Raw genomic sequence first — 53,964 nt, forward strand, 5'->3', positions numbered from 1 at the left:
CGTGGTAGTTGGTGCGTAGGGCGTCGGCTGCTGCGCGCCAGCAGGTGTCGGGGGTGGGGATGTCGTGGGGTGGCGGGGTGGGTGTTGGTTCGGTGGTGGTGGGGGTGGTGGTGCCTCGGATGATGGGCATGGCGAGCACGACCCTTCTTGTGAGGTTTTAACGGTTTTGTGTGGTTCTGCGTATTTCCTCGGACACCATAATGGTCATTATGATGTAAAGCGGTTCCTGTGAATTCGCTGGGCAAAGTTGACCTTTGTTCTGGCTTGGCGCAACCTGATGCGGCTCAGTGACGTTGACGCCATGGATCGGTGGATCGGATACCGTCTCAGTGAACGTGATGCCGTAGCGTCGAGCCGATGACCGCCGTACCGAACCCGTATCCGGACCCGCCACAGCATCCGACGACATTCGTCGACGCGCAAAAGGTCAACCCGCTGGACTTGGCACGCCGCGTCGGTGACGTGCTCCGCTGGCTCGGGGACACGACCTCCCTGCCCACCGACGTCCCGCCCGGCGACCTGCGGCGCGTGCAGCGGCTGGGCCTAGAGTTGGAACACCTCGCGACCGTTCGCGCCCTGCACCACACCCTCGGCCGCAGCACAGCGAACCGGATCCACGCCGCCGTGATCAGCGGTGCCACGGCCGAGCAGGTCACGCTCGCCACTGGGCTCAGCCTCACCGAGGTCACGGCGATTTGGACCACGTGGTCGGACGGCCAACGCCAACTCGAACGCGATCTGCCGCACTTGTCGCAGCACACCGCGGCCTACGACTATGTAGCCGCCGTCCTCGCCGCCGGTTTTACGACCGAGGCCGCGTCTGACGACCCTGAGGACGGCGGGGCGCAACGTGAGCACGACGATCTAAATCGAACCGTTGACACGCCCTCTCAGCAGAAATCGACGGCCAGCCACCGCCGCCCTTCCAGGTCGTAGTAGAGCCACCGCCGCCCTTCCAGGTCGTAGTAGCCGTCGCCATCGGAATGAGTGGTGGCCTCGCACTCGACCCACGAGGGGGTCCGTGAACTCTTGGCGGCGATGGCCACCATTTCGTCACGGGTGACCGGGTCTCCGGACTCGGACACGATCTCGCCCTGGTCGAGCTGATCAAGCCACGCTTCGTAGTCGGTGACATTCCGATCGCGGTGTGCGCGGAAAGTGAACGTTCCGGCGGCGTGCTGGCCGAGATGGATGCCCTCACCGTCGTCGGGGGTGTTGGCGATGCGAACGTAGTAGTTGGTCGACATCGCGGTCTCCTAGCTTGGGCCGGTGGTCAGTGTCGCGAGATGCTGACGGTCGTCCTCGGTGAACGTCGTCTCGATGGCGGCCAGTAGGCCGCCGTAGGTGTGTCGGGCGACACCGGCTTCTTCCACCAGGTCAACGGCGTTGCGGATTCGGCGGCCGAGGTCCCGCCGATCGAGCCACCACTTAGGGTCTGTCACCCGTAGTGCCGCCGCGACGTAGATTGCGGCGATGTCCTCGGCGCGCGGGTGCCCGGCGTGCCGGTAGTCTTCCTCGCCTAGGGTTCCAGCGAATCCCAGCTCTCTGGGCGGGTCGCAGACCCTCGCGACGATCTCAGCGACCATCGAAGGGCGTGTACGTACTGCTCGGCGTTGGAGCGGCGAGCAGTGGCGGCCCCCATGTGGGTCGGGTCTTGGTCCAGGTCGATGATCTTCACTGCGCCCTCCTCTTGTCGATTGCTCGATCAAAGCATAGGACGACAGTAGTTGACAAGCAACCATTGACAGCTTCTAAGTGTCCCTGTTTCGGTTGGGCCGCCGCATGAGGGAGGGCGGCACCCCCTTGGCTTCGTGGGCTCCAGGGTGCCGCCCGCCTGCATCAACACCTGTAGCGCAGGTTTCAGCGAACACAACGAACGTGAGACGGACAAGGTTTCGGGCTAGAGGGAGCGGGTTCGCGACATCACGTTCCGTGTTCAGCTCGGGTGTCTGCGGGGTGTGAGTAGTAACCGTGCGTGAATTTCCGACAAGGATGGCGCTTTGGGCTTCCCGTCGGAGATTTCCGCGCTACCGTAGGGGTCTGCGCGACCCCGTTTGACGAAAGAGCCCCGGGGCTCTGGCCATGAAGCCTAGTTGGACGGGGGTTCGTGCTTTCTAGTAGTAGTGCTCGGTCCCAGACGCCCACAGGTCGTACACGTGGCGGATCTTGGGCTGGATGATCTCGTAGTACTGGCCGTCGTCGCGCTCCCTCAAGCGTGTGACCGCCCATGTGCAGTAGTCAGCAGCCTGTAGGGCGAAGTCCGAGCTGCACGGCCAGAACGCCAGCGAGCGCTTGACCCGGTAGGGCAGGCACTGAGTCAGCACCGCCTCGATGCCTCCCCGGAAGGCTTTCCGTGTTCGTTTGGTGCCCAGCTCGGCCGCGACGATGAGGGCTTCGTCGTCGGCCGCGAACGTCCGCGGTGCGACGTACTTGAGGTGGTAGTACCAGGCGTAGCGGAAGAACGTGGCGTGGTCCTGGCGGATGTGAGGCTGTGCCTTCGACTTTTCGAGCAGGGTGATGTCGAACTGGAAGTCCAGGGTCGACAACAGCTTGAAGACGTTCAGGCGTACCTCAGGCGTGTCGTTCGTGGCATGGAAGCAGGAGTCGAGGCCGTGGTTACGGAAGGCCAGCTCATCACGCAGATGTCCGAGAGCCGCCCGCAACCCCGATAGCTCGGACTCGTCAATGGCGAGGGTTCCGACAGCGAAGAAACGTGAAAGGTTTGGTCCCTTTTTGAAGTTAAGATCACCGCTCTCGTCTGAGAACAAGAATCGTCGGGCCACAGCTACTCCAGCTACTCCGAGGCGAGGAAGGAGAAAAGGGGGCTTCATCTTAGTAGTGCCTGGCCGGTTACGGTTCGCTGAACACGCGGTGTCGCGTGTGCTCCGGGCGTCATGCCGTTACCTGCCACGCTGAGCCTACCCCTTGCTGCAACACCCCCTGCTGTAGCTCTGTGTATGGTCCGGTTCGCGGGCTCCCTTTAGGCGGGTCGGGGAACATGTCGGTAGATGATCTTTTGGGGTCCTGTGGGTCCTCGGACGCGTCCACCTCAGCGGAGGGCGGCTGGCCACGCCCTTGCGGTGGTTGCTGCGTGCAGGGCTGGCAGTGGGTTGTGGGTGGTCGTGGGGTGAGCGGCCAGGCACGAAACCCGGGACAGAATAAGTAGCAAAATAATGCTTGAAGATTTTTAGTGTACTGGTTATGATGGTGGCGACAGGGTGGGAACCTGACCCCCGCCCTCCTACCGGAAAAGGGGACACGAGGATGACCAGCCCCGTACACGCCTTCGCCCCCGGCTGCACGCTCGACGTGCGCTCAGGGGTAGCCGGCAAACGTGCACTGCGGCTACTAGTACGGGAGCGACGCGACAACCCGAACGACACCGTGACCGCGTGGGGGAATGTAGTCCGCAAAGACGGCCAGCCTGGCCGAACCACCGCAGTCACGCTGGGCACCGGCGACCACTTCGCCGTAGTCCTCAATCCGTTCGACGTGGTTGCCAACGGCACCACCTCCGCCGGAGCCGGCTACACCGTGGCCCGCAAGGGCAACACAGTGACGGTGTGGGTCGACCGGCGCGGTAGCCGCGTCTTCCCCTGCGCCGACGATGCGGAAGCCACCATCAAACTCCACGAGATCGTCACGCGGCTGGACAAGCGCTAAGCCCTGCACTCGTCTAGGCGAGCACACGACCGCTCAGTTCCGGTCGTCACGCTGCCCAGACAACCTCGTCGGGTGCCCCATACCCCTCGGACACCGTCACCCGACCCGGGGCGATCCACATGTAAGTTTTCATCGGCAGGTCAAACATGCTCACCGACAGCCCGGCACGCGTCGCGGCTTCGGCCAGCACCGAATCTATCCCGTAGTCGCAGTGAATCGTCAGCCACGCGAAGTCCTGCTGAGGTGCCTCCCCCCTGAGATGTTCATCGACCAGCGTGGCCAAAGCGTCGGCGAAGCGGTCGGCCTGGGCGGGGGCGAAGCGTTGCCGCAACATCGCGGACGCCACGTTGACGGTCGCGGTCGCAGCCCGTTCCGCGGCGTCCCGGCCGCCCAGATCGTGGCGTGTGTCGTTGGTGAGCTTGTCAGCCCACCATGCGGCGGCGGCGCGGGCCTCAGGTTTCGGGTCGATGGGGGTCTCCACGAGCGTCAGTCTGGCACTACGAGCCAACCGTGGTGGGCAGCGGTACCGGGTCGGTGATGCGGTAGCGCCACATGGCCTCAGTCGTCACGGCGGCGTACCGGCCGGCGTCGAGAGCGTGGTCAGCGGCTTTGATGGGGGCGTCGAAACCGGCTTCGGCGGCGGTGGGGTCCCAGCTGTAGCCGGGGATCTCGTTGATCCAACCCGTGCAGGAGGCATGAACGCGCAGACGGCCGGTGGCCAGCAGCGACGAGACGGTGCGGATGCCGCGCATGACCTCGTTGTTGGCAAGCACGGCGTTGATGCCGTCCTTGTAGAGCTGGATACGAAACGACGCGGCGCTTGGGTCCACGATCGTCCATTGCGGTGATACTCCGCGTTGCCGGGTGTGGGGCTGCTCGATGCCGGCCAGGAAGTCGCGTAGCTGCTCGCTGTACTCGTGGTCGGACAGCTCCCGGCGGCGGGCCTTGGAGTCGTAGTAGTACTCGTTGGTCAGGTACAGGATGCCGTCGCGTCCGAGGCCGAGCACTTCGGCGGCGAAGGGGTTGACCGTGCCGTAGTCGATACCGAGTCCGAGGTAGGCGTCGATCGGTGGTAGCTCGGTGACGACGTGGTACGACGGGGTCCACGAGGAGTAGACCGCGCCCTCGGCCAGGCACCACCGGCCGAGGATGAACCGGTCGTAGAACAGGCCCGTGTACTCCGTCTTCACGGCCGCCTTGTAGTCCTCGGTGAGAGACGGGTTGTCGTCCAGGACGAAGTGCCATTGGTGCATGTCCAGGCTGTCTGCGCGGAGCATGAAGTTCTTGCGGACCCAGTGGGAGGGGCCGTCGGGGTTGGTGGTGGCCAGCAGTTTGGCGCCGGGGACCCGTAGCCGGCTGAGGCACATCGTGAAGAACGCCTCAGGGATCAGGGTCAGCTCGTCGACGTAGATCAGGGCCGCGGTCGCGCCGCGGATGCGGCCTTCTGCCCGTACGTCGGATGCGCCGATGAGGTGCACGGTGCGGCCGAAAATCGTGGCGGTGGTCGCGCCTCGGGTGTGGGAGATGTAGCGGGCGAACGGGCCGAACGGTCCGGCGGGCTGCATCAACACCTCGATGATGTTGCGTTCCACGGTTTGTAGGGAGCGGCCGACGATGAAGATGAGGCCGTTGTCGGGGGCCCGGACGACAGCGAAGAGCAGCGCGAGTAGCGAGGCGATCGTTTTGCCGGAGGAGACGGCTCCGCTCCACAGGTTGATGCGTGCGGTGCACTCCATGATCGAGCGGATCTGTTTGCGGGACATGATCTGGCAGATGCCGGTGAGGTCGATTCCGTGGCGGGACGGCATCAGGGCTCCATGGTGTCGGGACCGCTGTCGGGGCTGGTCGGTGCTTCGTCCTCTGCGACGATGCGGTGGTAGGCCAGCCCGAGCGCGCCGAACAGGTCGTTGACCATGCTCTTGCCCACCACTGCGCCCTCGTCGCTGTCGTGCTTTTCGAGGGTGAGGGCCTTGTCGACCGTGATGGCCAGGGAGGTGTAGGCGGCCTGCTGGTCACGTAGCGGGGGCAGCTTGGTCGTGACCAGTTCGGGACCGGTCGGTCCGGAGACGACCTGCGTGTAGGGGTCCCAGGCGCGGGCGCGGAGGCGCTGCGCGTCGTCGTAGAGCTGGGCGATCAGTGTGGCGCGTGCGGCCTTGGCGTCGAACGCGCGCGCACGCGCGCCTTTTTCGGCGTGCGACCGGTCGAAGGCGGTGTCGCCGACGGCTTCGCGGGCGATCTTGGTCACGGTGGAGGTGGCCACGCCGTGTTTCGCGGCGATCTTGTTGCGGGACAGGGTGTTGGTGTGGATGTCGGCGAGGATCGCGGCGCGTACCTCGTCGGGTAGTGGTGCTGGCACGGGCTACGGCTCGATCAGGTGGGGGATCGTGGAGCGGTTGTTCTTGCCGCCGGTGGGGTTGGTGTTGCGGGGGCGGTCTGCGGGGGTGAGGCCGAACTTTTGGGACCAGACTCTGATTTGGGCGTCGGCGCGGTCGCGGATTTTGAGGACGGGGTTTTCTACGAGGTTGCCGTGGGCGTCGGAGACGACGATGCCGGAGTCGGCGATGAGTTCGTCGGCGTCGTTGTAGGTGGTGATGGCGGTGCACAGCAGCCGGAAGGCGTGGGTGTCGACGGGGGCTAGTGCGACGGTGATGGTGGGGGCGAGGGCTTCCCAGACGGCGCGTACGGGGTCGGGGAGGTTTTCTGGGCAGGCCAAGGCGGCCCCAGCATCCGATCCCCCCGTGTGGTCGGTGCTGGGGCCGCCGTTGGCGGTACTGGTGGTGGTGTCGGCCATGGGGTGGTTAGTTCACCGGGCTTCCGGACAGGCCGCTCTGTGCGGTGCTCGCGGCCCGGCGGTTACGGCCGAACAGTCCTCGGGCGCGTTCGCCGACGCGCCCCATCGCGTTTCGGATGCGTTCGCGCATGGGTTATCCCTCCTTTGTCATGTCGATGCCGATACGGGCGGCCACCTCGTACCCGTCGAGGTATTTGTCTCCGATCTCGATGAGTGGGTGGCCGGTTTCCGCGCCCGCGAGGCGTAGGAATTCTTCTTTGTCTTCGCGGGTGCGGAAGCAGAGGGCCACCCAGTGCTCGGAGTCGGTGGCCGTGCGGACGCGGTGGTTTTCGGCGCGCATCCGGGCGCGGAAGCCCTCATCCAGGGCCGCGGTTTCGCGGGTGATGTCGGCTTCCACGTCGTCGCTGGGTTCGACGCCGGCGAGGGGGTCGGGTTCGGGTTCGGCCTTGAACCGTTGGGCTAGGTCGTGGACTTTGCGGAGTTTGCCGTTGGCGTTGGCGGCGCTGCCCTTGAGGCGGGCGGCGATCTCCTCGCGGGTGGGTTTGGCCATCAGCGGGTCACCTTCGGGTACGGGGGTTTGGGTTGCGATAGGTCCATCAGGGCCAGGTCCACGAGGGGGAACCATGCCTGGATGCGGGCGAAGTCGTCGGGGAAGCGGTCGCGGATCGGTCGGGTGAAGCGGGCGTCGAGGCCGTCGAAGGAGCGGCCGAACATGTCGTAGTCGACGCTGAGGTGGATGCCTTCCTGCTCGATGGCGGTCATGACGTGGTACTTGCGCCAGTCCCAGATGGGATGGAGTTTGCGGTGGTTGTGGTTGCGGGGGCCGTGGGAGGCCATCGCGATGCGTCGCATGGGGGAGTCGGCGGCGCGGACGCCGTCGCAGACCCAGGCGTCGGCGGGTAGGCCGCAGTGCTCGCGGGCGATCTGCACGACGTGGTGGTAGTCGGGGACGGGGAGGTTCGCGGCGTCGATGACGGCGCATCGTTCGGGGGGTTGGTAGGTGTAGTGGTGCAGCCAGCGGTAGAAGCTGGGGTTAAGGAGCCGCAGGATGCGGGTGCCGAATTCGCGTTGGAACCATTCCTCGCAGTAGTCGAGGTATTCGTCTACGAAGGCCAGGCCGCGGAGGCGGCCGTAGACGCGGTGTGACAGTGGGTGCGCGCCGGGGGCTGGTTGGGCGGCGGCGAGCGTGTAGGGCTGGTTCGGGTCGGGTACGAGGTGCATGTAGTAGGGGTAGACGCGGGCTCCGGCGTCGCGGAGGGCTATGGCGGTGGCCCATGCGTCTTTCCCGCCGGAGTGGGCGTGGACGACGTTCTTGTCTTTGAGGGAGGCGCGGATTTCTGCGCTGGTTTCTACTCCGTCGATGGCGGATACGGGTTTGCGGGGGTCGAACACGGTCATGCGTCACCCTCTCCGAGTCCTGTAAAAGGTGGGCGATGTTCCTTGTCGGTTTCTGATGCTGGGATTAGATTGTAGGGGATGGATTTTGAGGGGAGTTGGAACCCCTTAGCCAGTCCGAGAGGAAAGCCGCTAGGTATCTCGGCCCGGCGCGGGCCCCCCTTTCATGGGCTCGATGGTGGGCCGGACGCACGGCGAACGGAGAGGAGGTAGGTGTGGACACTGAGTGGAGGGGTGTAACCGCTCGGGGGGTGGAATGGTCGGTGCGGGTTGAGGGCGGCCGAACGGTTGTTCTGGTCTGTGGCGACAAGACGGTCCGGGGGACGGTTGATCCTGGCGGGGATGCGCGGGGTGCCGCTATGGCCCTGATTGGTGTGCTTGAGGGTCGGCACTAGTAGGGCCCGGTCACGGCCGGTGAGTCACCCCCCGATCCACGGTGGATCGGGGGGTGACTGCTGTCTACGGAGCTTCGGGGGCGAGTAGACGGACCCGCGAAACGAGGCCACTTAGAAACCTTGAAGAGACCCTTGACGACTTTTGCTGTCCGGGTTAAGGTAGTGGTATCCAGGGCGGGGAGCTGGACCCCGCCCCCACCTGAGGGGGAGCAGTGAACATCAAGCCCGGTGACATGATCAAGATTCAGGCGGAGAAGGGTTCCACTCCCATGATCATGGAGGTGCAGGCCGTCACCCTGACCGAGAACTGGCTGATGCTTCAGGGGGTGGTGGACAGTGAGGAAATCACGGTAATTGCGGATTCGGATACGGCACTCATGATTGCTCGCGCTTCCTGATCTGCACGGTTGCGCCCCCGCTCTGCGCACGCAGGGCGGGGGCGCAACCGTGTGCGCGGCGTTCCCCCGGGCCGCCCGGCCGCCACCTAAAGAACCCAAGTAAAAAGGATCGAAACCTTACTTGCGAACTTTTGATGTCCCGGTTAGAGTGTTTGGTGTGAGGCCGGGGGAGCTGGAACCCCCGACCCATCCCCGAAACGAGGTCGAACATGGAAATGTCGCTGCCAGTCCTCAATGATCTTGACCGCCTCCCGGCAGACCACCGGGTCACTCTCAGCCAGATCGGCAGATGGCAGCTAGCCAACCTCGGTGCTCGTGACTACCTGCACGATGACCCGAAAGGGGAGCTGCGATTCACCATTGGAATGGGTCCACGGACCGCGTTGGTGATCGTTGTCCTTCGGGGCGACGACACGTACGGCGTCGAGATCGGGCAGATGCGTCGGCGGCGAGGGGAAGCGCTTCGCTCGTGGAAGACCCTGAAGGTCTATGAGAGCGGCATCTACTGTGACGTACTCGGGGAGACCCTGAGGGAAATGTGGAACGAGGTGTTCTACGGCTCTTGAGCCTCACTGTATGAGGGGCGCTCTGCCGCCCCTCATACAGAGCCAGGATTAAGACAAAGGAACGATAGGACCATCGGGTCTCTTCTTGACTTGCCGCGTCGACGGCAACCGCCACCGACCGCCGCCTCTACTGCTTTCCGTAACCCTATGTAGAATACTTTCCCATGCGTGATGTCAGGGTCACTTTGGCGGTGGCAACCGTGCTACGCGTCTTCCTCGAAGAGGTAGGTGCGCTGCGGTACGGATACGAGTTAATGAAGCTCACCGGCTATCCCAGCGGCAAGCTTTACCCCATCCTGGCTCGACTCGCAGATGCAGGCTGGCTAAGCACGGAGATGGAGCACATCGATACCTCTACCGAGGGGCGACCTTCGCGACGGTGGTATCGCCTGACCGAGGACGGTACGGCGGCTAGCCGTCAGGCACTCGCCGCCCTATGGAAACCGAGCAGCACTGTGCCGCCCCGCTGGACGACTTCGGTCGGCCGGATTCGGGATGCACCGAGGTTCGCTGGCGCGGGCACCCGGAGTGGGACATCGGCTAAGGCCCCCCCGGTCGCGGCCGGTGAGTCACCCCCACTCCTCGCGAGGAGTGGGGGTGACTGCTGTCTGCGGGGGCCTCTGGGGCCAGGTGGGACACCCCTCTAAACGCGACCACTTAAAAGGATTCAAAGAACCCTTGACTACTTTTACTGTCCCGGTTAGTGTAGTGGGTGTCAAGGCGAGGTAGCTGGAACCTCGCCCCGCAGAGAAGGGCCTGGCCCAATGGCGACCCCGATCATCATCATTGACCTAGCCGATGCCGACGCGTACGAGCGTGACCACTACGGGTTCACGTACCGAGGAGTCTTTGTCCACGCGGTGAACGGCCCGGTGCATAACCCGGGGCATCCCCACCGGGTGCGGGTGGGCAGGACGCCGGAGGTCCTGCTTTGTGCGGAGTCATTTGTGGCGGCCCGGCGTGGAGCGGAGTGGACGGGCACCGGCACCTGGGAGAGCGGCCAACCTTTCGGCCCGGAGCTGAGGATCGGGGCGGAGGTCCGGCTGAGGTTTCCAAACGGGACCTTGAGCGATCTGTACCGGGTGGCCCCCCGTGACGCGGCTGACCCGGTGCTGATGCCGATCTGACCGGCTCGTGGGCAGCCTGTGTCCTAGGCACCCCGCGTGTGAACAAACAGTACAACACATGATCGCCCTGCCCGGCTTGTCCGGCAGGGCGATCACGTCCGCTGTCGCGGGTGGGGGAGGGTTTCGCGAGCGGTCAATCCCGCAGTCCAGTCGAGGCCGCCCGGACCGTGGCCAGCCACCCGGCGGGGTCGCGGGGCGGGACAGACATGCCCGAGACGATCCGATGGAGCGCCTCCGCGTGGCTGGAGTACCCGACCGCAGCAAGCTGCGCGCTGTCGCGTAGGACCAACGCGACAGCGAGGGTTTCGCTCGTCGACCAAGCCAGGTACCTTCCGCCGTGTGACTGCACGTGCTGGACCCGCCGCACGGTCTCCTTGCCGAACGTGTCGGTGACGAGGGGGTGTGCCTCATCCATCACCTTGACGCGACGCTCTAAGTCGTCCTGCTCGCGCTGGTGCGCTTCGTCCTCGGTTGCCAAGCGCCGGCAGCCCTTGGCGTGGCCGTCCTCGTTGTCCGACGGCCAGCCGTTGTACGGGCCGTTGTCGGTAATGCGCTCGCCGCAACCGTGGGGGCCGCCGCAGGCGAAGAACACGTACCGGTTATTGCTGTAGCGCGAGGCAGGCCCGGCGACCAGCTCGAATGCCCTCTCCCGCTGCACGTAGTCTGCGGACCACGAGATATCTAGCAGGAAGGCGATTTCGTCCCACGAGGAACCCTCGCCGCGTAGTTCCTTGGCGTACCTGTACGCCTGGGTCTGGGCCAGGCGAGCCACGGACAGCGCGGCGTGCACGCCGGCGAGGGGGCGCGGCTCGGGGAAGCTGTAGGTCGACTCCGGCCGGAGTTTGCGGGTGGTCATCTGGGCAGGCGGAACCGCCGCGCGCACCGCCTGGTCGACGAGCTGCCGGACGACGGTCATGTCCACCGTCGTGTCTTCGGTGGCGTTGCTGTTGGTGCTCACACGTTCCTCCCTGGTGTTGATGACGATGGTGTTGAGGGTACGGATGCCACTACGTGCCAGTGACCGGCAAACGATCTTCCCGGGGGGGTGTACCTAACGCCAACGCCGGAGATGTATGGCGTGGCTTCCCACGTACCGGGCTCGTTCTCGCCATTGCCGGAGGGGTGTACCCGCTGGGCCCAGCGGATCGCGGCCGCTTGCTCCTCTCGGTAGGAACGTATGGCCCGTTCCCGTGTCCCGTTCTCAGCGACTATGTATCCCAGTCTGCGCAGACGCACGCCAGAGTAGAGGGTGCCACTACTCAGGGTTTCGGCGAAAATTATGCTGCCGCCGGCTGAATTATGGCTTACCCCCACTAACCGGACCTTCGTCCGGAGTATTCCGTTGTTATGGCCATCCTCGATGAGGCGCACCGGCGACCCCTCAAGTGCCTCTACGACGTGGCGCACCATCCCGCCTCCCCACGTTCCTCGCCGCGCAGGTGAAGCGGCCAGAAGTGGGGGTGGGAAATCTTGGGGCTTGATCGTTTCCATGCGCCTGTCCTCTCGGTGGGGGTGAGCGGGATTCCAGCTCTCCCGCCTGACACCCATCACACTAACCAGACACTAAAAAGTAGTCAAGGATCCTTGCATACCTTTTAATGGTCTGCTTTAGTGGTGGGTGTGGGCGGAGTTGGAACCGCTCGCACGCCGAGAGGAGAGCCCCATGACCACGGCACACACCTGTCCACCACTGGTGCCTGCACGGCTCGCGCAGTACCTACGCGAGCGGGAGGACGCACGCGCGGCAACGCGCGCGGCGGTGAACGAAGCGATCCGACACCAGGGAGACACGCTGCGGGCAGAGGGGGAGGTTCCCTACCCGCGCCTAACGCCCGAACTGCATGGGCTACAGACCGAGTACGACCGGGCCTATCAGAGTGCCGCTAAGCAGGCCGCCCAGAAGGGCGGCCTGCTCGGTGCGAACCCGACGAAGGTAGCGGCTCTCTGGTCTGCTCACCGGCCGAACGGGACGTGTCCCGTGTGTGGCGCCACCCACGCGGGAAGTTGCTGAACCCCCAACGCCACACCGAAAGGAGGAGCCCCCGTGCGTGGCGAAATCATTGTCGACACCGCGAACGTCGAGGTGTTAGAGGTGCGAGGCCCGAACGACACCGCGTTCTGGGACGAGGTGATGGAGACGGATGCCGCCGGGCGGTACGCGGTGGTGTTCGGTTCGCTCGACGACGTGCTGATCCTGGTCGGACCGTTTGAACAACTCGGTAAGGTCTGTGCGAACCTGGGCGGCATCCTGGCCTCCACCCCAGCTCCTTAGTCAGGACGCATCGGGGTAGCGGCCCCGGTTGCGGGGGCGCTCACCGCCACGACGATCAGAAGGAAAGCCAACGGAAGCCCCCAAGGCCCCAGGCCCTGGGGGCTTCCGTCTACGTCCGCCTGTCGCTGTCACGTTGGCCGGCGGGCGGTTCGTGTGGCGTCAGTCTGCTTCGTGCGGGTGGCCTGTGGCGTTGAGGGCCGCGCGGACCTGCGCCACGGTGGGAACCTGCCAGGCGTGGGGGGCAGCGTGTCGGCGCCACGCCTCGAAGGCGGCGACGAGGGCCGGGAACTCTCTGCGGATCTTCGCCTGGACGTCGTAGCCGCCGGCCTCGCACGCGGCGAGTAGGTGCGCTGAGGCAGAGCCGGGCGTCTCTCCGAGTACCCGGGCCAGGGTGCGGGTGTCGGCCACCTGGTCAGTGGGGTGCAGGGGCGGCAGGTCGTCGGTCCAGCGGTCGCACAGGCCAGGCATGGTGGTCCCCTCGTGGGTCGGATCCTCTCGGTACATCCATCGTGGCTCTTTCCATGATCACAGTAGAAACTGTGTCACCTTGGCGACAGAGTGTGGCGATCGGGTGGCGGGAATCGTTGGCACCGAGAGGAATTCCCCCGACCCCGCTACAAGGAGCATGTCATGACAGCTCGCCCCAATATGTGGTTTAAGTCCTCTAAGAGTGGGCCCAACTGCGACAACTGCGTCGAGGTGAACTTCGGCGGCGTCGTCGTGGGGATGGCGGCCGTGCGCGACACGAAGGACCGGCAGGGTCCCGTGCTCATGGTCGATGTGGCGTCGGTGGCTACGGTCGGCCGCGCTGCCGCGGCCGGGAGGCTTGTAACCGTCTGACCTGGGGATGCCGTGCGGCCCGCGCCCCCGTACATGGGCGCGGGCCGCATCTTGCTCGGTGCGGAACACAAAAGGTCACACAGTAGACCTGGTGTGCTTTTACTGGGCTATCCAGTAGAGGAACCGCCCCCGGCGGTCACTCCAACATGACACGTTTGCGCCCTACCGGGCTCGCCCCGGTGTCGGCCTCCACCACGGCTACGCCGCCGGGGCCGCTCCACCGGCAGACCGACTCCCACCGCCCCGAGGACTGGTGTAGAAGGCGTGCCGGTGTGTCCGGGCTCGGCGGAACCGGCCAGCCCTTCGCGGCAGCCAACTCCCCCTTGGTGACCACCGCGAGCAGCCCACGCCGCCGCCAGTCGCGCAACCGCGCTGGCGTGACCTCCGGGAACCGCGCGCGGATGTCGGATGCCGTGACGTATTCCACGCCGTTGATCACCATCGCCTACACCAGCCCAATCATGCCGCCGGTGTCAGGCCGGCGGCCGTCCGGTAGACCGTCCGCCATGAATGGACGCAGCCAACCGGGGACCTGAGCGAACGTGTCGGCCTGGTGCGCCTGGTAGACCTGGCGGGCATGCTCACGGCACACGTCGAGGTAGTCGCCGGGTTTCCACCAACGGTCCGCGAGGTGGGCCAGACGGTGGAACACGAACGCGCTCGAAGCGGTGCGGGGACACCTCGGAGCCACGCAGTAGTGCCCCTCCGTGGCGCGTACCCGCAGTGCGTCGGCGATCGTTTCCGTGCTCACGAGCCCCCTCCCGTCTCCTGCCGTGTGCGGTGCTGGTTAGCTGCCGGCGGCAGCTCGGCGTTAATGGCGGCGAGGATCATGTAGGCGGCCTCCACGCGCTCGGCTAGGGGCACGTACCGTCGCGGCTCGATCATGATCGGCCTCCGTGCCCCTGGCGGGTGGTGGTCAGGGGAGCCGATCGGGTGCGCGTCACGCCACCGTGGCGGCCGTGCGCGAGCGCGGTCATGTCAACACCGAGGCGGGTGGCCAACCCGTCGGGGCCGCTCCACTCGGTCACGCCCCACCGATGGCGGCGGCCGGGCCAGCGCACGGCACGTCCACATCCGCAGTCAGGGCCGACGCAGCGACAGTCGCCGTTGAGGCAGTGCACCGACCACTGCATCTCATCCAGCGACGACACCTCGGCGTGCAGCTCCCGCAGTCCGCAGGCCGGGCATCTGGCCGGTAGGCGGCGTAGGTCCTCGGTGTCCACGCCGACCGTCGCGCGCGCTATGCGGTTGGCGCGTTCGAGGACGTGCCTGGCGTGGTCGGCCAGCTCGGCGTCGGTGACCCGGGGCAGTAGGTCAGCCAGGAGTCCGACGGCCGTGGTCATGATGGCGTCAGGCAGGTCGTAGGCGACGACCGCGACGGCCTCGCCGGCGTGGCAGTGCCGGCACGGTACCGGGTCCGGCACCCACGGCTGTTCGTCGGGGGAGCCGGCCGGGCGGGCTGGCCATGGCTGCCCGGCTGGCCACCAGCGCGGCGGCAGTGTGTGTCCGGTGCCCCGGCACGGTTGGCAGGTACCAACGAGCACATGCGTGCCCTGCCGGATCACCGGCCGGACCGTGGGCAGCTCGCAGGCGGTGAGGACAGCGGCGGTGAGCGCGGCGACGTCGGCGGCGATGCGGGCGCGGGCGTGCACCGCGGCGAGGTTCGTAGCGGCAGCGTGGGGGGCTGAGGGCACCCGTCCGCAGCGGATTGCCTTGGCGGCGGCCACGCGGTCTTTGTGCCACTGCTCGGCGCGGGCGTGTTCAGCGGCGGCGGCGATGGAGCGTTCGTGGCGGTAGGAGGGGGTGCCGGGGGTGCGGAACGCCGACAGCCACGGCCACGCGTCGCGCAGCTCGACTAGCCGGGCGACGGCCTCGGCGATGTGGTAGCCGGCATCATTGTTGGTGGTGGGAATCGGCGCGTAGATGGGTGCGCCGTGGCGGTGACGTGGTGCCCGGCGGCGGTGAACGCTCATTGGCGCTCACCGTCCGCGCGGTGCAGGTCGCGGCGGGCACCGTGCTGAGTTCCCGCTCCCACGGCGCGCATCGCCGCGACCTGCTCCCACGTACGCCGTTGGCCCCGTTTTGGTCCCATGGCGTCTCTCCGTAATGTCAATGCCAAAGAGGTACGCAGGGCAACGTTCGATGCGCGACGTGCTCGTGGGTTCCCGTCCACGGTTCGTCGCTGCCACAAGGACCCCGTTTGCCCCGCATCCACTGTGGTTCACACACACAGTATCGCGTGGATCGCAACGTGCAAAGGATCTCGGGTATGTGACGATCCACTTTATGGCCGATCGGATGAGTACCGAAGAGCGTGATAGGGCGTTCTGGGAGACGCTTCTGGACAGCAAGCGGTCCGGAGTCAAGCTCTCCATCGTGGAGATCGCCAGAGCGTCCGGGGCGAGCAAGTCGTTTGTGGCGGGCCGGCTGGGGGAGCTGCTATGCGCGGGGCTGGTTAACTATGCGCGGCATCCGGGAGGGGACCGTCAGCCCCCGGCGAACGTGTGGTGGCTGACCAGTTCGGGCCGCCGCTACGGCGAGCAGTCCCACCGGTAGAACAACAGCAGGAAGGGCCGGCGGGATCCGGCCCTTCCGCTTTTGAACCCGCCCCGTTCCTTGCGGTGCAAGGCGACGGATTGTCCTGTCAACAGAAGTCCCCGTTCATGGGCACGCGCTAGCACCCCCCAGCGCGGCGCGTAGCCAGAATGGTCTCTTAGTTGTGTTGGACGCCTGTCAGCCTAGCGCGTCACGTCGCCCGCCGCCCGCCGCCCGCCGTCAGGCGGTGTCGCGACGCCGGATCTCAGCATGAACTTTTGAGATTATTTGGTCGTATTCGACCACACGCCGACGCATCATGTTTGCCTGGTTCCGTGCATCGTCCGCCCCGGCGTCGGCGCGGGACGAGAGCGTTTCGGCGATGGATTCAAGGGCGGCGGCGTGCTCTTGGATCGACTGGCGCTTATCAGAAAGCGCCAGCTTGATTTCCTCAAGATCGCTGGTAGCGAACATCGGATCCTCATTCCTGGTGGCTTGGGTCATGTCTCGGTACGGGTTGGTCTTGGCGAGGGTTCCAGCCCTTTACCACTTGACCATAACAATCCAGTAGAAGATGTAAAGTAATGTTTGATTGTTTTTAAGTGGTCTGGTTTGTGTCTGTCTGGGCGCGCGCCCAACCCCCACCGACAGACAGTGAAACCGGGGCCGCCCCGGGCGGGCCCCGGTTCTACCGCCAGATACCCAAGGACATTTCGTAGTCTTCCTGGGCTCTCGCCGCCCAGTAGCCCTGGTCCTCTAGGTACCGCTCGCACGCGGCCTCAGCCTTGGCGACACCCTCGGTCCATTGGTCGTCTTCACTGAGGTAGCGAAGTTCGGCGTCGCACTCGCGCACTTGCGCGACGCTCTCGTGGCGGCCCTCGCAGTGACCGCACCGAATCGATGGCATCGCCATGATGGCTCCCTCTCGGTTGGTGTGTGAGGTTCCAGCCCCTCACCACTTGAGAATACCAACCCAACAGGAACTATCAAATAATGTTTGATACTTTTTTTGGGTCGGGTTTACCCAACCCAAACCGCCGAGCCACACGGGCCATGGCCCAGTAGTGCGGCAGATGCCAGTCCGCCCATCGTGTTGATGGGCTAGCCGCGATCGTCTCGGCTCCTCGTCTCAGATGATGGTGGGCGTCCCCGGCGTGGGCGAGTTTTCCACCAGGGATCGAACACCGATGGCAACCACACCTGGTGAGGGCTGTCAGGATTCAGCGATGGCGGTGGAGCGGGCTGGGTCGCATCCCGGGCGTGCGCCTTTTCGGCTGCCCGCAGCGCGCGGGTGATAGCTGAGGCGTGCACCCCATGGCGGCGGGCCAACTCCGCGCGGGTTTCGGGGGCCTCATCCACAAGCGGATTCTCTCTCTGTCCGGCCCCGGCGGGTGTGCGTACACCCGCCGGGGCTCGTGATCACGCGAACGACAGTTCGTAGTCAGCGCTGCGGTCGCAGTTGGCACACACCATGCCGGCGATACGGGAGGAGTCCTGCCGGAGGAAACGGGCCCCGCCTCGGTTGCACTGGGCGCACGTGCCCCCGGTGCGGGTGTCGCGTTCGCGTTCGGGCGGGGAGAACTTCCACTGCCGGTAGGCGAATCGCGCTTCCTGTTTGTTGGTGTGTTCGGTGCTCTGTCCCTCGTCCGGGTCGCCGTCCTCCCCGGTCCACCCCCCGCCTGTGCTGTAGACGCGCACCTCCCAGCGTGTGGTGGTGGTGCCGTCAGACAGCCAGATGGTGATCTCGTCCAGGGCCGCGCGGCGATTCCCGCCGAGGCTCTTGTCGTAGAGGGTCACCGACTTACGGGAGGTCTCGGTCAGGGTGGCCACGCGGGCTATCTCCGCCTTCTCGGCCTTTAGGGCGGCGGCCTCTCGGGCGGCCTTCCGCTTTGCCCGCTGCTGCCGGCGCCGCTCGTCGGCGTCACGCGCGGCGCGCAACTGTTCGGCGGCGGCCCGGCTCTGCGCGTCACAGCGGGCGGTGTAGTCCTCGTGGCTCTCCGGCGGGTTGGTGGTGCAGTCCACGGATGAGGCATGCCGGGTTTCCCACCGGCCGCCGCCGCTCTCGCGGATCATCATCGTGGCGGCTGGCGCGTCGAGCCGGCCGGCGCTGACGGTGACCCCGCACAACGCACACGGGGTGCCGGCGGCGACGATGCGGGTAGGGCACTGCCCGAAGTGCTCGACCTCGATGTTCTCGCCATGGCCGACGAGGTGGCCGGTTTCGGCGTAGACGGTGGTCTGGCACCACCGACACTGCGCCTCGCGGCGGTTGGGGCGCTGCGCCTCGGTGACGACGCTGACCCCTCCGTCTGGTCCGTCTGGCACGGGATACTGTTCGAGTAGGGCCGCGATCTTCTTCTGCGTCGTCGCCCCGAACGCCGACTTGGCCGACTTGAAGTGCCGGCCCCACAGCTTCCGCAGCCCCTCTGCCGCCACGATGAACACCGTCACGGTGGCATCCTGCGCGGCGTAGGGTTCACCGCCGCGATAGGTGCAGGCGTACCCGGTCGTGACCTTGTCGACCGCCACCACGAGCGTGCCGACCGGCACGTCCACCACGTCGCCGGGCTGAAGCCAGGCACCCTCGACGGCACCACCGCCTTTCCCGGCGCCCAGCGCGGTGATGGTTTTCCGCCACGCGGAGGTCTTCGGTTCCGCTGGCGGGACGGTGATCTGCATGGTTCCTGCCCTCCTGGATGGTGACCCGTTTACGGGACTGCCCTCGACCAATCCAGTCTGGACCCCCAAACCATAATTCGCAAGTCAACTTGCGAAATATGGTGTGAAGAGTGGCCGACCCGGAGAGCTTGTCGAGGGCATCCACCAGAGCCGGCCACCATCAGCGTAGGCCACCACCAACACGCGCGATGATGTTGGTTCAGTAGTCTCCCAGGGCATCGAGCCGGGTCCTATCTTGGCTGACTAGGCCACCGCGGCGTGAAAAGGCCGGGGCCCGCTGGAGGTGGGCCCCGGCCTTTTCAGCGCACTTCGGCTCGGGCTAGCGACCCGTGCCGGCTTGCGGCACGTACACCGGCGTACCGGTGTGGATGCCGATCGACAGCACCCACCGGCCCAGCCACCGCGCCGACCGCGCTACCCCACTCGTGCCGGTGCGCTGTTCCAACCATCGGCCGCCGGCGTAGATAGCCGCACCCGCAGCAAGCGCCATGACCTCGATAAGCCAGGTCTCGTCGATCCGGATTCCCGAGCGGGCCGCCAGGTAGGCGGCGACCAGCGCGGCGACGTGTCCGAGCGCCATCGGCCACACCGTACGGATGTAGGCTGCGGCGCGGTCCGATACCCGCTTAAGCGCGTCGGACGGCGACGATGGGTTAGCCGTCTGCTCGTTCATCGCTGTTCCCCCGTTTCTCGTGGTTGTCAGTTCATGCGACCAACAGTCAGGACCGAGGTCCGTGCTTGTCGGTCGCGCCGATCACCGCGTCTGGGTCGTGTCCGAGGCGCATCACCGCCAGCCGTAGCCGCTGGTGCTGCTCCCACAGGGCCCAAAACTGTGCCGTGCGCTGGTCCAGTTCCGCGGTGACCTCCGTCAGCCGAGCCCACGTCTGCTCGAGCTGCCTGTCTGTGCGGGCGTCCACGTGGGCGTCCCGGTCGTGGTCCAGGCGTGCCCGTGCCGTGTCGTTGGACGCCTCGGCGGCCCGCCAACTGCTGCGGGTGCCGTAGATCCCCGTGGCCACCCCGATAAGGGCGGCGATGATCGGTCCGACAATCTGCCACCATGCCGGCCACCCGGCCGCCTCCTGTACCTCGACGGCCCCCACCGGCTACCTCCGGTCCGGTGGCGTGGCGCGGGCAACCAGCAGCGCCACCGCCGTGACGAACGCGCCGACTCCTACCGCCCGCCAGGACGGCACTTGCCAGGTCAGGACGTAGGTGGCGGTCAGGACGGCGAACCATCCGAGGTGCCAGCCGGCCAGCAGCGCCAGGCCGAGTCGTAGCCGCCGGCCCCGGCCAGCGCGGTACTGCCCGTAGCCGTAGACGATGTAGAGCAGCAACGCGGCCAGGGCTACGCCGTAGGTTCGCATCCCGCCCGGGATCTGCCGGGCCAGATCGTAGGCCGGTGAGGAGTACACACGGTCACCGATCAGGGCCAGGCCGATCACGTCCCAACCTGTCGCGGTGATCAACATCAGCCCGATAGCACGCCAGGACAGCACGGCCACCCGCGCCCGGGCGGGGGACAGTCGCTGCCAGGCACCCGCCGGTGCCGTGGATGGTGCGTGTAGTCCGGTGCCGACGCGCGTGGACGTGGACGTGGAAAGAGTGCCTATCACCTAAACCCCCGTGCAGGTGACAAAACCGATCATATGAACATGCGCCGATGTGTTGCTGTGGTCCATAGTGTCAGCTCCATCGGGGGAACCGGGGACCGACCCGCCGTACACATGTACGACAGATGCGTGGCGGGGCCTGAGGGAGCGCCCCGATATCGGCAGTGACACTGGACAGGTTCGCCTACCAGTTCCCATGATCCGGAGAGGCCCATGATCGAAACCCTGACAGCTGACACCGTCTGGCAACTGATGGACCTGGACATCGCTCGTGATCCGGTGATCGCCGTGTCGGGCTTCGCTGGCGCGTGCGCGGTCACGGCCGAGTTCGCCACCGAGGCCGGCATGGCTGTCATCGCGTCCCGGGTCGACATCGTGGCCCGGTGGGGTGACGGGCCGATCACCGAGTGGTGGTGTCAGACCGTGGCGGACGAACTGGCTGCGCGGATCACCGGCGTATGAGCCTCACCCTCACCCCTGACTGCATGGAACACCATTGAGCGGTCACATAAAAACCTTCCAATGATGTTTGACGGATTCTATGCGACCGCTTAGTGTGGGTGTTGGCAGGCAGCGAGCTTCCGAAGCAGCGCCCGCCACCGAGAGGACATTCACCCCCGACGAACGGAGAAGCTGTGCACGTGACCCTCCTGGACACCCTTGCCGACCTGGCTTCCACGCCCACCCTCGGGGTTGCCCGGTGAGCGCCCCGGAGTGCGACGCCTGTCTAGGCAACGCCCTGTGGCGAATCAGTCCCGCCTGCTCATGTGTCCTGCGCCCGCTCGGCGGGGAGGAAAGGCAGTGGTACTTCGCCTGCACAAAGCACGTCGGGGCGGTGGCCCGGATGTTCACCGAAAATCACGAGCGACACGTGGGCCAGCGGGCCTCCGAGGTGAGGATGTCGGAGATACCCAAATGAGCGGAAGCCCCCAGGATGTGAACTGCACGTGACGTAGCCGTCGCCGTTGCTGACCACCTCACCTGATAACGGGAACCGCCTGAAAGCCTGCGCTCAAGGAGAAGTCCAGTCGGCATATGTCGCTCCCTCCCATCGGGTTAGGCGACTGCTAGCGTGACTGAAGTCCCCGCCAACGCGGGGGTCCCCACACCTGTGGGGGTATATCGGTCGTTGGCCGTACCAGCCTCTTGGTGAGGGGCACTTCCCCACGCATGTGGGGGTGGAATCACAGCAGTCAGGACCCCCGGATACCGGGGGTCCTAGCTTCTGTTGTGGTCAGTCGTCCGCGCGCACGCTCTAGGGCCCGGTCACTGCCCGGTATCAGCGATGTCCGTCCTCACTGTTCGCTCGCCTTCCGGGCCACCCACTCAGCCTTCAGCTACCACCGCACGCACGGCGGTAGCGACCCCACGGGGGATCGGATTCGCGCGGAACGGCGGGAAGCCGCCACCGTCGAGGCGGAGGTGACCACTACCGCCGACGGAAGAATCGCGGTAGTGGAGTCCACCTCTCGACTCGCACTCGCGGTCGCCTACAAGGCAGCGCGACGACCTCGGCGGTCACGCCGGTCGTTCCGGAGAGCCGGGCGGACGCCGGTAGGTGTCGGTGACCGCGGCTTGGGCCGCCCAGGAGGCGTCGATCTGGTCGCTCATGGCGCGCAGGGTGCCGAGCCTCGCGCGGATCAGGTGGTGCATCTCGTCCAGTGCCGCCTCGGACACACGTCCCGCGTCGGCGTCGGCAGCCCGTACGGCCGCGTGCGCTGCGGCGATCTTCTGCGCGCTGCCGTCCCGGCGCGCTCGAGTCAGCCGGCCCCGCGCGGCGCTCAACCGGCGCCGGGCCGCTTTGCGCTTCGCGTCGAGCTCGGCGATCCGGGCTCCGCCGACGACGCCCTCGGCCTCGGCCACCACGATCAAGTCGTTGAGCTTGGTCTGCTCGGCCGCCTCGATCGCGCGGAGCTGCTCGCGTTGACGAGACAGCGGGTTCCGCGGCATCGGCAGATCGCCGCTCACTCGTCGCCGTCCGGGGTGGTCTTCCACTGCTCCGGATCGACGGGGACCGCCGAAGGTGGCGTGTCGATCAGGATGAAGTCGTAGCCGGTGGTCGCCCGGTCAACAGCGCAACGCATCGCGTCGGAGTCGAGCTGTCCGAGGTCGAGCTTTCCCAAGCCGTCGAGGGTGGCAGCCGAGTCGAGGTCAATTACCAAAGGGATGTCCGTCTTCACTGTTCGGCTGCTTTCCGGGCCACCTGCTCGGCCTCAGCTACCACCGCATGCGTGGCGGTAGCGACCCCACGGCACGAATCGCACTCGCCGCACCGATCAGCCAATCCCGCCAACACCTCGAACCGTTGCTGCAACTCCGCCTCGGATGAGGCGGACACCAACACGACCTTGAGGCCGGCGAACGACGTGGGATGGTCACCCACATTGACCATCTCAGACACCGAAAACGCCGCCTCGTCGGCCAACTCCCGCATCTCTCCCACGGTGACGCCGAGCATCACGACCACCTGACCCGTCAGCGGGTCCGAACCCAATCTCCTGAACATCTATCGTCCAGCTCCTTCCCTGTCAAGCACAGCCGCCAAATACTCGGTCACCGCGTACGCGCCGACCTTCTGCATCGGATGATCAATCCACCGCTCCGCCGCCCTCAGATAGTCCATGACGACCGTCGAGTGCCGCGACCACCGTCCGGCATCCGTGATGCTCTCGATCGTCGCCCCTCGACGTCGCAGCTCGGAGGCTCCACCGACACGCAGCGAGTGAAACGTGTAGGTGCTGGCGTGGGGGATACCAGCGGCCAGCACCACCGACTGGAACGCCATGTTAAGGCCCCGTGTCGACATCCGGCCGCTACTGTGCACCCGACCCCGCCCGCGTAGATGCCCCACGTCCACCCCGGACACCCGGTTGTGCTGGTCGACAGCCCGCAGCAGGGGAGAGGTCCGGGGGGGCACCGCGCCCGATCAGATACGCCGCCCACGCCAACGTCGCCTCCACCGGGGCACAGCGCCGGGTGGTGGTCACCCGACTCGGACTGCCAGTGCGGGATCAACGGATGCTCCGCGCTCCGAGCGTGGCGGCCACCCGGGGCAGCGGTACCGCCTGCCACTCCCAGGCACGCGCTGAGCGTCCCGGGCGAGCCCATACGCCCAGTCCCGACGTGGCCGTCGTGGGTTGGCACACTCGCTCTAAGGTGTCCTAGGACGCGCTACCCGATGTGCCCCACGACTTCCAACGCGTGCAGCGGCACGCGTACCGCTGGCCCGGCGCGCCATGCTGAAGCGTCGATGGACGAGGTGATCGCGGTTGCCGAGTCCGATTTGCCGGACCTGCTCTCGAAGGGCCTGGGTCGTACCTGACGCGGCCGGCGCTGGCCCGGTCAACGGCGGCGGGTTGGTCTCCTCGTACACGAGATGAGTACGTTCGGGCGTGGAAGGCGTTTCGGCAATGGTGCCGGCCGGCGACGGGGGGGTGCTCCCCGGTTCGCTGGTTCCAGCCCATTCCGTGCGCTCCTGACGTCCTCGCCCAGTGCCTGCAACACCTGGCGGAACGCAGACGGGCACCGTCCACGATCAACAAGCACAAAGCCACGATCACGGCGTGGCATCGTTGCACGGACAACCGGTTCCCGACGGCGTGCCCGCGCTAGGTGTGCAGCGCAAGCATGATCATACCTTGGCGCGGCAGGGTTGGGTCAAGAAGCGTTCTCGCGCGTTACGGATCGAAGACGCGGTGCGGTGTCTCAGTGTGTGACCGTGCTATGCCTCGGGGAATGCGTGACGTCGCGATGCTTTTGTTGGGTTTCGCTGGTTTGCTACGGGTGTCTGAGGCGCGGTCAATTGATGTCGGGTGGGCCGGCGAGGAGGCCGAAGGGCTGGCGTTGCTGCTACCGGGCACGAAGACCAGTCGATCCCCGGCCGGAGTGTCGCATCTGTCGCGATCAATCAGGACGGCGGCTTTCCCGGCGTTCCCTCGCCGAATGAGGGGGTCTGTGCGTCGCCTAGCTGACAGCCCATCGCGGAGGATTGCCTACGCACCGCGTGTGCCGGCAAGATAGCCCGCTGCGGCCGGGGCGAAACCGGGGGCCAGGACCGGCCGCCCACAGTGGTCTGACGATCTGGCCCCTCGTGGAGAGTCATGCGCACGAAACTGTTCGCGGCCAGCCTCGCCGGCCTGGCCGCGCTTGCCCTTGCGTGCTCCAGCGGCGGCACCGACGACACCGACAGTCAGGGGTCGCCGGAGCAGACCGAAGCTCCCGCCACGGCGGAGACTACCGACAGCACGGCGGAGAAGACGATCGTGTTGGAGGTCACCGGCCCTGAAAACGCGCGCGTGAGCTGGGCCATCGGGGGCGACCAGTCGCAGGAGAAGAACGCGCCCCTGCCGTGGAAGCAAGAACTCACGCAGGAGGAACCCATCTCGGCCTCGGTCATGGCGCAGATCAAGAGTGGTTCCGGTGAGATCACCTGCAAGATAACCATCGATGATGAGGTGGTGGAGGAGAGGACGTCTCAGGGCGAATACGCGGTGGTGGTCTGTACCGGCAACAGCTTCTGACCTGTCACACAGGCAGCACCGGGGCGTAGATCGGTAGCTGCCGTGTGACGTACGGTGCCGCTCATGGCTCACGACGATAACGACGCACCACGAAATCCGTCGGGATACAGCCCGGATGAGCTGATCGACCTGCTCACCGTCGGTGCGAAATTCGGTGACCGCCCGACGATGCAGGCCGCGGTACACCTCCTGACGTTCACCGCGTTCCCACACCAGCATGACGCGGTGAGCATGCTGGTGTTCGACAACGAGGCGGAACCGGATGCGCCGGTCACGGCCGCGTTCGTCCGCGACTGGCCCACGGTGGAGTCGATCGCGGTCGCGCGGCGGTGGGGCACCGGCGCGCAACAGCTGGTCGCCCTGGCCGTGAGCCTGGCCAGCGGTAAGCCCGTCGACCTACGCGAAGCCGTCGTGGCCGGCGGCCACGCCCACGCCCGCCGCGTCATCGAGGCAATGGCGATCGCCACCGGCCACGACGAGATGTACGCGATCACGCCGACAGCGACGCTCGACCAGCTCATCGGGTGACGGTGAGCACCTAGCGTACGGCTCGTTGACGTTGCCGTGACTAGGCGCACCTGGTCACGGCGTCACCACCACGCGGGAGTCGGTCAGCTTCGCGGCCAGCCAGGGCGGTAGCGCCGCGATGGGCCGGTTCCGGCTGATCGTGTACGGGCGGCCGTCGACAACGGAGCCGGGGCCCACGAGGTAGCCGCCGAGACGGCGGCCGGGAGCGCGGACATCGATGCCGGGCCACCGGCCGATCGAGCTGGGTACCACGCCGGTTGGGGCGCGGAAGTAGAGGTGCAGCCCGTCGTGTGCGGTGGCCACGGTGAGGGTGTCCGGCCACGGCCAGCGTGCCGCGGCGCACAGCGCCCGTAGGGTGTCGACGCCCTCGACGCCGTGCTTGCGGTCCAGGTCCAGGCCGACCACGTTCGAGGCGCGGCAGGCAACACCGATGTTGACGCCATCGGGCCAGCCGGCGACTGTCGCGGGGTCGGTCGTGATCTGGCGTGACCAGCCCGGGGCGGCGCGCTTGGCGCCGGCCGGCAGCGGAAACACTGCCAGGCCGGCAGCCAGCGTGGGTCTGGGGTCAGTCCTCATCGTCAACGTCGTCGTGGCAGGTGCAGTCGTAGTGGTTGCGCATGTCGCCGCCGCACTCCGGGCACTCGTGGAGTTCGCGGCGTTCGTCGTCGCTCATGAACTCCTCGTGCCGCCAGCCGGTGCATCGGCTGTTGTAGCAGCCGCAGCCGGGGCACTCGGGGCACACCATGCCGTTGGTCCACCCACACGTCTGGCACATGACCTGGTTAGCGGGGTCGTCGTAGGCGGCCTGGGCGACGGGGAAGGTCCAGTCGTTGCGTTGCGCGATGTCCTGTATGGCCTCCACCGCGGTGGAGGCCGTGGTCTTGTCCTCGCCGGCGTGGGCCATGCGCAGTGCGACGGCCGCGCGGAAGGCGTGGGCCTGACGCTCGGGCTCTGGCAGGTTCAGGGTGGCGATCACGCCCTGCCGGGCCTGGGTGTAGGTTTCGCCGGTGCTGTTACGGCGCTGAATCGCGGCGCGGGTGAGCTTACGGCTACTTTTCGGCATCATCGCTCGTTTCGCGGCCGGGGTACGCCCACGCCCGACCCCAACCGACGCGAGGTCATGCCCGAAAGCAGTGCGAGTGGGTGGGCGCTGAGTCTGCGACGTCTTCTCCGTTCGCGGCCCGCCCCCGGCGTGGCAGGGATGGGCTCCCGGATCGGCTGGCGCGGCAGCCGTGCGGGCAGTTTAGCGCAGCCGAGTCGATCAGGGCTCGGTCCGTTGCGGGCGGCGCGGGTTGAGGCGGACCGGTGGGCGTGCCGCTGAAGGCCCTTGCCGGACGGTGTGGGAGGGGAGGACCCCGCCCCTGCGTGGGCACGTCACACTACGTCGGGCCGCCCGTAGTGTGACGTGCCGGGGTCGCGTGCTACTTCCACCACGCGCCGCTCAGATGCGGTGGCATCGGCTCGTCGGGGTGCTTGCGCACCCACTCCATGCACGCGTCGATCCACCCCTTGAGCAGGGACTCGGCCCAGTCTCGGGCGTCGCGCGGATCGAGGGCTTCTTCCTTCATAGCCGGTTTCGGGTAGGCCCTCCACCCGGTGATATCACCGCAGTGGAATGCAGCGTATGTGACCCACCGGTCGCAGCCGTCCTCATCCTCTTCGAGGCATTGCGCGTGGATAAGGTCGCCGCCGCTCATGTCCCGGTATCGCAGGAAGGAGGGCAGCCGGCGGGACATCCTCAACCACTTCTCAACATCCTCCCACTCCCAGCACCGCCCCCCATTGCGAGCGACCAGCGGGCGCGGAAACGTCGCCTGCTTAGCCCACTGCTCAACCAGGTCTGCACTCGCGTGGGATCGCTCGGCGATGTCGGAAACCCCGACCGAATCGAACATCATCATTTGTTCCCTCCACTGCTGTAGCACGGTAACGACCCCCGGACCGGAACGGTCCGGGGGTTCAGTGAAGGGCGGGTAACACCCGCTACAGATAATCGACCGGCGACAGCCTCAATGAGATGCCTGGCAACTTGCCTCAATGAAGGGCGGGATCGAGTCCCGCAACAGCCAGAAGAGTACCACGTTGGGCCCTGGTGTGTGCTCTGTCTACCTGAACGCGTCAGGTCCGACCCGGCGCGCGCCAGCAGAAACGGGGCAGACCAGAAAGGCTGCGGTGGCGGCGTGGGAGGACCCCACCCCTGTGCGGGCACGTCACGGACGTCTGCCGGGTGCGCCGGTGGTCGGGCCCGACGGGAGGTGCGCAACTATGGGGCGTCCGGGCAAGAACCAGATGCCCAGTAGCCGCGGAAGGGATACGTAATGGTCGATCCGATTGAGGGAGTTCTGGGCACGCTCATGCTTTCCGGGTGGGTAGCGCCGGCTCCCACGGGCCACGATGAGGCGTTTTTCCTGCTCACCACGCCCGACGAGCGTGCCCCCGTGACGATGCCTCTTGTGTCCAAGACCCTCGGTCTGGGTGCGCCGGGGACCATCACGACCGAGCCCGCCGCCGCTGACACGTGGGTGGAATTGGGTGCTGATGGGCGGGCGACCCTGCACACCCCCGGGGAGCAGTTCGCGCGGCCTGTCGGCGACGAGTGGGGGCCGGTCGCCCGCGCTCGTGGTCGGGTGGGTGCTCTGTGTTGGTGCGGCGCCGATGCCGCCGCATGTGAGCCCTGACCAGTACGTAGAGCAGCACAGTGAACAGATCGCGATCGGCCTGGTCCCCGTGCGGGCAGCATGACTGCCCGTGGGGGGAGAACGGGGTGACGTACCCGCACAGGGGTGGGGTGGGTCGAGCGGTGTTGAGGCCGTCCCCACGCGCGTCGGTGTCGAGTCGCCCTCGGGCAAGGGGGCGACTCGAGCGACCCGACACCGGGGGGCTACTCGCCGTGGCGCGCTAGGAGTTGTTGCGCGGCTAGAAGGTCCGGGGTCCATCCGGTGTGTGTGCAGGTCAGGACGAAGCGGTCGCCCTCACGGCGTAGGGCGGGCTGGTAGTGCCAGCCCGCCGCGATGATGAGCATCGTCGGGTCGGGCGCGAACTCTGCGGGCAGGGGCATGGTCTCGCCCGTGCGGGCGAGCAGGTCGAGTACCGCGCGCCATGCCCGGTACTCGCCTCCTAGCTCGTTGAGGTCCACGGGGTCGGTGCCGTCGAAGGCAGTCGGTGGGTGTGTGCCGGGCGAGGAGGGCACTGCGCTACTCACTGGGTCCCTCCTCCTGGTCGTGGCCGGTTGTATCGGTTCACGTATGCCTGGTCCAGAACGGCTGACGGTAGTAGCCATTTCAACGCGAGGTCTACGATCTCCTGCTTGTTGAGTGGCTTGCCCGTGTCCGGGTCTTTCACCAGGCGTAGTCGGAAAGCGGCATCGAGTGCATCGGTTACGTAGAGAGGCAAGTGGAAGCCGGCGAGCTTGCGGTCAGTTTCTGGGTCCACCATGTGGGGGCCCACCATCGCGGCGAGCGACAGGGCCTGCGTCACATCCCCCGTTTGGGGGAGGTTAGTTAACTGGTTAACTACGCCGCCGGATTGTGCGGTGGTGGCTGGGGTCTGTGCCGGGGGTACTTCCTGAGGCTGCGTGTACACGGGTTCCTGAGGGGCCGGCGGAGGCGAGGGTTGGGGTGGGGCTTGCCGCTGTACCGGCGAGGGCGGCGGGAGCGGCGGCGGCGGGGGCGGGACCATAGGTGAGGTTGCACCGGGAACCGGCTTCTTTGTGGTCGCCATGGGGATCTCCTCTCGTGGCTAGACAGTAACTTTCAGTAGCCGATGGCCTTGACGAGTTGTGCCGCGTGCGCGGCGAACACCTCCTCAAGCCGACGTGCGGACGGGTGGTTGTACGCCTCCAACGGCCGGGCGTCGGACAGTGCGGCGTGCAGGGTGTCGTACAGCGGCACGGACGGCGTCCAGATGAGTTCTGGGCCCCCGGCGGCGGCGAAAGCCTGCGGAAGGTTTTCCTCCTGCACCTTGGCCGTGGCGGACAGCTCCCGGCGGGCTCTGGTCACGACGACCCCGACGACTCTCACGTCTTCCAGGCCCATAAGCACCTTGTTCGCGTTGAGGTAGGACACCACGTTTACCCCACCTTCGACCGCGTCGTAGTCCAGCTCGACGGTGATCAAAAGTCCGTCTGCCGCAGCGAGAGCGACGGCCATGAGGTGGTCCATGCCGGGGTCGGTGTCGATGAGGACCACGTGCCGGTCCTCGGTCTGGCCGTTCAGAGCAGCGAACAGACGCCGCTCCGCGCCGGGCCTGCCCGCTTCCAGGTTGCGGTTTTGCATGTTGATGGCGTTCAGGGAGGGCGCTACACGGATGTTGCCTGCCCAGGGGACATCCCACCCCGCTGGAACCAGCGTCTGGTGGTAGGTGATGTTCTTGGTGGGGTCGATCAGGTCGGCGGTGCCCGGGTGACCGGCAGCCGCCAGCGCAGCACGGTCGATGCCGAACCGTCTCGTGGTGTTGCCCTGGGGGGCCATATCGACCACGTCGACCTGCCAGCTGGCACGCGCCAGCGCGCACGCCAGCTCCCGGCATTGCGCGCTTTTACCCACGCCGCCCTTGTTGGAGTTGATCAGGATGGTTGTTGCCATGGGGGGTCCTAACTACGGGGTTGGTTCGGATGTATGCGGCGGCGCGTCAGCGCCGCCAAGGTGAAGGGCACCCCTTCGTGGCTGGCTGCGTCCCGTCGCAGCCTGCCCGAGGCTCCCCACCGTAGAGGCGTTGTCGATGGGGAGCGGAAGCACCCCATCATGCGCTCTGAGCAGGTGGTGAGGGCCGGAGGACACGCGGCCAGCGGTGACGTACCCGCACAGGGGTGGGGTGATGTCCCCGCACAGGGGTGGGGTGATGTCACTACCGGCCACGTGTCCTCCTTTCCTGGTCAACAGGGTTACGCCCTCAGTTCAGTTGGTAGAGGCGCCTAGCTGTTGCTGCGGGTGATGTCGTGAAAGAGCACGTCAACGTGTCCCAGGTACTCCACTGGGCTGCCGGTGTGGCCGCGACGGGTTGCGGCTATCCCCGCAGCGTGTACCAGCTCAGCCAGTTTGGCGGCTACACCTCCATAGTCTTCGCGGGAGGGCCCGTCAACCTCTCCGCTGGCCATCGCATAGACCCCGGTTGCTAGCTGCTGAGCTAGCGCCAGCAGCTTCTTCAGGTCCGTACGCTCGAGGGATCCAAGGTTGGCCCTTTCGCAGCCGAACTCGGTCAGCAGAAACGTGTAGTTGTGCCCGTTGGGCTCCACCACGAACCAGTTTCCCCACACGCCACGACGCAGAGCCAATTGCAGACGGGTGGGGTTGCCCTCCACCTCGTCATCCGGGCGCAGCAGTGCCGGAGGGACTTCCTTGGCGATGGTGTGGTAGTCGGCTTGCCCACCGAGCCGCCATATCAGGCGAGCGATGAAGTTAAGTTCCCGGTCATCTACCGTTCCCTCGTCTTGGGGGGAAGGTTGCGGGACTTCTTTCTGCGAAGGAAGACATTGCCTGGGGACACGATCGGATCTGAGCCTGAGAACTGACGCTAGGCGGTCATCAGTGCGAACCATGGGTCGCCCTCTCGGATTGAGGAAGGTGGTGGAGTTCCAGCACCCCACGCGACACCCACATTAGCGGCCGAGTAAAAGTTATGCAAGTAGCCTTGTTGGCTTTTCGGTGATAGTGGTGCTGACCTCGGTTGCATCCTCCATTCAGAGGAGGTTAGTTAACTGATTAACTAACCTCCTCTGCCCTGCGTGGGCCTTCACCCCCGTCGAGTGCCCTACCAGTCACCCTCAGTAGAGGGTCTGGTAGCGGAGCAAGCGCCATGACAACCTGAATGCGAGGGCCACAACGCCCCTTCCTCTGACGTCAAGGGGAAGGGCGTTAGCTCTGACCCTTACAGCCCCAGAGTGAGGAGCCAGCAATGGGGGACGACATCATCAATCCCCTACTGGGATGCGGTGAGTGGCTACGTGGACCCAACCGGATCGATCCCTGGGGGCACACCGACTGTCGGCGGATTCGGGCTGACCCAGCACGGAGGGCAGAGCACCGTCACCGACTGGCTGTCTGTGCGTCAGACCTATGTCGCACGCTACTCCTGGACGATCACCGCCCCGGACACGCTCCGCTTCGTCGCCGCGCACTCCCAAGGTCACCTTTTGGACCCAATGGCAGGAACCGGCTACTGGGCGTGGCTGCTGGCGCAGGCCGGGGTCAACGTCGTCGCGTACGACCGATACCCGCCCACGCTGGGCTCTGACAGCAACCGGTGGCACCGAAACGTCGCCGCGCACTTCCCGGTCACGGAGGCAGACGCCGAGGACGCCGTTTCCTGGCACCCTAGCCACACGCTGCTGGTGTCGTGGCCGCCACTTGGCTACAACGCGAACGCGATCCTGGACGCCTACCAAGGCAACCGAATCATCTATCGGCGAGATATGTGGTTCATGCGGTGATGATGACCTCTTCACCACGCTGGAGCAGGGATGGAAGCTCGTGGCTAGCTGTGTACCGGTGCGGTGGTACGGCCTTCGAGACGTCGTGCAGATCTACGACCGGAGCAAGCTCTAGCCGCAGTGAGGTCGTCAGCGACATTGCAAGGTACAGATACGCAAGGTCTTCGTAACGTTCAGCTAGTACTTACGGATGAGACTAGTTAACTGATTAACTAGTCTCATCCGTAAGTACTAGGCCCTTAACTTGGTGCGCCAGCTCTGAACGCACGCTCATACCTGTGGTGTAAGCGTGCGTTCAGAGCTGGCGCGTACTTCCTCGACTTGGGGCTACCCTACGTCCGCTAGCGCGGATTCTCGTTGCTGGGGGTCGTCCCACCACACCCCGGACTTGCCGATAGCGCGAGACGGCTTCTGGTTGGCGCGTTCGCGTTGCCGGCGAGCGGTGATGTCGGACAGGACCGCTCGTGCAAGCGTCACCCCTGTTGCCTCTGGCCAGACCTCGGCGTAGTCGGCGGACACGGGATCGCCCGGCGTCGCCGCCCCGGAGGGGCCGGCGGCGCGCACGCGGGCGGGGTCTTCATAGTGCGGGCCCCCATAGTGCGGGTCTCTTGTGGATGTACCCGTATCGGGGCGGGGTGTTGTGCCTTGGGGGGGCTGGGGTGATGTGCACGTAGGGGGGGCGGGTCCGGCGGGTTGTCCACAGGTCGGCGGTTCGTCTGACCGTGCCGAGGTGAGATCCTCGACCGGAGGCGTCGTGCCCGCGGCCTCGGCCGCTTCGGTGGCCTCGGCGCAGCGTTGTGCGTCGCTGACCGGCGTGTCCTGCTCTGCGGGGGTCAGGACGGCCTCCCACAGTCGAGCGGCCTGGGCCGGCGTGACCCGGCGGGCGAGTGGCAGGATCAGTGTTTCCTTGCCGGGGCGGGCGTGGGTGAGGACAAGGCCGGCGTCGGTGAGTTCGCGAACGAGTCGTGGCACGCTGTCGGGCCGGACTCGGATCAACTGGGCCAGTTCGCGGCGGGCTAGGGCGAGGGTGCCGCGTTGGGGGCACCGCTTCCACATGCACAGGGCGTAGAGACGCCAGGCCAGGGCAGAGACTAGCGGGCCGGTGCTATCGTCGCCGATGCTCCATTCGGGTACCTCGACGTAGGGCACGCCCGGGATTACCTGCCGCTCGGCGGTGAGCTTGCAGCCCCGCCGGCGGGAGATCATGAAGACGGGGGTGTCGGGTACCAGGGCGTTGGTGGAGGTGTGTGGGCGGGCGAGTCGTCCCAGGCACTTGGCGACGCCGGATTCGGAGAGGCCTAGCCGTCCCGCGTACCAGCCGCGGGAGGCCACGGCGGGGCCCCGGCGCCGGCCGGTCATCACGTCGACCAGGCCGAACAGGTACAGATCGCTCGGGGAGTGGTGGGCAGACAGCACGAGCAGGACAGGTAGGCGGACTCGCCGCCCCCTAACGGTCATTTCGGGGAGCATCGGGGGGGTTCCTTCCGGCCCCCTGTGCGGTAGCACGTGGCGCATGGCGCTACCGGGTGCACTTTCCCGTGTGCATCCGCTATGCTCGTCCATGCCCCGCGCAGGAGGCTATCGGCTGAAAATCGGTGTTGAGTGTGCGATTGGAGAGGGAAGCTCGATAGAGGTGTCGAACACGAGGTGTGTCAAGCGCGACCAATCCTCGGGGTCCGGTTGAGTTCCCGCTTAGTCCTGGACCTTATCCCTCCTCCACAGTCCGAACATCCTGTGCGTTCTCCGGCCCCCTACACCCCCGGGTGAGGGGGCCGGAATACTTCTGAGCATCGACACACGCTGTTCACGTTGCGACGTGTCGCCGATGATCCTAGACCTATTGACCACGCTATGGGGAACACCTTTGTACGCCGTCGGCGTGCGCGGTTCCTCGATGGTCACGACGGTGTTCATGGCCCTACCTCCCTCGTGGTCTTCGCGCCGTTAGCCTCGATCAGTGTGACCCGCAGCGCGCCCCGTTTGCGGCGTGTCGGGGGCTCGCAGCTGTGTCGGCCAGCATCGTACTCTCGCCGAACCTGCTCCTGATCCATCGTGTATGCATCGCGGTCGCGGGTCAGGTTCCACGCGCCGTACACGCCGTAATCAAGGCCCGCGATGACCGAGCCCCAGAACCTTTGGTCACGTTCGGCCTCCCCCTTGCGGACCGAGGCGTCCTTGTAGGAGGACAGTGCCTGCACCGCACGGGGGTCCGGCAGATGTACCTGTGGGATCGCGCCGGCTACGAGCGACGTCTGGGCGCCGACCTGGCCGGGTACCGCGTCGGGGCCCCAGCAACGGCGAAGCCACGGACAGGCGTCGCAGGTGAATGACAGGCCCGGCCCGCGATCCTCAGCCGGGGCCAGGTCAGGATCATGCTCGGCGTATCGGCGGATCTCGTCGATACGGTTGATGACCTCGAGCGCGGCGCGGGCGGTGAACTCCTCCACGATGACCTCTACCTCGCCGGTGGATCGGTCCATGTAGATCCAGATTGCCCATCGGGTCGGCCGCCCGCCCTGCTGGACGGCGAGGACGTAGCCGAGTACCTGCAACCGGTGCCGACGGTACGGCGACACGTGGTAGCGGATGGTTTGCAACTTGTGCGCGCCGACCGTCTTGAGGTCGACTACCGCGCCGGGCGGCACCAGGTCAGCGGTGCCCGTGATCGCGACCCCGGCCGCGTGCAGGACCACGGGTAGCTCGACCTCGCCGCCCATCTGCTCCGACAGGCGGGGCAGCAGACCCTCGTGGTTCCAGACACCAAGGTTGGCTTGCCGGCCCTCCTCCACGGGCGGGGTGTCCGACGGGTCGACGCGGGCCAGCGCGTACGCGGCGGCGCGGGTGCACCCGCCGATCGAGGACAGGCCCAGGTGGTGGGGGTCCCGGGCGCGTTGCGTGGTCTCGGCGATGAACGCCTGGGACACCCCTGTGGCGACGAGGGCGCGTACCTGGTCGGCGTCGGCGGTCAGGAGGTCGATCACCGCTGCTCGCCGCCCTTGGGAGCGAACGGGGGCCGGTACTGGCCGCACTCGGGCAGATGGTTACCGGTGCTCACGACGTGTTCGAGCGGGCACGGGCAGGCCATACCCGTGATCGTGCGTCCAAGGTCGACTACGGGTGTGTTGGGTACCCCGACGGTGGGTGGTAGCCCGTCACCGGGTGGGGTGTCGGCCTCCCGCTGGGCTTCCTCGGCCGCGACCGCGCGGTTGCCGGCGTTGATGAGCGTGTCCTGCACGGTGAGCGGTACCGAGTCGACGGTCCCGGCGTACAGGCCGTGAAGACCCAGATCCACCGCCTTCTTCATCTTCCGGCGGATGTCGGCCCAGGACAGGGTGTCGACATCGGCGAGGAATGCCATCACGTCCGCGCGGGGTACGGGGTTCCCGTCGGCGTCAACGGCGTCGGTGGGCTCAGCGGGTTCGGTGGGATCTTCTTCGCCGACGGCTCCGGTTTCCAGCTCTTCGGGGAGGTAGCCGAGGCCCAGCACCACGTCTGGGGCGAATCGGCGGGCGAGTCGTGCCAGGCACCGCCACCACAGCATGTCGCCGGGGTAGCGTCGCCACCTGGTGGTTAGCAGCAGGTCGGCGCGCATCGCCTCCCGGATGCTCCAGCGTGCCTGCCCGCCGGGAAGGCCGTCACCGCGGACGAGCTGGGCGCACACCTCGTGGTCATCGGCGCGCAGAATGTTCACGCGGTGGCCCGCGATGATTAGCAGCCCATACATCAGGATGCCGCTCATGCCGCCCTTGCCGTCGGCGTTGAAGTGTAGGTGTGTCCACGCCACCGGTAAGGGGATGTCCAGCGCGATGGCGTGGGCCATCAACGCGACGAGATCACCGGGGTTGGCCCGGTAGTCGGTGGGCATGACGGTGCGTCCCCCCGCCAGATCCTTCGCGTACTGCCACTGCTCGGCGGGCTCGAGTGGGCCCGCGTACCGGCCACGTAGTTGCGCCATAAGGGCCGGGTTCGGGGTGGTGGCCGGCAGATGGAGCCGACGGCCGGCGGGTTTGCGGGCGCGTAGCTTCCCGGGGGTGGGTAGTAGGGCCCGTTTGGGGTATCGGGCCCGAGGGGTTTGCGTCACAAAATCCCTTTCGGTTTGGGTCTTGTGGGACGCGCAGCACACGGGGCGCGTTAGACAGTTCGCTCGCAGCGTTGCTACCGTGGGCGTGTGACATCCCGTGAGGGGTGTTGCGAGGCGAGGCAGTTACCGACCTCCACCTCCGTGGCAGTTGGGGCGTGCTCGTCCTCTCGGAAGATCCGCCCTCCGCGCACCGTTCTCGGTTTCCAGCCTTTGTCCGGGTGCATCGGGGGGCGGGTTTCGTTTACTCGATGACATTCCCCCTTAGCGACGTGCGGGGCGTGACCGCTGTCGGCACGTTGTCCTTAGCGCGGTGTGGGCCACGCTTGGAGGAGCCCTGCGGGATGTCGCCGTACTCCTCGGGAAGCTGCCGGGCGGCGGTGAGGTGCCGCGATACCTGTTTGCGGCTGAGGCCGAGTTGTTCGGCGACGGCACCGCGCGCCGCCGTGTCGGTGAACTCCTGGGACACCAACGCCCGGTAGATGGTGACTACCGCTTGCCGGACCTTGTCCCGGTCGTAACGGACCCCCCTCGGTTTAATGTCGGCGCTTCCCCGCGGCCGTCCCGTTGGGCTTAGCTGGTGTGTCTGCCCGGTGGCATCCAGACGGGTCCGACCGGTGTCATCCCACTCGGTCAGGCCCCACTTGAGGATCGTGTCGGGTTCCCATCCATCGCTGCCGCCCAGTTTCGCGGTGGCCTCGGGCAGCATGTGATGGCCAACGCCTACACCGTTGAGATCGACTTGGGCGGCCATGTCGCGCCAGGTTTGCCCGTTGTTTTCCTTGCGCCAGTGCCGCACGGTGTCGAGCGTGACGTCGTAGTGGTGGGCGATCTTCTCGTCGCGGGCCTTGCGGCCCCCGTGCACCCACACCCACACGGTCTGCATGGCCACGCCGAAAACCGTGGAGATCGTGCGGCAGCTCCACGGGCCGGGGATAGCCCGTAGCTCGTCCATCCGGGTTTTGCCCTTGCCGGCGGCCCTGGCCGCTGCGGGTTCGCTGGCCATGCGGTCACCTCCTCGGTCTGCGGTACGCGGGTGTTCACCCGCGTCCACCTGGTCAAAGTACATCTTGACCTTGACGATACGCGGTCGCGTAGAAAGCATCAATGTGAGTTACCCACTTTCTGCCGGCCGTGTCGGGTGGTGCAGGTGCGGGGCGTCCCCGGCCTCGTACCGGGGGTGCCCCGCACCGCGTCAGCCGGCGGCGGTGAAGGCCATCTGCAACAGCGCCCGCACGGGTGCCTGCGGGGTGAACAATGACGCCCACTCGGTCTCACCGCTGGGGGTGAGACGCTGGACCACGGGGGCGTACCTGCCCCCCTCGCCGCGTGGAATCTCTACCCGCGCCAGCCCTTTGCGGGCCTCGAAATTCCAGCGGCCCGTGCAGTCGGCGCGGGCCGGAATGAACCGTGTCGTCCAGCCCGCCAACCTCAGGGCCTGCTCTACGTGGGCAAGGTTCGGTCCTCTGGACTCCTTCTGCTCGGTGGCCACGAAAAGTCCTCGCTCGCTCTCTCGGGTAGTGAGAGGGGCGCAGCAGCCCGCCTACGTTGCGGGGTGGGCTGGCAGTCCCCGGCTTCACGTGCCGGGTGCGTCCTCTCGGGGCATCTCGAGCCGGCTGACCCTCCGGACTTCCAGCTCCCCGGGGCCCTGCCCGACTCAAGTCCCTCAAGGATAACGCGGACCCTAAAAATAGTCAAACTATGCTTGATAAGTTCTAGCGGGTTTCGGATGGAGGGGGGTGCCGCCGGCGGCGCGTGCCTTCAACACGAAACAGCGCCCCCGGTGACCCGGGGGCGCTGTTTCGTGCGTGCTGTCTTCAGGGTGAGGCGCATTCCGATGCAGAGGCGGGATAGACCCCCCTTCGCCTCCGCGTGGCCCTGGTCCTCAAGGTCCGCGAAGGCGGCCGTGTCGCCAACGTGCACGCCCTCGTGGCACTCCCAGAGAGTTGACCTCGTCAAGTAACCCTTGTGATGCCTTCTCAGTTGAGGTTACTGCCGTTGTGAGTTCCAGCTCACAACAGGCAACAAGGTGAGCGTGAGGATCCCAGCCGTAAGGGTGGGATCCTCACGGTTGATCAGTGCTTCCAGGGCAGAGACCTGCCAGCTCGCCTTGTGTGTGGGAGTTCGGGACGCCTGGGCCGCAGTAACTAGCCCCAAAGAAAGCGACAAAGGTTACTTCATGATTTTTGTATGGCCTAGTTAAGCGTCGGTCTCCGGTTCCGCAGGACGGGCGTCGTCCCATAGCGACTCGAAATGCTCCAGGAGTCGATCAAACGGCCCGCCCTCCTCACGTCGCCTGAAGTGCTGGGTCAGCGAGTCGTGGCCCAACCCCGCACCGATATGCGTGGCCAGCACCGCCTCATCATCGAAGACCCACACCGACGTGGCGATGTGCCGATCGGACAACCGCACGGGCATCAGATCAGCGGCCCCCGACTTGGCGATCTCCATCCGCGTCATCTGGATACGGGTCGCCAACTTGAGCGGGTGGGCCTCGACGTCATCACGCGCCCGGGTGACCGCCGAGTCGGGGTCGCCCAACAGCCACCGGACGTCTATCCCCGCACCAGCCTTAGCCGCTAGCTGCGCGCGGGCCTGAGGCGCGTCAACAAAGATGAAGTACGACGTGTACCCGCCGAACAAGATCCGCCGACGCGCAGAGGTGATCATGTCCCGCCAGAAGTGGCGGGGCAGGTCGGCCCGCCGTACGTACATCTCGACCAACTCGCGGTCGGTGCCGGTTTTGAACCGGCGACGTACCGCCTCGGACCAGAGCATTTCCGGGTCCTCTCCGAGCAGCTTCGCGACGGCCAGACGCGTGGGCTGATGAGGTACCCGACCCTCGGTCACCCACCGGCCCACGGTTTTCTCGTCCACTCCCGTCCGATCAGCGACCTGCGTGTAGGTCAACTGTGCCGCAATCAGAGCATCCCTGAGCACGTCATTACCAGGCATCGTCGGTGACCTTTCCGAGGTGTCCACACAGTGTCGCCCAAAGTGCGGTTCGCGTGCCGGCCAGCCCCCTGGCAGGGTCGAAGGTGCCCATCCGAGAGGGCGAGTCAGCAGTTGATCCATCCGGAGAGGACGAGCACGCCATGCATCACAGTGGAAATGTCGAACTGCCCCCATGGGGGCCCCGCCTGAAGCCCGCCGACGACAAGCCGGGTAAGTAGTGAGCGGGGAGCCCTCATGGCATCGGCCGAGGACACGCCCGTGGGTGTGGTCGTGGCTCCCCAAGCGGTGCGTGTGTGGTGTGCCGTGGCCCTGCCCGGAGCGTAACCGGACACCCAACACGCCCTTGTGACCCGGGCACGTGGACTCCCTAGGAGGGATGACGCCCGAGCCTCAACAGAAGGCAACCAGGTATAATCGGTTTTGGATGGGAACGCCGCTGCCAACTAGCAACGACGCCCCCACACTGTTACTGCTTACGTGAGTGACCGCTCACGTTGAGCAACAGGATCAGCACGAGGAGCCCAACGCCCCAGTTGGGCTCCTCGCGGCTGGTCAGTGTCTCAAAGGCACTGACCAGGTCACAGGCCACGCTCTACAGCTAAGGCGATCGTGCGCTCTTCCTGGGCCCATCACGGCATAGCGCGATCATGGCCGTCCCGCCTCGTCCCGGCGGCAGCAGCCACAGCAGAACCCTTCCTCGGCGTGGTCGCATTGCCCGCCCGGGTCGGCGGGTTCGGCGCATCGGCCGTGGGCGCAGGGCTGCACCCACAGATCAGCGCAGTAGGTGTGCCGTTCGGGTGTGAGGCACGGCTGCACTGGCAGCCCGTCGGCGGGAGCCCAGCACCCGGGGCGGCAGACCGCAGCGTGCCGCCACCCGTCGGGCGTCTCGGTGAGCAGCCCGCGACACTGCCCGCAGCGCCGTAGGGGCTCGGCCATCACGAGGTGGCCGGACAGCAGCCCGTCGAGGACCCCCATCAGCGCCCGTGCCTCAGTGCGGTGTTCGGATGCGCCGTCGGCGGCCACGGCCGCGGTCCCGTCGCGAACCTTGGCGAGCGCGTCACCGCTGCCGGTCCAGGTGCGTGCGTCTCGCAGTGTGCTCCACATCAGCGGGACCGGTTGGCCGGTGGGGATAACCATCACCTCCCACAGCGTGTTCACATCATCGACGCGGTGATAAGCCCACACCCCGTCAGTGGAGACTGCGCCGATACGGACGCGTCGGCCGCGCATGTCCCGCGCGTAGACGACATCCCGTAGCGGGGTGAGGCGCGGCGGAGCCGGCCGGACGACGGTGGGCCTCATGCGGCCCACCGCGTGGACTCGACAGTGGTGGTCCGCCGGATGGCGTCAGCGATGACACCGCCGAGCCGCAGCCCCAGATCGGTGCAACCAAACCCGGCGAACCGCTGCGACTGCCCCGACGTGCAGACCGCGATGACCACGACATCACCGCAGGGCGGTACCTCGACCAGCCACCTACGCCGGAGCGCGTAGACCGCGCTCGTAGCGGTGACATGGATAAGGGCGGATCGGGAACCGGGCAGATCCTCGGCGAACGCCACGCGCCATGCGGCGGCGTCTTCATGGCAGGCGAGAAAGATCATGGTTGTGCTGTCCTCTCGGTTTGCCCGGGTGAGGGGTTCCAGCTCCCCGCCCCGGGAGGGCATGTGCGGGAGGTCGCCGGGGGCGCGGGGGATTGCCCCTCTACCGCGCCCCCGGCCTCTCCCCTCGGGTTTGGCGGGCGGATCGACAGCCCGCGCTGTATCCACACGGGTTGTCGATCCCCCGGCAGCAGTCCTGCTGGGCCGCTACCGGGGGCCCTCGACCCGCCACCACCACACTAAGCGGCCATCTAGAAGGTGTCAAGGGACCCTTCTGAGTTTTTACGTGGCTTGCTAGTGTGGGATTTCCGTCGCGCGTGGAGTCTCACGCGTCGCCTTCGAGGGATGGGCGCTAAGAGGTTGGAGCACTTCGGGGAGCGCGCGTGAGGCTTTCCGTTTAAGGTTTGGCGTCAGTGCGAGGCGGCTCCCGTAAAGGCGGCTTAGAGCCCACCAAAAATTGTCAAATAGTGCTAGACAACTTCTACATGGTCTAGATAACCTCGGAGGGCGGAGAGGAGCTGGAACCTCGCCGCAAACCACCGCGTTGAGTCCGCGCGGTTTCGTCGTACGTCCGTGGAGGAATGGAGCGATGCTCGCCCCTAGTGCGCCCCCTGTCCATTCATCGCTCACGCGCACCAAACCGCGCGGGTGCACCCGTCGTCCGGGCGTGAGCCAAGGGAGGCCGCGTCAGCGGCTGTCCACGAAAGGACGATCGTGACACTGACAACCATCTCGAAGTCGAAGAAGCTCGAACTGTTGGGGCTGCAATTCGACAAGGACAAGCTTCGGATCGGCCCATACGCGGTGCGTGACCTTCAGGACGCGCACACGAGCCGCCCCGGCGACAAGCGCATCGTCGCCGCCAACTTCATCGCAGTGACTATCGACGTATCGGCTGGCCAAGACGGGTCACGAACCGTGACCTGGCTGTCCTGCAACCGATGCAACAGGGTGTTTCCGTCAACCAGTGCGGTCGAGGAACACCTGTCCCGGGAGCACGCCAACGGCGAGCGAATCGCCAGCGCCGGGGATATCGTGGCGTCCACCCCCCACCCCCCAGAGGAGCCACCCGTGGGCGACAAACAGACCTCGTTTGAGGCACGAGCGGTAGAAACCCGAGCGCAGTTTGACGCGCTGGTCGAAGCCGAATGGAAGCAGGGGCGGCAGCTCGGCATCGTTGAGGCCGCGAACCGGTTGAAGATTCAGCCGACCACACTGTCCCGCCGGCTCGAAGCAACCGGCCGGACACGGCAGTCCCGCAACCGCGACAGTCCGCAGAAGACCCGCGCGGCATACCTCAAACTGCGTGACCAGGAGCCGGGTATCAGCCGGGCCGCGGCGGCTAAGCGTCTGGGCCTGAACCCGGCGACGCTGCGACGGCGGCTACAGGAAACCGGCGTGGAGCCGCAGCCTCCTGCACAGGGGTCGGTGGCAAGTGCCGTTGATCCGCAGCCTCCCGCACAGTCGGTAGCGGGCGCCGTGGACCCGGAGCAGGAACGGAGGATCGACACCTATTTGGAGTTGGTGGAGGAGTTGTCTTTGTCCCGTGACCGGTGGAAGGCGCGTGCCGAAAGCGCCGAGCGTGAGCGCGATGAGGCTAGGAAAAAGCTGGACGCCGTGCGCGTGGCCGTTCAGGCAACGCTGCCGGTCATTGAGCAGGACTGAGCTGCCAACGCCACAACTCGACGGAACGTAGAAGGGGTGACGGGACCTGATCCGTTGGGCTGGTTCGCGCCCCCCAGGGGCCCCGTCACCCCCGGCCATGCTCCGGCTGGACCGCGCCGCACGACCAACTTGCAGGCCATAAAAAACCCGAGAAACAACCCTTGTATGATTCTAGCTGTCCCGGTAGTGTTTGGGTTGTGGTTGGGGAGCTGGACCCCGACCCGAACGAGAGGGGAACAGCGGATGGACCTCGCCGATCTGCTAGCGGATCACAATGCGGCTTTAGGCGCTGGCAAGCCCATGGAAGTTATCGCTGTGCACTCGCGGAAGGTCCGGGACTACGTCATGTCGGGAAAACCGGTTTCGGTTGAGAAGCCGAGAACCGGGAAGCAGCAACCCCCGGAGAAGAACCCCCCGGCGAAGGCCGAGAAGGCCGAGCGGCCGACCGGCCAGATAGCCGGCCTCCCTCCGGCGACGGACGACCAGCGCGCCTATGTCCACGACCTCATCCACGGGTTAGCGCCGCGCCTCTCGGTCGATAAGGAGGAAGTTGACGGCACTATCGCCGACACCCACTCGCCCGCCCGCCGGGCGTTGGAGCTTGATCTGGCGATCGCGGAACTAATGGTGATGGCCGATGAGTGTCGGCAGCGTCGCCCGTTGGACGACGAGTCCCCCCGCCTCCCCGACGGGTGGTATGTCCTCCGTGACGGGCAGTTTGGGCTAGAGGGTGGTATCTACTGCATCGAACGGCGCACGGTCGCGGGCAATACCGGTATTGCCGTTCGGCCCACTGGGCCAGACGGCGCACCGGGGCCAGCAGTCGCCTACCGGGCGAAGAAGAAGGAGATCGTGGAAGCCCTGTCGAGGGACCCGGTCACCGCTATGCGGGCGTACGGGCTGCGCACCGGGCGGTGTGGGCTGGACAACACCCTGTTGGAGGGGGAAACCGCTCGCACCTATGGGATTCACGCCGCTTGCCTGTGTAGGGCCTGACGCCTGGTGAGGGCCCGCCGCTACGGTGGGCCCTCACCAGTGGACCCCGCAGCAACCGAATGCATCCAAAGAGGAAGTCTCGGACGGGGAGTATCCGCGCGACTACTCTTAGCGTATGGTCACGCGGTAGATCGCATCGGACTTCATCGTTGGGCAATCCGGGGGATGGTTGGTGTGTTCTACGGTTGGGTATTGTCTTCGCGGGCGGCCTTAAGCAACCCTCACCGGCCGCGCGTCGTTACTGGCCGGCATCGTCGGCGTTTTACGCACACACCAACAGCTCTAGCTTGTGCCCACAGGTCTTACCCCCTGTCGGCGTAGAGGTTCACCCCATCCACGGTGTGTCGTGCGCTTCCCCGTGGCGCTACGGCGGCCGAGGTGTAAGGGCTGCTTCCCGTCGGCAGACCGGAGGACGGGGGCCGGGCCGCTTCAGGCGGCCCGACCCCCGTCGGGCCCTCTCCCACGCGACCGCGCGACTGGTCCCGCGTGGGGCGGAGGGAACGGCGACGGTGCGAGAGTGCCTGGAGGGCGTGGCAAGCCCCGCGCAGCCCTCAACAGCTCTCGCGCCGTCGCCGCCCGGTTGCCTCAGAGTGAAGTCATTCGGTGTGCGCGATGTGGTGAGTCGGGTCTGCCTCGCAAGTGTTTTCCGGGGTGGGGCGTAGGGGTTCGATTAATATCTACGAACGCGAGCTTACAAGTCGAGTGCCAGACGTTACCCCGGGCAGCCCCCCGGATGCCACCGGTAAGGGTCCGGCAAGGAGTGCGCTCTACGGCCGAGCCCGCCCGGGGGTAATCGTTGTGTGTTTCTGCGCAAGTGCGTACCTTATGTGGGTTTTCGGGCCTAGCCGGATGGTCGGTCAACAAGGTTCAGGTGAGCGGGTCCCCCATCGCTAAGGGGCGACCCTCCCCCAAAACCAGCCCACTTAAAAATCTCCAAATACTCCTTGAATCTTTCTATCGGGCTCGGTAATGTGGGTCCTGTTGCAGCGAGGGGAGCTGGACCCCCCGCCCCAACCCCCAAGGAGGGCGAGCAGACCATGAAACTGAGTCGCGAAGACTACCTGCGCAAGGTCCGCGCTCTATTGGCACAAGCACAGGACCCTGCGACCCCGCCCGAAGCGGCGGAAAACATGACCACGAAGGCAATGGAGCTGATGGCCCGACACGGCATCGAAGCGGCTCTGGCCGCAGATACCAGGAGGGCGGAATCAGACCCCATCATCGACTACAAGATGCCGCTAAAAGGCCAGTACCTATCGGACATGATAGCGATTCTGTCGAGTGTCACGAAACCGCTGGGAATCAAGCAGGTCCAGATCCGAGGCCGAGTGCGGACCGAATGCGAAATGCATTTGTTCGGCCCGGCCAGCAGCATCGAACGGGCTGACATGCTCTTCACCTCCCTCATGGTCCAGTGTGTAGGTGCGATGGCGGGAAGCCAGCCCGAGAGCGTGAAAGGGCCCGACCTGAGAAAGTGGAAAAAGGACTTCATCTTCTACTTCGCGGCAGCCGTGTATGGGCGGCTGGAGGCGATCGAGAAGCAGGCAACTGACTCGGTTGCGAGTACCGGAACGGATCTTGTTCCGGTGCTACGTCGACGTGCCGCCGCAGTAGAAGAGCGGGCGAAGGCGGTGTACCCGCGATTGAAGCGCTCCCGCACTCTGGCGCGTGGGCGCTCCGCCCACGGCGAAGAGGCAGGCCGAAGGGCCGGGCAGCGCGCGGACATCGGCCAGCGCACAACTTCGGACGGGAGTCGCAACGCGCTCGGTCACTAGCACAGTGCCCCCGGGGCGGCTACCGCCCCGGGGGCACTGCGAGGCGACACCAGCAATATCGGAAGCTGTCAGTAGCAGTACGGCCACCATCCGGGCGGGAGCTGGAACCTCACCGGACACGGGCCCCACCACTTGCCGAGAGGACCCGAAGATGAAGTTCGTTGTCACCACCGTAGCCAGTAACAGCAGCGGCCCCATCGACCAGGTAACCAGGATCGTCGGGGGAACCCAGCTTGCCGGGCGCTCCAACGCACAGCAGGTCGCAGTGCACGTGGCCACCAGGAAGCACCGGGAGATCATCAACTCGCGGGGACCCGTGGAGATCGCAGTGAGCGAACTACGCCGCGTCCTCTGACCCAGTCATCCGGTGCGCGGCGGGGGAAGCAGTCCCCGCCGCGCCGCGCCGGCTATGTGATGGGGTTGCGGTAGGCGGCGTCCCAGGTCTGCACGCCCAACAGCCCGTCCACGCGCAGACCCTGATCTCTCTGAAACGCCTTGATCAACTCCTGGTACTCCGGGCCGTAGATGCCGTCGCGGCCGGACCGGCGCAGATACCGTTCTCCCTTGCCTGCTGGCCAGCCTCGGCGTACGAGCTGCCCGGCCCACTGGGCGAGCCACGTGCGGTCCACCTTGCCCTTGAAGGTGCGCCGGTAGTAGCCCGACACCGACCGGTCCCCGCCGTTACGTGGGCCGAAGTAGTAGCCGCTAGGCAGAGGGAACGGCACGGCCGGGCCCGGTGCCGGACGCGACGGCGACGGCGACGGCGGCCCGTCGACGGGCATTCCCGCGCGCAGCCAAGCGTAAAGCTCGTCGCCGGGGCAGGCGGTCGCGCCGATGTCCCGATGCCCAGTGCGCGTCAGCGTGCGGCCGGCACGCCGGCACGCCTCGTCATACAGCCATCGCACCGCAGCGAGGACGTTCGGTCCGGCGTCTCGGTCCCGCCCGATGAAGCAGACGCCAATCGACTCGGTGTTGTATCCGGAGGCGTGCGCGCCCAGCACATCCCACCCGCGCCCCTCGATAATATCCCCGTCGGCATTGATCAAAAAGTTGTACCCGATGTCTGACCAGCCACGCGTGTGCATGTGGTAGGTCTGGATGGCCTTGGGGGTTTGGTCCGGGCTCGCGGCCGAGTAGTGGACCACGAACCGGCGTCGGTGCGATGCGGTCACCTTTTGAACGCTGCGGGCTGGAACCGCGCCCCACTGTGAACGGCTGATAATTTTCATCGTGCTCCCTTGTGTTGGTGCAGACGGAATTCAAGGCCGCTCAACCCAGTAGTTTCGGGGTGGCGGCCTTGACGTGGACGTGGTGGTTAGGGGTCAGAGGGGGAAGCCCCAGATGGCTTTGAGCGGCGGAGCGGCGGTAAACGGTGTGCTCATGGACACGCGGACCTGGCCGTCGGACGCGGAGACGCCGGAGTACGTGATGGTGATGGATGCGCCGTTGTCGTGGATGTCCAACCAGCCGAACGCCATCAGGTTGGTGTTCGGCGTGCCCGCCCAGTAGCCGTGACTCCACAGCTCGAATTGCTGCGTAGAGCCCTGGTCAAAGGGGGCACCTCCGGCCTGTGGCAGAAAACAACCAGGTGACGAGCCGTCGTCGGCGGCCAGGGCGTGCCGGTCACCGAAGATCACGTACGCCTGCACCTGAGGGCGAGCGGTGATCCATTGCTGGATCTCCTGGAACTCGGTGGCGTAGCTGCCCCACCGGTCGCCGTCGGCGGAGTCGTGCCGCCAGTAGATTCCCGACACGATGATCTTGACGGGTTCCGGTTGGAGGAGCTGGTCGTAGAGCCACGCCTTCTGCTCGGCCCCGAGTAGCGTCTTGCTGGCGCTCTCCGGGTCGGTTCGGGGTGTGCGCTGCGAACGTGTGTCCAGCACGATGAACCTTATGCGTCCGATGACCATCGACTGGTAGATGGCCGTGGATCCTGCTGTGGCAAGCGGGTAGTGGGGAACAACCTGCCGGTAGGCTGCCGCGTTCACCGGGCCGGCGGGAGAGGTGCTGTCGCTGTCGGTGCCGCCCCAATCGTGGTTGTCCCAGACGTAGACCATGGGCACGGCGGCCGTCATGGTCTGCATGGTCGGTTGGGACATCGACGTGCGGTACTGCGCCAGGGCCTCGGCGGTCGAGAACCCCGCGCCGGGATCGCGGTAGTGCAGGTCCCCCTCATGCAGGATCCGCCGTGCGAGCCCGAACGGTCCCTGCCGGGCGGCGATCTGGGCGAACGTGGCCGCGGTGGAGTTGGTTTGGTTGCAGCTACCGAACGCGACCGAAAAACTCGCGACGGTGCCGGGCGTCGGGTCGGTGGTGAACAATCCCCGCCCGGTGTCCAGGAGCATCCCGTCGGCCTCGAGGCCGTACCAGTGGGTGGTGTCCGGGTCGAGCCCGGAGACGGTGACCTTGGCGAACCCGTCTGCGTCCACGGCCGTGTCCGCTGAGTGCACGGGCGAGGTGAGAGTGGGGGTCTGCGACACCACCAGTCTCACCGACGAAGCATTCTGTAGCGCGTACGTGACGGTTGCGGTGTGGTCGGTAAGCGCCCCCGCCCAACTGAAAAGCACCGTCGGCATGAGCGCCGCGGGCCCAAGCCACCCCTCGTCGGAGTAGCCGAGATCATCCAACGCGCCGGCCACACCGAACGCGGCGTTAGTCTGCCCGAACCACACCTCCGTGATGGGCCCACCGAAATCCCCGGTGATCACCCCGGAGTCCTGCGTCGACGTGATCGCATCACCAGCGAAGATGCGTACCTGGAACGGACGCGCGTCGAACCCTTCCACGGATGCCTCGATACGCCACCAGGTACCAGCGGCAAGCGCAGCACTGGTCCAGACCGCCACATTCGATTTGTTGATCATGGTGACGATGCCGTCGGCCGACACCGTGAGGCGGAATCGCTGCGCCGTGCTGCCGGTGTTCATCCCGCGCAGCACCGACAGAGTGCCGGTGATGGTGCCTGGGTCCACGTACAGGCGGTAGTACTGGACGTTCGACACCGCCAACGGGTTGACCGCCCAACCGCGCCGCGACGGCCCGGCCGGCGACTGCACACCAAAGGACATGCACAGCAGGCCACGCGCGCCCACATCGGAATACACGCACGTTGACCCAGCCGAGTCGGTGGACAACGTGAACGGGTTCCCCGCCTCCGCTTCCCCCGAGTTACCGGTGGTGATCGTCGTCCCCGCCGGCAGTCCCGTCTCGAAGGTGTTGGTGTACCGGGTCATGCCTTCTCCACCGCGATCTGCACCGTCAGGTCAGCACCGGCAGTAGTGGACCCGACCGAGTCAACATCCACCGTGAGGTAGTCCCCGACATCCCAGGTCACCACGTCGATAGCGGTCACGAGTCCGGACGTGCTCTGCCCGTCGGTAATCGCGGGCCGCGCAGACTGATTCGAGAAAATCGTGGTGCCGTTGCGGTTCACGTCGACGCGTATCGACACACTGCCAGTCGGCGGCGTACCGACGCTCGCCCGAACACCGGAGATGAGCAGGTCGTAGCCGGTGTCGTTGTACAGCCGGTGCCGACCGGCCCCCACGATCACGTCGCCGATCTGCGACAGCGGCGGCAGGAGCGTGCGCGGCACCGCCACCACATCGGCCGCGTCGGTGGTGACCATCAGCACCCGCGGACCGCCGTCACACTCGGCCCACATCTGCGTGACCCCATCGGGCCCTCGAAACGCCGGTATCTGCCCCTTGGAACGCAGCCCGCTGCCGTCCTCACTGAGGATCTGCAAGGTCGGCTGGCCGTGGGGGTCCAGCAGATCGGTGTACTGGGTACCCCCGGTCTCGGCGTTCCAGAACGTGCACACAAGTCCGCCCTGCAACTGGGCAAGATCCGGCACCGAGTCCGCGCTCACCCCGTCAAACGTCCAATCGGCAGGCCCACCGCCGAACCAGTACCGCGCCATGCGCAGCCCCCCTTTTGGTGTTGTGGTAGACGAGACGTTCGCCTGCTAGGTGACCGGGTAGGAGACCGTGACCGCGATCTCCCGGCCCGGTGGGATGCCGCCGTCGGCGCCGACCGCCACGTCGCCGTCGGTATGCACCTCGAACCTCGCCGGCGTACCCTCATAGCCGTTGACGCCGCTGGCGATGACCATCAGGTCTCGGGGCGCGAACCCCTGTAAGGGCGCTGGCGAGGGTGGTAGATCACAACAGGTCGCCGAGATCCCTTGAGGCACGTCGGTGCCGTAGCGGTACAGCCTGATCTGCACGGTGACAATGCCGTTGAGTCGGCGGGCCCGCGCGAAGCCGTTCGTCGCGGTCTGCCATCCGCTCGCGGAGGGGCCGTGGACGAAGGGCGTGCAGTTGACCCAACCGGTGTCTTCGTAGTGCACGATCCACGTGGTGCCGGTGCACAGCATCAGCCGCGAGGTGTCGATCTCCCAGTACGTGCGGCCCACCACAGCAGGCGGCGGGTTCCCGGAGTACGCGCTGATGTTGCCGTCATCGTCAACCAGCCATGCGGTGGACACCGCCTGAGCGGCGGAGATGGTGGTTGCGTTGTGTGGCACCGTCACCGTGCCCAGCACCATCTCGAACACCCCAGGGTCGGTGTACTGCTGCACCGGGGCCGGTGGGACTCCTGTTCCGGGCACCCCGGCGCGTACCTCGATGGTCAGCGTGTAGGCAGAGCGGGTCAGCCGCAGCACCACCAGATCCACCCGCGTTTGTCCGGAGTCGTTGGCGTCGACGGGCACCGCGAACTCGTCGTCCCTGGACTCCCACGCGAAACCCCGTAGGTGGCAGACCTTGCCGGCCCGCACCAGAATGAATAGGCCCGTGCCATTGGCGTAGAAGAGCGGCAGGTCCCCGCGCGTGGCCTGCCACCCATCCACGAATGCCGGGGTCATCAACGTCTCGTATTCCCGGTCAGTGATGATCCGGCTGGGTGGCAACGGGTATGAGGTCTGGGCCATCAGATGGTCTCCAAACGGGCTAGGGAACGGGTGATGCGTCGCACCTCGTGGATCCACTCCGGGTCGGGGCTGGCCTCCTCGGAGCCGACGAGCAGGGTGTGCAGCTCACCGCCCGCGTCGACCTCAAGATGATCACCGCGTACCTCCTCGGCCAGTTCCGTACCCGGCCACAGTTCGACGGTGACAAGGTCGCCGATGTTGGGCGTGGGCTGCCCTGAACCGGCGACCACCACGACCATGAGTTTCGCTTTTTCGGCACCCTCAGCTAGGGCTTCGTCGCCGGCCTGCTGTAGCTCCACAAGCTCGGAGGTTTGGCGTTGGTCGATGAACTGCTCTGAGGTGCCCCACTGACGGGCCGCGTCGTTGACGCGGCGGATGATCAGCCGGTCCGCGCCTTCCCCGCCGCCGCCGACGATCGCGTCGGAAACCGTCGGGGCTTCCCCCTCGAGGTGGATGCCCCGCAGGTTGCCCACCGACCGGGAGTAGCGCACCTCAGACGTGCGGTTCAGCGGGGCACGAACAACGAAGTGGATCTGCCCGGCCTGCTGCACCGTGTCGAACACCAGCCCACCGGCGGCCAGTGCGGCGCGGCGCAACGCGTCGCCCATCTGCTCAAACCGCGTCCGGAAGGCAACAGGGTCGCCAACACCCGTGGGCGTCCCGAGCGCCAGCGACGGCACCCGCCGGTAGGCCGTGTCCGCCGAGGTGGAGATGCAGTTGGCGTCCACCAGGTCCCGCAGCACCGATTCGCCGATCGCGGTGCGGGTCCATGCCTCCGGCTGCGCCGGGTCCTCCGGCAGCAGCGTCGGGTCCGGCAGCGACACCCTGGCCACGATGTCTGCTAGGTCGGAGCCAAACGCGAATGTCACCTCGCCGGTGTCCGGCCCGTCGGAGTCGGCGGTCCAGGCGAACGGCTCCGCCGGCCGCTCGATCGGCCCCGCCGCGTAGTACTCGCCGTCGCGCAGCACCACGGCACGTCGGCCCGGGGTGTACAGGTCGGTCAGCAGCGCCGGGCCGGCTGGCACCGTGATGAGCCCGGCGGCCGGCTCGTTGTGTTTGCGGTCGATTTCGATGCTCGTCCAGGTGGTGATCGGCTGGCCGACCTCCACCAAGTTCCGGTCGGTCAACAACACCACATATTCGTGGATGTCCATTGTTATGCGCTCCGGTAGCGAGGTGCGAACGACCACGCCACGCCCGCGCCCACGGCGGCCTCGGTCAACGACAGGATGATCCGGTTGTGGCCGCGTCGCAGCGGGAACAGGTTCGCGCCAGGCCAGTTCACCGCGCCCGTGGCCGCCTGACCAGAAGGCCCGTAGATGGCCATCGGGTCCGTGTGCACAGTGATCGTCTCGTTGATCAGCAGCGGACCGTCGCCGGCGTAGTCCGGATCGATCGCGAAGGACTGGCCGGTGTCAGCGTGGGTGAACGTCGCCGACGCGCACGGCCCGGTGATCGTCCACACCGGGTAAGCGGCCAACTGGCCCGGGTTGAAAACGTCCAGGTCCCCGGTGCCCAGAGTCTTCGACAGCGACACATTCGGAAACATGCTCAGGTAGGAACCGTTGTCGGCCAACTCCAACGCCTCGTCGGAAACCTCATCGGGCCCGTACCACCACGGCTGCTCACACAACAGCGTGACCAGCAGATTCTCGGCCAGCCGCCCGTCATCGTCGGTGTCACCTGGATGCGCGCAGTAGCAGCTGATGTGCCGGCGGGTGCCGTCAGGACGCCACACCACCAACGTCCCCGCGCCCAGCTCATCGGTTTGCCCGAACCAGTCGAGCAGGTTGCGTTTGCGTTCGATGAACTCGCTGTGAGTGCTGCCCGTGACCCGCACCGGCAGGTCGATCTCGCGAGCCTCACGGCGCACCGTGCGAACCCGCACACCACCACGCGGCAGCTTATCCGTGGTCAGCGTGACCGGAACCCCGCCCAAACCCCGTAGCCCCTTCAGCAACCGGTAGCCGGTCTGCCCAGGACTGGTCAGCGGCACCTCAGTTCCGTCGGGCGCGAACCAGGACGCTCGAGGCACATCCCGGACAGGAGGCGTATCGGGCGGCGTCGGGTCGGACGGTGGAATCCCGATGACGCCCCGTCTGATCGGCATCTAGCGTGGCCTCCCCACTCGGGCGCGGACCTCCCGGCGGCGCTGGTGGCGCTCGACATCGGCCAACGTCACGTTGGGTCCGGTGATGTTCACCGTGTCGCCGACCTCCCGGCTACGCACGATCACCGGCGGCTGCGCGGCCGGCGTGGCCGGTCGTGCCTGCGGGCCGGCGACTTGCAGGTGCGCCATCATCTGCGGGCGCATCGCGTCGAACTGACGCAGCAGCGCGGGCATGGCCTGACGCACACCGTCACCGATACCCGCCGGCACCCACCGGCCGACCTCACGCGCGGCCACCTTGGACGGCGAGGAGATGCCGAGTGCGCCCTTCGCGCCTCGGATGATCCCGCCGACAGCGTTTTTCACTGTGCTGATGGCCCGACCAACGGAGCTTTTGATGCCCGAGATCATGCCGTTGATGATCTGGGTGCCGATGCTGCGGGCCGCGCTGGCGAACGAGCTACCCACGCCGCGTACCTTGCCCACCAGGGACGTTATCGGGCTCAGTACCCTGCTGACGATCGTGGACGTGACCTGGACGGCGGCGTTGACGCCGCCACGGAACACCCCGACGATATGACTCCACAGACCAGAGACGAACGGGCCCAGACTCGCCCACCCTTTGGCGGTGGTCACGAACCGGATGAACGCCCCCGCAAGCGTGGCCACCCACCGCACTACCTGTCCTATCCACTGGATGAGCACAGTCAGCACCGGGATGACCACCCCGGCCAACATCACCTGCAACGTCGAGAACAGCGGCAGCAGCGTGACTAGTAGCTCGATCAGGGGTATCAGCGCGGGAAGTAGCGCCAGCACGACATCTACCAGCGCCGTGAACAGCGGTAGCAGCATCGGTAGCAGTTGCGATCCCAACGTCGACAACAGCGGCAACAGCTCGAGAAACAGCGGTATCAGCGCGTCCAACGCCGTGATCAAACCCGCGGCGAACACCTGTACGACCTGCGAGAGCACCGGGAGTAGTTGCGCCACCGCGTCCAGCAGTGTCGTGACGGCCGTACTCAGCAGTTCCCCGAGCAGGCCGCCGAGCTGACTGACCAGCGGCGTTATCGCCGCGAAGTGGTCCGCCAACAGAGGCAGGATCGGACCCAGCCCGGACACCAGCGCGTCAACGATCATGGTCAGGCCCGGGATCAGTGCCTGCACGGCACCGGCCAGCCCGGTGGCCAGGACCGCCACCAACTCACCGAGCAGGGGCAGCAGAGGTGCGACCGCCGCGACCACCGCGCCGAGCGCGGACAGCACCGGGCCAAGCGCCGGGGCGATCTTTGACACCGTCTCCTTGATCGTGCCGAAAATCGTCTCCAGGATCTTCAAGCCCTCGGCGGAGTTCAGGAAACGGTCGACCTGCCCCAGCACCTGCCCCAGCGTGTCCAGCAGCCCACCCGACACGCTCGTAGCGGCCTTGATGACCGCGCCGAAGATCCCGCCGACGGCGCGTAGCACCGCCATCAACTGCCGCAACGCGGCCAGGCCATCGTTTACCCAGTCCATGAGCTGCCCGGACTTGGACACCTCCGCCAGCCACTCACCGAACGTGTCCATGACCCGGCCGATAGCAGCCCCGAAGCGTTCCACCAGTGGCGCCGTCGCACCGAACGCGGCACCGAACCCGGTGACCAGCGGACCGAAGGCGTCACCGATGTGGACCAGGGCCGCGCGGGTGGCATCCAACAGCCGCGTAACACCAGCGACCGCGACCTGAGAGCGGGCCGCGGCAGCCGCGTTCGCGAACGCCGACCCCCACGCGTCACCGATCTTGCCCAGCCCGGTTTCCAACAGCGGCAGATACACCCCGGCCAGAGCAGAGATCTGCCCCTGCACGCGGCCGAAGATGTTGCCCTCCACCGACCGCCGCACAGCGTCCCAGCCGTCGGCCTGCGCCTTGATCTCGTCGTGGACAGCGCGGGCGGCCGGCGTCAGCTTCGCTAGGGCCTCCTCGCTGCCGCCCAGAGCCTCGGTCAGAGTGGAGGTGCCCACCTTCAGCGCTACGGCGGCGACAGCCGCCGCGCCGAGCACCGCCGGCAGCGCCCCCACCAGGCCAATCATCGGGGCCAACGCCCCCACCAGCGCGAAGACGCTCA

General features: G+C 66.4%; 62 protein-coding genes (1 of these 62 only partly in view). 17 read left to right on the forward strand and 45 right to left on the reverse strand.

Going from position 1 to position 53,964, the window contains the following annotated elements; all coding sequences use genetic code 11:
- The first annotated feature begins 357 nt into the window (after positions 1-357).
- Positions 358-936 (forward strand): hypothetical protein, encoded by a 579-nt coding sequence (locus tag AC1UKG_RS24190; RefSeq protein WP_482641962.1) that lies wholly within the window; start codon positions 358-360, stop codon positions 934-936.
- On the opposite strand, the gene AC1UKG_RS24195 is transcribed toward AC1UKG_RS24190, so the two are convergent.
- The 3 genes from AC1UKG_RS24195 to AC1UKG_RS24205 all read right to left on the reverse strand — a co-directional run bounded on the left by AC1UKG_RS24195 (position 891) and on the right by AC1UKG_RS24205 (position 2,783).
- Positions 891-1,247, reverse strand: coding sequence for a hypothetical protein (locus AC1UKG_RS24195; protein ID WP_482641961.1), 357 nt, complete (start codon positions 1,245-1,247; stop codon positions 891-893). The two genes, AC1UKG_RS24190 and AC1UKG_RS24195, sit on opposite strands and share 46 nt — an antisense overlap.
- A gap of 9 nt (positions 1,248-1,256) precedes the next feature.
- On the reverse strand, positions 1,257-1,586 hold the full coding sequence (locus tag AC1UKG_RS24200; protein WP_482641960.1) for a hypothetical protein: 330 nt from the start codon (positions 1,584-1,586) through the stop codon (positions 1,257-1,259).
- A gap of 528 nt (positions 1,587-2,114) precedes the next feature.
- Complete coding sequence (locus AC1UKG_RS24205; RefSeq protein ID WP_475891122.1) at positions 2,115-2,783, reverse strand: DUF3800 domain-containing protein; 669 nt, start codon at positions 2,781-2,783, stop codon at positions 2,115-2,117.
- Between the two features lie 481 nt (positions 2,784-3,264).
- On the opposite strand from AC1UKG_RS24205, the gene AC1UKG_RS24210 reads away from it, so the two are divergent.
- Positions 3,265-3,663, forward strand: a complete 399-nt coding sequence (locus AC1UKG_RS24210) for a hypothetical protein (protein ID WP_482641959.1) — start codon at positions 3,265-3,267, stop codon at positions 3,661-3,663.
- Positions 3,664-3,709: 46 nt separating this feature from the next.
- Here the strand turns inward: AC1UKG_RS24210 and AC1UKG_RS24215 are convergent, their stop codons facing one another.
- The 6 genes from AC1UKG_RS24215 to AC1UKG_RS24240 all read right to left on the reverse strand — a co-directional run bounded on the left by AC1UKG_RS24215 (position 3,710) and on the right by AC1UKG_RS24240 (position 7,852).
- A complete protein-coding gene (locus AC1UKG_RS24215; RefSeq protein WP_482641958.1) occupies positions 3,710-4,144 on the reverse strand; it encodes a hypothetical protein in 435 nt (144 codons plus the stop codon).
- A gap of 16 nt (positions 4,145-4,160) precedes the next feature.
- Positions 4,161-5,471 carry a PBSX family phage terminase large subunit gene (locus AC1UKG_RS24220; RefSeq protein WP_482641957.1) on the reverse strand — a complete coding sequence of 437 codons (1,311 nt, stop codon included), beginning with the start codon at positions 5,469-5,471 and terminating at the stop codon, positions 4,161-4,163.
- Positions 5,471-6,019: a hypothetical protein gene (locus tag AC1UKG_RS24225; RefSeq protein ID WP_475891127.1), complete on the reverse strand. Its 549-nt coding sequence runs from the start codon at positions 6,017-6,019 to the stop codon at positions 5,471-5,473. The genes AC1UKG_RS24220 and AC1UKG_RS24225 overlap by 1 nt, the downstream gene beginning before the upstream one ends.
- Positions 6,020-6,022: 3 nt before the next feature.
- Entirely contained in the window at positions 6,023-6,454 is a 432-nt protein-coding gene (locus AC1UKG_RS24230) for a phage terminase small subunit P27 family (protein WP_018219129.1), read from the reverse strand.
- Positions 6,455-6,587: 133 nt separating this feature from the next.
- Positions 6,588-7,004, reverse strand: coding sequence for a hypothetical protein (locus AC1UKG_RS24235; RefSeq protein WP_482642036.1), 417 nt, complete (start codon positions 7,002-7,004; stop codon positions 6,588-6,590).
- Positions 7,004-7,852: a hypothetical protein gene (locus AC1UKG_RS24240; RefSeq protein ID WP_482642035.1), complete on the reverse strand. Its 849-nt coding sequence runs from the start codon at positions 7,850-7,852 to the stop codon at positions 7,004-7,006. Before AC1UKG_RS24240 ends, AC1UKG_RS24235 begins: the two co-directional genes overlap by 1 nt.
- A 604-nt stretch (positions 7,853-8,456) precedes the next feature.
- Here AC1UKG_RS24240 and AC1UKG_RS24245 point away from each other — a divergent pair.
- From AC1UKG_RS24245 to AC1UKG_RS24260, 4 genes are all read left to right on the forward strand, one after another.
- Entirely contained in the window at positions 8,457-8,642 is a 186-nt protein-coding gene (locus AC1UKG_RS24245; RefSeq protein ID WP_482642034.1) for a hypothetical protein, read from the forward strand.
- A gap of 209 nt (positions 8,643-8,851) precedes the next feature.
- Complete coding sequence (locus AC1UKG_RS24250; RefSeq protein ID WP_482642033.1) at positions 8,852-9,208, forward strand: hypothetical protein; 357 nt, start codon at positions 8,852-8,854, stop codon at positions 9,206-9,208.
- A 164-nt stretch (positions 9,209-9,372) separates the two neighbouring features.
- Positions 9,373-9,855: a PadR family transcriptional regulator gene (locus AC1UKG_RS24255; protein ID WP_482642032.1), complete on the forward strand. Its 483-nt coding sequence runs from the start codon at positions 9,373-9,375 to the stop codon at positions 9,853-9,855.
- Positions 9,856-9,972: 117 nt separating this feature from the next.
- Positions 9,973-10,335 carry a hypothetical protein gene (locus AC1UKG_RS24260; protein WP_482642031.1) on the forward strand — a complete coding sequence of 121 codons (363 nt, stop codon included), beginning with the start codon at positions 9,973-9,975 and terminating at the stop codon, positions 10,333-10,335.
- Between the two features lie 133 nt (positions 10,336-10,468).
- Here the strand turns inward: AC1UKG_RS24260 and AC1UKG_RS24265 are convergent, their stop codons facing one another.
- A complete protein-coding gene (locus AC1UKG_RS24265) occupies positions 10,469-11,293 on the reverse strand; it encodes a hypothetical protein (protein ID WP_482642030.1) in 825 nt (274 codons plus the stop codon).
- Positions 11,294-12,379: 1,086 nt separating this feature from the next.
- Between AC1UKG_RS24265 and AC1UKG_RS24270 the strand changes: the two genes are divergently transcribed.
- Positions 12,380-12,607, forward strand: coding sequence for a hypothetical protein (locus AC1UKG_RS24270; protein ID WP_475891143.1), 228 nt, complete (start codon positions 12,380-12,382; stop codon positions 12,605-12,607).
- Positions 12,608-12,766: 159 nt separating this feature from the next.
- Here the strand turns inward: AC1UKG_RS24270 and AC1UKG_RS24275 are convergent, their stop codons facing one another.
- On the reverse strand, positions 12,767-13,075 hold the full coding sequence (locus AC1UKG_RS24275) for a hypothetical protein (protein WP_482642029.1): 309 nt from the start codon (positions 13,073-13,075) through the stop codon (positions 12,767-12,769).
- 162 nt (positions 13,076-13,237) lie between these two features.
- Between AC1UKG_RS24275 and AC1UKG_RS24280 the strand changes: the two genes are divergently transcribed.
- Complete coding sequence (locus AC1UKG_RS24280; RefSeq protein WP_475891147.1) at positions 13,238-13,447, forward strand: DUF397 domain-containing protein; 210 nt, start codon at positions 13,238-13,240, stop codon at positions 13,445-13,447.
- 136 nt (positions 13,448-13,583) lie between these two features.
- On the opposite strand, the gene AC1UKG_RS24285 is transcribed toward AC1UKG_RS24280, so the two are convergent.
- The 4 genes from AC1UKG_RS24285 to AC1UKG_RS24300 form a co-directional block, all read right to left on the reverse strand.
- Positions 13,584-13,889 (reverse strand): hypothetical protein, encoded by a 306-nt coding sequence (locus AC1UKG_RS24285; RefSeq protein ID WP_475891149.1) that lies wholly within the window; start codon positions 13,887-13,889, stop codon positions 13,584-13,586.
- 3 nt (positions 13,890-13,892) lie between these two features.
- The gene (locus AC1UKG_RS24290) at positions 13,893-14,198 is read right to left on the reverse strand and encodes a hypothetical protein (protein ID WP_475891151.1); all 306 of its coding nucleotides are present in this window, start codon (positions 14,196-14,198) and stop codon (positions 13,893-13,895) included.
- A 130-nt stretch (positions 14,199-14,328) separates the two neighbouring features.
- Positions 14,329-15,420, reverse strand: a complete 1,092-nt coding sequence (locus AC1UKG_RS24295) for a hypothetical protein (protein ID WP_482642028.1) — start codon at positions 15,418-15,420, stop codon at positions 14,329-14,331.
- Positions 15,417-15,539: a hypothetical protein gene (locus AC1UKG_RS24300; RefSeq protein WP_475891154.1), complete on the reverse strand. Its 123-nt coding sequence runs from the start codon at positions 15,537-15,539 to the stop codon at positions 15,417-15,419. Before AC1UKG_RS24300 ends, AC1UKG_RS24295 begins: the two co-directional genes overlap by 4 nt.
- Before the next feature lie 206 nt (positions 15,540-15,745).
- Here AC1UKG_RS24300 and AC1UKG_RS24305 point away from each other — a divergent pair, with 206 nt between their 5' ends.
- Positions 15,746-16,003 (forward strand): hypothetical protein, encoded by a 258-nt coding sequence (locus AC1UKG_RS24305; RefSeq protein ID WP_482642027.1) that lies wholly within the window; start codon positions 15,746-15,748, stop codon positions 16,001-16,003.
- A 219-nt stretch (positions 16,004-16,222) separates the two neighbouring features.
- On the opposite strand, the gene AC1UKG_RS24310 is transcribed toward AC1UKG_RS24305, so the two are convergent.
- The 5 genes from AC1UKG_RS24310 to AC1UKG_RS24330 form a co-directional block, all read right to left on the reverse strand.
- Complete coding sequence (locus tag AC1UKG_RS24310; RefSeq protein WP_482643235.1) at positions 16,223-16,486, reverse strand: hypothetical protein; 264 nt, start codon at positions 16,484-16,486, stop codon at positions 16,223-16,225.
- 915 nt (positions 16,487-17,401) lie between these two features.
- Positions 17,402-18,661: a hypothetical protein gene (locus AC1UKG_RS24315; RefSeq protein WP_482642025.1), complete on the reverse strand. Its 1,260-nt coding sequence runs from the start codon at positions 18,659-18,661 to the stop codon at positions 17,402-17,404.
- 319 nt (positions 18,662-18,980) lie between these two features.
- Positions 18,981-19,334 carry a hypothetical protein gene (locus AC1UKG_RS24320; protein ID WP_475891162.1) on the reverse strand — a complete coding sequence of 118 codons (354 nt, stop codon included), beginning with the start codon at positions 19,332-19,334 and terminating at the stop codon, positions 18,981-18,983.
- A 46-nt stretch (positions 19,335-19,380) separates the two neighbouring features.
- Positions 19,381-19,761 carry a hypothetical protein gene (locus tag AC1UKG_RS24325; RefSeq protein ID WP_482642024.1) on the reverse strand — a complete coding sequence of 127 codons (381 nt, stop codon included), beginning with the start codon at positions 19,759-19,761 and terminating at the stop codon, positions 19,381-19,383.
- Positions 19,762-19,764: 3 nt separating this feature from the next.
- Complete coding sequence (locus tag AC1UKG_RS24330; protein WP_475891166.1) at positions 19,765-20,130, reverse strand: hypothetical protein; 366 nt, start codon at positions 20,128-20,130, stop codon at positions 19,765-19,767.
- 354 nt (positions 20,131-20,484) lie between these two features.
- On the opposite strand from AC1UKG_RS24330, the gene AC1UKG_RS24335 reads away from it, so the two are divergent.
- Positions 20,485-20,733: a hypothetical protein gene (locus AC1UKG_RS24335; RefSeq protein WP_482642023.1), complete on the forward strand. Its 249-nt coding sequence runs from the start codon at positions 20,485-20,487 to the stop codon at positions 20,731-20,733.
- A 1,056-nt stretch (positions 20,734-21,789) separates the two neighbouring features.
- On the opposite strand, the gene AC1UKG_RS24340 is transcribed toward AC1UKG_RS24335, so the two are convergent.
- The 4 genes from AC1UKG_RS24340 to AC1UKG_RS24355 are packed head-to-tail and all read right to left on the reverse strand — an operon-like array spanning position 21,790 to position 23,188.
- A complete protein-coding gene (locus tag AC1UKG_RS24340; RefSeq protein WP_482642022.1) occupies positions 21,790-22,221 on the reverse strand; it encodes a hypothetical protein in 432 nt (143 codons plus the stop codon).
- 14 nt (positions 22,222-22,235) lie between these two features.
- Positions 22,236-22,451 carry a hypothetical protein gene (locus AC1UKG_RS24345; RefSeq protein ID WP_482642021.1) on the reverse strand — a complete coding sequence of 72 codons (216 nt, stop codon included), beginning with the start codon at positions 22,449-22,451 and terminating at the stop codon, positions 22,236-22,238.
- Positions 22,448-22,777 (reverse strand): hypothetical protein, encoded by a 330-nt coding sequence (locus tag AC1UKG_RS24350; protein WP_482642020.1) that lies wholly within the window; start codon positions 22,775-22,777, stop codon positions 22,448-22,450. The genes AC1UKG_RS24345 and AC1UKG_RS24350 overlap by 4 nt, the downstream gene beginning before the upstream one ends.
- Entirely contained in the window at positions 22,778-23,188 is a 411-nt protein-coding gene (locus AC1UKG_RS24355; RefSeq protein ID WP_482642019.1) for a tyrosine-type recombinase/integrase, read from the reverse strand.
- Positions 23,189-24,371: 1,183 nt separating this feature from the next.
- On the opposite strand from AC1UKG_RS24355, the gene AC1UKG_RS24360 reads away from it, so the two are divergent.
- Both AC1UKG_RS24360 and AC1UKG_RS24365 read left to right on the forward strand, forming a co-directional pair.
- Positions 24,372-24,791, forward strand: a complete 420-nt coding sequence (locus AC1UKG_RS24360) for an MmpS family transport accessory protein (RefSeq protein WP_482642018.1) — start codon at positions 24,372-24,374, stop codon at positions 24,789-24,791.
- Between the two features lie 63 nt (positions 24,792-24,854).
- Entirely contained in the window at positions 24,855-25,319 is a 465-nt protein-coding gene (locus tag AC1UKG_RS24365; protein WP_482642017.1) for a hypothetical protein, read from the forward strand.
- A gap of 54 nt (positions 25,320-25,373) precedes the next feature.
- On the opposite strand, the gene AC1UKG_RS24370 is transcribed toward AC1UKG_RS24365, so the two are convergent.
- The 6 genes from AC1UKG_RS24370 to AC1UKG_RS24395 all read right to left on the reverse strand — a co-directional run bounded on the left by AC1UKG_RS24370 (position 25,374) and on the right by AC1UKG_RS24395 (position 30,855).
- On the reverse strand, positions 25,374-25,895 hold the full coding sequence (locus tag AC1UKG_RS24370) for a bifunctional DNA primase/polymerase (protein ID WP_482642016.1): 522 nt from the start codon (positions 25,893-25,895) through the stop codon (positions 25,374-25,376).
- The gene (locus tag AC1UKG_RS24375; protein WP_482642015.1) at positions 25,885-26,382 is read right to left on the reverse strand and encodes a hypothetical protein; all 498 of its coding nucleotides are present in this window, start codon (positions 26,380-26,382) and stop codon (positions 25,885-25,887) included. The genes AC1UKG_RS24370 and AC1UKG_RS24375 overlap by 11 nt, the downstream gene beginning before the upstream one ends.
- Positions 26,383-26,740: 358 nt before the next feature.
- Positions 26,741-27,220 (reverse strand): hypothetical protein, encoded by a 480-nt coding sequence (locus tag AC1UKG_RS24380; RefSeq protein WP_482642014.1) that lies wholly within the window; start codon positions 27,218-27,220, stop codon positions 26,741-26,743.
- 980 nt (positions 27,221-28,200) lie between these two features.
- Entirely contained in the window at positions 28,201-28,521 is a 321-nt protein-coding gene (locus AC1UKG_RS24385; protein ID WP_482642013.1) for a hypothetical protein, read from the reverse strand.
- A 550-nt stretch (positions 28,522-29,071) separates the two neighbouring features.
- On the reverse strand, positions 29,072-29,902 hold the full coding sequence (locus AC1UKG_RS24390) for a ParA family protein (RefSeq protein WP_482642012.1): 831 nt from the start codon (positions 29,900-29,902) through the stop codon (positions 29,072-29,074).
- A gap of 329 nt (positions 29,903-30,231) precedes the next feature.
- Complete coding sequence (locus AC1UKG_RS24395; protein ID WP_482642011.1) at positions 30,232-30,855, reverse strand: hypothetical protein; 624 nt, start codon at positions 30,853-30,855, stop codon at positions 30,232-30,234.
- Positions 30,856-31,248: 393 nt separating this feature from the next.
- Between AC1UKG_RS24395 and AC1UKG_RS24400 the strand changes: the two genes are divergently transcribed.
- The gene (locus AC1UKG_RS24400; protein WP_482642010.1) at positions 31,249-31,746 is read left to right on the forward strand and encodes a class I SAM-dependent methyltransferase; all 498 of its coding nucleotides are present in this window, start codon (positions 31,249-31,251) and stop codon (positions 31,744-31,746) included.
- Between the two features lie 327 nt (positions 31,747-32,073).
- On the opposite strand, the gene AC1UKG_RS24405 is transcribed toward AC1UKG_RS24400, so the two are convergent.
- From AC1UKG_RS24405 to AC1UKG_RS24440, 8 genes are all read right to left on the reverse strand, one after another.
- The gene (locus tag AC1UKG_RS24405; protein ID WP_482642009.1) at positions 32,074-33,204 is read right to left on the reverse strand and encodes a hypothetical protein; all 1,131 of its coding nucleotides are present in this window, start codon (positions 33,202-33,204) and stop codon (positions 32,074-32,076) included.
- 452 nt (positions 33,205-33,656) lie between these two features.
- A complete protein-coding gene (locus AC1UKG_RS24410) occupies positions 33,657-34,727 on the reverse strand; it encodes a CRISPR-associated protein Cas4 (RefSeq protein ID WP_482642008.1) in 1,071 nt (356 codons plus the stop codon).
- Entirely contained in the window at positions 34,724-35,827 is a 1,104-nt protein-coding gene (locus AC1UKG_RS24415; RefSeq protein WP_482642007.1) for a hypothetical protein, read from the reverse strand. The genes AC1UKG_RS24410 and AC1UKG_RS24415 overlap by 4 nt, the downstream gene beginning before the upstream one ends.
- A 241-nt stretch (positions 35,828-36,068) precedes the next feature.
- Complete coding sequence (locus tag AC1UKG_RS24420; RefSeq protein WP_482642006.1) at positions 36,069-36,830, reverse strand: hypothetical protein; 762 nt, start codon at positions 36,828-36,830, stop codon at positions 36,069-36,071.
- Positions 36,831-37,019: 189 nt separating this feature from the next.
- The gene (locus tag AC1UKG_RS24425) at positions 37,020-37,316 is read right to left on the reverse strand and encodes a hypothetical protein (RefSeq protein WP_482642005.1); all 297 of its coding nucleotides are present in this window, start codon (positions 37,314-37,316) and stop codon (positions 37,020-37,022) included.
- Positions 37,317-38,023: 707 nt separating this feature from the next.
- Positions 38,024-38,779: a helix-turn-helix domain-containing protein gene (locus AC1UKG_RS24430; RefSeq protein ID WP_475890699.1), complete on the reverse strand. Its 756-nt coding sequence runs from the start codon at positions 38,777-38,779 to the stop codon at positions 38,024-38,026.
- 645 nt (positions 38,780-39,424) lie between these two features.
- Positions 39,425-40,081 carry a hypothetical protein gene (locus AC1UKG_RS24435; protein ID WP_475890701.1) on the reverse strand — a complete coding sequence of 219 codons (657 nt, stop codon included), beginning with the start codon at positions 40,079-40,081 and terminating at the stop codon, positions 39,425-39,427.
- Entirely contained in the window at positions 40,078-40,383 is a 306-nt protein-coding gene (locus AC1UKG_RS24440; protein WP_482642004.1) for a hypothetical protein, read from the reverse strand. The genes AC1UKG_RS24435 and AC1UKG_RS24440 overlap by 4 nt, the downstream gene beginning before the upstream one ends.
- Before the next feature lie 711 nt (positions 40,384-41,094).
- Between AC1UKG_RS24440 and AC1UKG_RS24445 the strand changes: the two genes are divergently transcribed.
- From AC1UKG_RS24445 to AC1UKG_RS24460, 4 genes are all read left to right on the forward strand, one after another.
- The gene (locus AC1UKG_RS24445) at positions 41,095-42,045 is read left to right on the forward strand and encodes a hypothetical protein (RefSeq protein ID WP_482642003.1); all 951 of its coding nucleotides are present in this window, start codon (positions 41,095-41,097) and stop codon (positions 42,043-42,045) included.
- 243 nt (positions 42,046-42,288) lie between these two features.
- Positions 42,289-43,041 (forward strand): hypothetical protein, encoded by a 753-nt coding sequence (locus tag AC1UKG_RS24450; RefSeq protein ID WP_482642002.1) that lies wholly within the window; start codon positions 42,289-42,291, stop codon positions 43,039-43,041.
- A gap of 1,037 nt (positions 43,042-44,078) precedes the next feature.
- On the forward strand, positions 44,079-44,816 hold the full coding sequence (locus AC1UKG_RS24455; protein WP_482642001.1) for a DUF2786 domain-containing protein: 738 nt from the start codon (positions 44,079-44,081) through the stop codon (positions 44,814-44,816).
- 151 nt (positions 44,817-44,967) lie between these two features.
- The gene (locus AC1UKG_RS24460; protein WP_482642000.1) at positions 44,968-45,171 is read left to right on the forward strand and encodes a hypothetical protein; all 204 of its coding nucleotides are present in this window, start codon (positions 44,968-44,970) and stop codon (positions 45,169-45,171) included.
- Between the two features lie 52 nt (positions 45,172-45,223).
- Here the strand turns inward: AC1UKG_RS24460 and AC1UKG_RS24465 are convergent, their stop codons facing one another.
- From AC1UKG_RS24465 to AC1UKG_RS24495, 7 genes are all read right to left on the reverse strand, one after another.
- Positions 45,224-46,045, reverse strand: a complete 822-nt coding sequence (locus AC1UKG_RS24465; RefSeq protein WP_482641999.1) for a peptidoglycan-binding domain-containing protein — start codon at positions 46,043-46,045, stop codon at positions 45,224-45,226.
- A gap of 93 nt (positions 46,046-46,138) precedes the next feature.
- Positions 46,139-48,049, reverse strand: coding sequence for an alkaline phosphatase D family protein (locus AC1UKG_RS24470; protein WP_482641998.1), 1,911 nt, complete (start codon positions 48,047-48,049; stop codon positions 46,139-46,141).
- Complete coding sequence (locus AC1UKG_RS24475) at positions 48,046-48,738, reverse strand: hypothetical protein (RefSeq protein ID WP_475890716.1); 693 nt, start codon at positions 48,736-48,738, stop codon at positions 48,046-48,048. Before AC1UKG_RS24475 ends, AC1UKG_RS24470 begins: the two co-directional genes overlap by 4 nt.
- A 45-nt stretch (positions 48,739-48,783) precedes the next feature.
- Entirely contained in the window at positions 48,784-49,749 is a 966-nt protein-coding gene (locus AC1UKG_RS24480) for a hypothetical protein (RefSeq protein ID WP_482641997.1), read from the reverse strand.
- A complete protein-coding gene (locus tag AC1UKG_RS24485; protein ID WP_475890719.1) occupies positions 49,749-50,903 on the reverse strand; it encodes a Gp37-like protein in 1,155 nt (384 codons plus the stop codon). Before AC1UKG_RS24485 ends, AC1UKG_RS24480 begins: the two co-directional genes overlap by 1 nt.
- A 2-nt stretch (positions 50,904-50,905) precedes the next feature.
- Entirely contained in the window at positions 50,906-51,745 is an 840-nt protein-coding gene (locus AC1UKG_RS24490) for a phage tail family protein (RefSeq protein ID WP_482641996.1), read from the reverse strand.
- Between the two features lie 114 nt (positions 51,746-51,859).
- A protein-coding gene (locus tag AC1UKG_RS24495) for a phage tail protein (RefSeq protein ID WP_482641995.1) crosses the window boundary here: on the reverse strand, positions 51,860-53,964 show its 3' portion. 163 nt of this gene lie beyond the right edge of the window; the window shows 2,105 of its 2,268 coding nt (coding positions 164-2,268); its start codon lies off the right edge, out of view; the stop codon is at positions 51,860-51,862.

It is taken from the genome of Salinispora sp. CH2A1_6, assembly GCF_056820975.1.

What these genes read in the sequence shown, in the direction of transcription:
- AC1UKG_RS24190 (WP_482641962.1), top strand. Translation starts at nt 358, where the DNA reads ATGACCGCCGTACCGAACCCGTATCCGGACCCGCCACAGCATCCGACG.
- AC1UKG_RS24195 (WP_482641961.1), bottom strand. Translation starts at nt 1,247, where the DNA reads ATGTCGACCAACTACTACGTTCGCATCGCCAACACCCCCGACGACGGT.
- AC1UKG_RS24200 (WP_482641960.1), bottom strand. Translation starts at nt 1,586, where the DNA reads ATGGTCGCTGAGATCGTCGCGAGGGTCTGCGACCCGCCCAGAGAGCTG.
- AC1UKG_RS24210 (WP_482641959.1), top strand. Translation starts at nt 3,265, where the DNA reads ATGACCAGCCCCGTACACGCCTTCGCCCCCGGCTGCACGCTCGACGTG.
- AC1UKG_RS24220 (WP_482641957.1), bottom strand. Translation starts at nt 5,471, where the DNA reads ATGCCGTCCCGCCACGGAATCGACCTCACCGGCATCTGCCAGATCATG.
- AC1UKG_RS24230 (WP_018219129.1), bottom strand. Translation starts at nt 6,454, where the DNA reads ATGGCCGACACCACCACCAGTACCGCCAACGGCGGCCCCAGCACCGAC.
- AC1UKG_RS24235 (WP_482642036.1), bottom strand. Translation starts at nt 7,004, where the DNA reads ATGGCCAAACCCACCCGCGAGGAGATCGCCGCCCGCCTCAAGGGCAGC.
- AC1UKG_RS24240 (WP_482642035.1), bottom strand. Translation starts at nt 7,852, where the DNA reads ATGACCGTGTTCGACCCCCGCAAACCCGTATCCGCCATCGACGGAGTA.
- AC1UKG_RS24250 (WP_482642033.1), top strand. Translation starts at nt 8,852, where the DNA reads ATGGAAATGTCGCTGCCAGTCCTCAATGATCTTGACCGCCTCCCGGCA.
- AC1UKG_RS24255 (WP_482642032.1), top strand. Translation starts at nt 9,373, where the DNA reads ATGCGTGATGTCAGGGTCACTTTGGCGGTGGCAACCGTGCTACGCGTC.
- AC1UKG_RS24260 (WP_482642031.1), top strand. Translation starts at nt 9,973, where the DNA reads ATGGCGACCCCGATCATCATCATTGACCTAGCCGATGCCGACGCGTAC.
- AC1UKG_RS24275 (WP_482642029.1), bottom strand. Translation starts at nt 13,075, where the DNA reads ATGCCTGGCCTGTGCGACCGCTGGACCGACGACCTGCCGCCCCTGCAC.
- AC1UKG_RS24280 (WP_475891147.1), top strand. Translation starts at nt 13,238, where the DNA reads ATGACAGCTCGCCCCAATATGTGGTTTAAGTCCTCTAAGAGTGGGCCC.
- AC1UKG_RS24285 (WP_475891149.1), bottom strand. Translation starts at nt 13,889, where the DNA reads ATGGTGATCAACGGCGTGGAATACGTCACGGCATCCGACATCCGCGCG.
- AC1UKG_RS24295 (WP_482642028.1), bottom strand. Translation starts at nt 15,420, where the DNA reads ATGAGCGTTCACCGCCGCCGGGCACCACGTCACCGCCACGGCGCACCC.
- AC1UKG_RS24300 (WP_475891154.1), bottom strand. Translation starts at nt 15,539, where the DNA reads ATGGGACCAAAACGGGGCCAACGGCGTACGTGGGAGCAGGTCGCGGCG.
- AC1UKG_RS24305 (WP_482642027.1), top strand. Translation starts at nt 15,746, where the DNA reads ATGAGTACCGAAGAGCGTGATAGGGCGTTCTGGGAGACGCTTCTGGAC.
- AC1UKG_RS24310 (WP_482643235.1), bottom strand. Translation starts at nt 16,486, where the DNA reads ATGACCCAAGCCACCAGGAATGAGGATCCGATGTTCGCTACCAGCGAT.
- AC1UKG_RS24315 (WP_482642025.1), bottom strand. Translation starts at nt 18,661, where the DNA reads ATGCAGATCACCGTCCCGCCAGCGGAACCGAAGACCTCCGCGTGGCGG.
- AC1UKG_RS24320 (WP_475891162.1), bottom strand. Translation starts at nt 19,334, where the DNA reads ATGAACGAGCAGACGGCTAACCCATCGTCGCCGTCCGACGCGCTTAAG.
- AC1UKG_RS24330 (WP_475891166.1), bottom strand. Translation starts at nt 20,130, where the DNA reads ATGTTGATCACCGCGACAGGTTGGGACGTGATCGGCCTGGCCCTGATC.
- AC1UKG_RS24335 (WP_482642023.1), top strand. Translation starts at nt 20,485, where the DNA reads ATGATCGAAACCCTGACAGCTGACACCGTCTGGCAACTGATGGACCTG.
- AC1UKG_RS24340 (WP_482642022.1), bottom strand. Translation starts at nt 22,221, where the DNA reads ATGCCGCGGAACCCGCTGTCTCGTCAACGCGAGCAGCTCCGCGCGATC.
- AC1UKG_RS24350 (WP_482642020.1), bottom strand. Translation starts at nt 22,777, where the DNA reads ATGTTCAGGAGATTGGGTTCGGACCCGCTGACGGGTCAGGTGGTCGTG.
- AC1UKG_RS24360 (WP_482642018.1), top strand. Translation starts at nt 24,372, where the DNA reads ATGCGCACGAAACTGTTCGCGGCCAGCCTCGCCGGCCTGGCCGCGCTT.
- AC1UKG_RS24365 (WP_482642017.1), top strand. Translation starts at nt 24,855, where the DNA reads ATGGCTCACGACGATAACGACGCACCACGAAATCCGTCGGGATACAGC.
- AC1UKG_RS24370 (WP_482642016.1), bottom strand. Translation starts at nt 25,895, where the DNA reads ATGAGGACTGACCCCAGACCCACGCTGGCTGCCGGCCTGGCAGTGTTT.
- AC1UKG_RS24375 (WP_482642015.1), bottom strand. Translation starts at nt 26,382, where the DNA reads ATGCCGAAAAGTAGCCGTAAGCTCACCCGCGCCGCGATTCAGCGCCGT.
- AC1UKG_RS24380 (WP_482642014.1), bottom strand. Translation starts at nt 27,220, where the DNA reads ATGATGATGTTCGATTCGGTCGGGGTTTCCGACATCGCCGAGCGATCC.
- AC1UKG_RS24390 (WP_482642012.1), bottom strand. Translation starts at nt 29,902, where the DNA reads ATGGCAACAACCATCCTGATCAACTCCAACAAGGGCGGCGTGGGTAAA.
- AC1UKG_RS24395 (WP_482642011.1), bottom strand. Translation starts at nt 30,855, where the DNA reads ATGGTTCGCACTGATGACCGCCTAGCGTCAGTTCTCAGGCTCAGATCC.
- AC1UKG_RS24405 (WP_482642009.1), bottom strand. Translation starts at nt 33,204, where the DNA reads ATGACCGTTAGGGGGCGGCGAGTCCGCCTACCTGTCCTGCTCGTGCTG.
- AC1UKG_RS24420 (WP_482642006.1), bottom strand. Translation starts at nt 36,830, where the DNA reads ATGGCCAGCGAACCCGCAGCGGCCAGGGCCGCCGGCAAGGGCAAAACC.
- AC1UKG_RS24430 (WP_475890699.1), bottom strand. Translation starts at nt 38,779, where the DNA reads ATGCCTGGTAATGACGTGCTCAGGGATGCTCTGATTGCGGCACAGTTG.
- AC1UKG_RS24435 (WP_475890701.1), bottom strand. Translation starts at nt 40,081, where the DNA reads ATGAGGCCCACCGTCGTCCGGCCGGCTCCGCCGCGCCTCACCCCGCTA.
- AC1UKG_RS24440 (WP_482642004.1), bottom strand. Translation starts at nt 40,383, where the DNA reads ATGATCTTTCTCGCCTGCCATGAAGACGCCGCCGCATGGCGCGTGGCG.
- AC1UKG_RS24450 (WP_482642002.1), top strand. Translation starts at nt 42,289, where the DNA reads ATGGACCTCGCCGATCTGCTAGCGGATCACAATGCGGCTTTAGGCGCT.
- AC1UKG_RS24455 (WP_482642001.1), top strand. Translation starts at nt 44,079, where the DNA reads ATGAAACTGAGTCGCGAAGACTACCTGCGCAAGGTCCGCGCTCTATTG.
- AC1UKG_RS24460 (WP_482642000.1), top strand. Translation starts at nt 44,968, where the DNA reads ATGAAGTTCGTTGTCACCACCGTAGCCAGTAACAGCAGCGGCCCCATC.
- AC1UKG_RS24465 (WP_482641999.1), bottom strand. Translation starts at nt 46,045, where the DNA reads ATGAAAATTATCAGCCGTTCACAGTGGGGCGCGGTTCCAGCCCGCAGC.
- AC1UKG_RS24470 (WP_482641998.1), bottom strand. Translation starts at nt 48,049, where the DNA reads ATGACCCGGTACACCAACACCTTCGAGACGGGACTGCCGGCGGGGACG.
- AC1UKG_RS24475 (WP_475890716.1), bottom strand. Translation starts at nt 48,738, where the DNA reads ATGGCGCGGTACTGGTTCGGCGGTGGGCCTGCCGATTGGACGTTTGAC.
- AC1UKG_RS24480 (WP_482641997.1), bottom strand. Translation starts at nt 49,749, where the DNA reads ATGGCCCAGACCTCATACCCGTTGCCACCCAGCCGGATCATCACTGAC.
- AC1UKG_RS24485 (WP_475890719.1), bottom strand. Translation starts at nt 50,903, where the DNA reads ATGGACATCCACGAATATGTGGTGTTGTTGACCGACCGGAACTTGGTG.